This window comes from Candidatus Thiopontia autotrophica (assembly GCF_982804495.1).
The window spans coordinates 1-47884 of record NZ_CEYDPX010000009.1; the positions used below are offsets into that span (position 1 = coordinate 1).

At 48.0% G+C, this 47884-nt stretch carries 50 protein-coding genes; 17 read left to right on the forward strand and 33 right to left on the reverse strand.

Going from position 1 to position 47884, the window contains the following annotated elements:
• Nucleotides 1-783: 783 nt before the first annotated feature.
• The 3 genes from AC3ZFK_RS04130 to AC3ZFK_RS04140 all read right to left on the reverse strand — a co-directional run bounded on the left by AC3ZFK_RS04130 (nucleotide 784) and on the right by AC3ZFK_RS04140 (nucleotide 6819).
• On the reverse strand, nucleotides 784-2262 hold the full coding sequence (locus AC3ZFK_RS04130; protein ID WP_489433735.1) for a hypothetical protein: 1479 nt from the start codon (nucleotides 2260-2262) through the stop codon (nucleotides 784-786).
• Nucleotides 2263-3115: 853 nt separating this feature from the next.
• Nucleotides 3116-4378, reverse strand: a complete 1263-nt coding sequence (locus tag AC3ZFK_RS04135; protein ID WP_489433736.1) for a tyrosine-type recombinase/integrase — start codon at nucleotides 4376-4378, stop codon at nucleotides 3116-3118.
• 620 nt (nucleotides 4379-4998) lie between these two features.
• The gene (locus AC3ZFK_RS04140; protein ID WP_487506626.1) at nucleotides 4999-6819 is read right to left on the reverse strand and encodes a DEAD/DEAH box helicase; all 1821 of its coding nucleotides are present in this window, start codon (nucleotides 6817-6819) and stop codon (nucleotides 4999-5001) included.
• A gap of 136 nt (nucleotides 6820-6955) precedes the next feature.
• Between AC3ZFK_RS04140 and AC3ZFK_RS04145 the strand changes: the two genes are divergently transcribed.
• Nucleotides 6956-7105, forward strand: a complete 150-nt coding sequence (locus AC3ZFK_RS04145) for a hypothetical protein (protein WP_487506627.1) — start codon at nucleotides 6956-6958, stop codon at nucleotides 7103-7105.
• Between the two features lie 126 nt (nucleotides 7106-7231).
• On the opposite strand, the gene rlmD is transcribed toward AC3ZFK_RS04145, so the two are convergent.
• From rlmD to rpoE, 15 genes are all read right to left on the reverse strand, one after another.
• Nucleotides 7232-8566, reverse strand: a complete 1335-nt coding sequence (rlmD, locus tag AC3ZFK_RS04150) for a 23S rRNA (uracil(1939)-C(5))-methyltransferase RlmD (protein WP_487506628.1) — start codon at nucleotides 8564-8566, stop codon at nucleotides 7232-7234.
• 63 nt (nucleotides 8567-8629) lie between these two features.
• Nucleotides 8630-9028: a hypothetical protein gene (locus AC3ZFK_RS04155; protein ID WP_487506629.1), complete on the reverse strand. Its 399-nt coding sequence runs from the start codon at nucleotides 9026-9028 to the stop codon at nucleotides 8630-8632.
• 47 nt (nucleotides 9029-9075) lie between these two features.
• On the reverse strand, nucleotides 9076-9981 hold the full coding sequence (gene cysM / locus AC3ZFK_RS04160; RefSeq protein ID WP_487506630.1) for a cysteine synthase CysM: 906 nt from the start codon (nucleotides 9979-9981) through the stop codon (nucleotides 9076-9078).
• Nucleotides 9978-10364, reverse strand: coding sequence for a holo-ACP synthase (gene acpS / locus AC3ZFK_RS04165; protein WP_487506632.1), 387 nt, complete (start codon nucleotides 10362-10364; stop codon nucleotides 9978-9980). Before acpS ends, cysM begins: the two co-directional genes overlap by 4 nt.
• Before the next feature lie 3 nt (nucleotides 10365-10367).
• Complete coding sequence (pdxJ, locus tag AC3ZFK_RS04170) at nucleotides 10368-11114, reverse strand: pyridoxine 5'-phosphate synthase (RefSeq protein WP_487506633.1); 747 nt, start codon at nucleotides 11112-11114, stop codon at nucleotides 10368-10370.
• Entirely contained in the window at nucleotides 11111-11857 is a 747-nt protein-coding gene (gene recO, locus AC3ZFK_RS04175; protein ID WP_487506634.1) for a DNA repair protein RecO, read from the reverse strand. The genes pdxJ and recO overlap by 4 nt, the downstream gene beginning before the upstream one ends.
• On the reverse strand, nucleotides 11850-12761 hold the full coding sequence (gene era / locus AC3ZFK_RS04180; RefSeq protein ID WP_487506635.1) for a GTPase Era: 912 nt from the start codon (nucleotides 12759-12761) through the stop codon (nucleotides 11850-11852). Before era ends, recO begins: the two co-directional genes overlap by 8 nt.
• The gene (gene rnc / locus AC3ZFK_RS04185) at nucleotides 12758-13441 is read right to left on the reverse strand and encodes a ribonuclease III (RefSeq protein ID WP_487506636.1); all 684 of its coding nucleotides are present in this window, start codon (nucleotides 13439-13441) and stop codon (nucleotides 12758-12760) included. The genes era and rnc overlap by 4 nt, the downstream gene beginning before the upstream one ends.
• Before the next feature lie 16 nt (nucleotides 13442-13457).
• A complete protein-coding gene (lepB, locus tag AC3ZFK_RS04190; RefSeq protein WP_487506637.1) occupies nucleotides 13458-14228 on the reverse strand; it encodes a signal peptidase I in 771 nt (256 codons plus the stop codon).
• Nucleotides 14229-14237: 9 nt separating this feature from the next.
• Nucleotides 14238-16040 carry a translation elongation factor 4 gene (lepA, locus tag AC3ZFK_RS04195; protein WP_487506679.1) on the reverse strand — a complete coding sequence of 601 codons (1803 nt, stop codon included), beginning with the start codon at nucleotides 16038-16040 and terminating at the stop codon, nucleotides 14238-14240.
• A gap of 50 nt (nucleotides 16041-16090) precedes the next feature.
• Nucleotides 16091-16309 (reverse strand): glutaredoxin family protein, encoded by a 219-nt coding sequence (locus AC3ZFK_RS04200; protein ID WP_487506680.1) that lies wholly within the window; start codon nucleotides 16307-16309, stop codon nucleotides 16091-16093.
• A 16-nt stretch (nucleotides 16310-16325) separates the two neighbouring features.
• A complete protein-coding gene (locus AC3ZFK_RS04205) occupies nucleotides 16326-17834 on the reverse strand; it encodes a Do family serine endopeptidase (RefSeq protein WP_487541443.1) in 1509 nt (502 codons plus the stop codon).
• Nucleotides 17835-17884: 50 nt separating this feature from the next.
• Nucleotides 17885-18349 carry a SoxR reducing system RseC family protein gene (locus tag AC3ZFK_RS04210; protein WP_487506640.1) on the reverse strand — a complete coding sequence of 155 codons (465 nt, stop codon included), beginning with the start codon at nucleotides 18347-18349 and terminating at the stop codon, nucleotides 17885-17887.
• Nucleotides 18342-19265 (reverse strand): MucB/RseB C-terminal domain-containing protein, encoded by a 924-nt coding sequence (locus AC3ZFK_RS04215; protein WP_487506641.1) that lies wholly within the window; start codon nucleotides 19263-19265, stop codon nucleotides 18342-18344. The genes AC3ZFK_RS04210 and AC3ZFK_RS04215 overlap by 8 nt, the downstream gene beginning before the upstream one ends.
• On the reverse strand, nucleotides 19265-19855 hold the full coding sequence (gene rpoE / locus AC3ZFK_RS04220) for an RNA polymerase sigma factor RpoE (protein WP_487506642.1): 591 nt from the start codon (nucleotides 19853-19855) through the stop codon (nucleotides 19265-19267). Before rpoE ends, AC3ZFK_RS04215 begins: the two co-directional genes overlap by 1 nt.
• A 138-nt stretch (nucleotides 19856-19993) precedes the next feature.
• Here rpoE and nadB point away from each other — a divergent pair, with 138 nt between their 5' ends.
• Nucleotides 19994-21586, forward strand: a complete 1593-nt coding sequence (gene nadB / locus AC3ZFK_RS04225; protein ID WP_487506643.1) for an L-aspartate oxidase — start codon at nucleotides 19994-19996, stop codon at nucleotides 21584-21586.
• On the opposite strand, the gene AC3ZFK_RS04230 is transcribed toward nadB, so the two are convergent.
• From AC3ZFK_RS04230 to sdhC, 5 genes are read right to left on the reverse strand one after another with little or no spacing between them, the layout of a single operon-like run.
• Entirely contained in the window at nucleotides 21576-21830 is a 255-nt protein-coding gene (locus tag AC3ZFK_RS04230; RefSeq protein ID WP_487506644.1) for an FAD assembly factor SdhE, read from the reverse strand. The two genes, nadB and AC3ZFK_RS04230, sit on opposite strands and share 11 nt — an antisense overlap.
• A complete protein-coding gene (locus AC3ZFK_RS04235) occupies nucleotides 21827-22528 on the reverse strand; it encodes a succinate dehydrogenase iron-sulfur subunit (RefSeq protein ID WP_487506645.1) in 702 nt (233 codons plus the stop codon). The genes AC3ZFK_RS04230 and AC3ZFK_RS04235 overlap by 4 nt, the downstream gene beginning before the upstream one ends.
• A gap of 11 nt (nucleotides 22529-22539) precedes the next feature.
• Complete coding sequence (gene sdhA / locus AC3ZFK_RS04240; protein ID WP_487506646.1) at nucleotides 22540-24303, reverse strand: succinate dehydrogenase flavoprotein subunit; 1764 nt, start codon at nucleotides 24301-24303, stop codon at nucleotides 22540-22542.
• Nucleotides 24304-24310: 7 nt separating this feature from the next.
• Nucleotides 24311-24643: a succinate dehydrogenase, hydrophobic membrane anchor protein gene (gene sdhD, locus AC3ZFK_RS04245; protein ID WP_487506647.1), complete on the reverse strand. Its 333-nt coding sequence runs from the start codon at nucleotides 24641-24643 to the stop codon at nucleotides 24311-24313.
• Entirely contained in the window at nucleotides 24643-25020 is a 378-nt protein-coding gene (gene sdhC, locus AC3ZFK_RS04250; protein ID WP_487506648.1) for a succinate dehydrogenase, cytochrome b556 subunit, read from the reverse strand. The genes sdhD and sdhC overlap by 1 nt, the downstream gene beginning before the upstream one ends.
• An 83-nt stretch (nucleotides 25021-25103) precedes the next feature.
• On the opposite strand from sdhC, the gene ygfZ reads away from it, so the two are divergent.
• Nucleotides 25104-26147, forward strand: coding sequence for a CAF17-like 4Fe-4S cluster assembly/insertion protein YgfZ (ygfZ, locus tag AC3ZFK_RS04255; protein ID WP_487506649.1), 1044 nt, complete (start codon nucleotides 25104-25106; stop codon nucleotides 26145-26147).
• A 10-nt stretch (nucleotides 26148-26157) separates the two neighbouring features.
• Nucleotides 26158-27696, forward strand: coding sequence for a fumarate hydratase (locus AC3ZFK_RS04260; RefSeq protein WP_487506650.1), 1539 nt, complete (start codon nucleotides 26158-26160; stop codon nucleotides 27694-27696).
• A 131-nt stretch (nucleotides 27697-27827) separates the two neighbouring features.
• Here the strand turns inward: AC3ZFK_RS04260 and AC3ZFK_RS04265 are convergent, their stop codons facing one another.
• The gene (locus AC3ZFK_RS04265; protein ID WP_487506651.1) at nucleotides 27828-28361 is read right to left on the reverse strand and encodes a YqhA family protein; all 534 of its coding nucleotides are present in this window, start codon (nucleotides 28359-28361) and stop codon (nucleotides 27828-27830) included.
• Nucleotides 28362-28421: 60 nt separating this feature from the next.
• Between AC3ZFK_RS04265 and AC3ZFK_RS04270 the strand changes: the two genes are divergently transcribed.
• Complete coding sequence (locus tag AC3ZFK_RS04270) at nucleotides 28422-28784, forward strand: DUF2069 domain-containing protein (RefSeq protein WP_487506652.1); 363 nt, start codon at nucleotides 28422-28424, stop codon at nucleotides 28782-28784.
• Nucleotides 28785-28925: 141 nt separating this feature from the next.
• Here AC3ZFK_RS04270 and hda read toward each other — a convergent pair whose 3' ends face one another.
• Both hda and AC3ZFK_RS04280 read right to left on the reverse strand, forming a co-directional pair.
• Nucleotides 28926-29660: a DnaA regulatory inactivator Hda gene (hda, locus tag AC3ZFK_RS04275; protein WP_487506653.1), complete on the reverse strand. Its 735-nt coding sequence runs from the start codon at nucleotides 29658-29660 to the stop codon at nucleotides 28926-28928.
• Nucleotides 29611-30165: a CDP-alcohol phosphatidyltransferase family protein gene (locus tag AC3ZFK_RS04280; RefSeq protein ID WP_487506654.1), complete on the reverse strand. Its 555-nt coding sequence runs from the start codon at nucleotides 30163-30165 to the stop codon at nucleotides 29611-29613. Before AC3ZFK_RS04280 ends, hda begins: the two co-directional genes overlap by 50 nt.
• A 40-nt stretch (nucleotides 30166-30205) precedes the next feature.
• Between AC3ZFK_RS04280 and purM the strand changes: the two genes are divergently transcribed.
• The 3 genes from purM to AC3ZFK_RS04295 are packed head-to-tail and all read left to right on the forward strand — an operon-like array spanning nucleotide 30206 to nucleotide 32595.
• Entirely contained in the window at nucleotides 30206-31252 is a 1047-nt protein-coding gene (purM, locus tag AC3ZFK_RS04285; protein ID WP_487506655.1) for a phosphoribosylformylglycinamidine cyclo-ligase, read from the forward strand.
• Nucleotides 31215-31901: a phosphoribosylglycinamide formyltransferase gene (gene purN / locus AC3ZFK_RS04290; protein WP_487506681.1), complete on the forward strand. Its 687-nt coding sequence runs from the start codon at nucleotides 31215-31217 to the stop codon at nucleotides 31899-31901. The genes purM and purN overlap by 38 nt, the downstream gene beginning before the upstream one ends.
• Nucleotides 31870-32595: a DUF3108 domain-containing protein gene (locus tag AC3ZFK_RS04295; protein WP_487506656.1), complete on the forward strand. Its 726-nt coding sequence runs from the start codon at nucleotides 31870-31872 to the stop codon at nucleotides 32593-32595. Before purN ends, AC3ZFK_RS04295 begins: the two co-directional genes overlap by 32 nt.
• Nucleotides 32596-32846: 251 nt before the next feature.
• On the opposite strand, the gene AC3ZFK_RS04300 is transcribed toward AC3ZFK_RS04295, so the two are convergent.
• The 4 genes from AC3ZFK_RS04300 to apbC form a co-directional block, all read right to left on the reverse strand.
• Nucleotides 32847-33119, reverse strand: coding sequence for a hypothetical protein (locus AC3ZFK_RS04300; RefSeq protein WP_487506657.1), 273 nt, complete (start codon nucleotides 33117-33119; stop codon nucleotides 32847-32849).
• Nucleotides 33119-34366: an ATP-binding protein gene (locus tag AC3ZFK_RS04305; protein ID WP_487506658.1), complete on the reverse strand. Its 1248-nt coding sequence runs from the start codon at nucleotides 34364-34366 to the stop codon at nucleotides 33119-33121. The genes AC3ZFK_RS04300 and AC3ZFK_RS04305 overlap by 1 nt, the downstream gene beginning before the upstream one ends.
• A 49-nt stretch (nucleotides 34367-34415) precedes the next feature.
• Nucleotides 34416-34895 (reverse strand): deoxycytidylate deaminase, encoded by a 480-nt coding sequence (locus tag AC3ZFK_RS04310; protein ID WP_487506659.1) that lies wholly within the window; start codon nucleotides 34893-34895, stop codon nucleotides 34416-34418.
• Nucleotides 34896-35009: 114 nt separating this feature from the next.
• Nucleotides 35010-36098, reverse strand: a complete 1089-nt coding sequence (gene apbC / locus AC3ZFK_RS04315; protein WP_487506660.1) for an iron-sulfur cluster carrier protein ApbC — start codon at nucleotides 36096-36098, stop codon at nucleotides 35010-35012.
• Nucleotides 36099-36343: 245 nt separating this feature from the next.
• Here apbC and metG point away from each other — a divergent pair, with 245 nt between their 5' ends.
• Genes metG through AC3ZFK_RS04360 form a run of 9 tightly spaced genes read left to right on the forward strand, consistent with a single transcriptional unit; the run spans nucleotide 36344 to nucleotide 44625 of the window.
• Nucleotides 36344-38389 carry a methionine--tRNA ligase gene (gene metG, locus AC3ZFK_RS04320; protein ID WP_487506661.1) on the forward strand — a complete coding sequence of 682 codons (2046 nt, stop codon included), beginning with the start codon at nucleotides 36344-36346 and terminating at the stop codon, nucleotides 38387-38389.
• A gap of 25 nt (nucleotides 38390-38414) precedes the next feature.
• Nucleotides 38415-38996 carry an electron transport complex subunit RsxA gene (gene rsxA, locus AC3ZFK_RS04325; protein ID WP_487506662.1) on the forward strand — a complete coding sequence of 194 codons (582 nt, stop codon included), beginning with the start codon at nucleotides 38415-38417 and terminating at the stop codon, nucleotides 38994-38996.
• Nucleotides 38997-39032: 36 nt separating this feature from the next.
• Nucleotides 39033-39566, forward strand: a complete 534-nt coding sequence (gene rsxB, locus AC3ZFK_RS04330) for an electron transport complex subunit RsxB (RefSeq protein ID WP_487506663.1) — start codon at nucleotides 39033-39035, stop codon at nucleotides 39564-39566.
• Nucleotides 39563-41179 carry an electron transport complex subunit RsxC gene (gene rsxC, locus AC3ZFK_RS04335; RefSeq protein ID WP_487506664.1) on the forward strand — a complete coding sequence of 539 codons (1617 nt, stop codon included), beginning with the start codon at nucleotides 39563-39565 and terminating at the stop codon, nucleotides 41177-41179. The genes rsxB and rsxC overlap by 4 nt, the downstream gene beginning before the upstream one ends.
• Nucleotides 41166-42182, forward strand: a complete 1017-nt coding sequence (gene rsxD, locus AC3ZFK_RS04340) for an electron transport complex subunit RsxD (RefSeq protein ID WP_487506665.1) — start codon at nucleotides 41166-41168, stop codon at nucleotides 42180-42182. The genes rsxC and rsxD overlap by 14 nt, the downstream gene beginning before the upstream one ends.
• A 2-nt stretch (nucleotides 42183-42184) precedes the next feature.
• A complete protein-coding gene (rsxG, locus tag AC3ZFK_RS04345) occupies nucleotides 42185-42838 on the forward strand; it encodes an electron transport complex subunit RsxG (RefSeq protein WP_487506666.1) in 654 nt (217 codons plus the stop codon).
• Nucleotides 42828-43517: an electron transport complex subunit E gene (locus tag AC3ZFK_RS04350; protein WP_487506683.1), complete on the forward strand. Its 690-nt coding sequence runs from the start codon at nucleotides 42828-42830 to the stop codon at nucleotides 43515-43517. The genes rsxG and AC3ZFK_RS04350 overlap by 11 nt, the downstream gene beginning before the upstream one ends.
• A gap of 6 nt (nucleotides 43518-43523) precedes the next feature.
• The gene (gene nth, locus AC3ZFK_RS04355) at nucleotides 43524-44171 is read left to right on the forward strand and encodes an endonuclease III (protein WP_487506667.1); all 648 of its coding nucleotides are present in this window, start codon (nucleotides 43524-43526) and stop codon (nucleotides 44169-44171) included.
• 22 nt (nucleotides 44172-44193) lie between these two features.
• Nucleotides 44194-44625 (forward strand): DUF1841 family protein, encoded by a 432-nt coding sequence (locus tag AC3ZFK_RS04360; protein WP_487506668.1) that lies wholly within the window; start codon nucleotides 44194-44196, stop codon nucleotides 44623-44625.
• Here AC3ZFK_RS04360 and secF read toward each other — a convergent pair.
• Genes secF through yajC form a run of 3 tightly spaced genes read right to left on the reverse strand, consistent with a single transcriptional unit; the run spans nucleotide 44614 to nucleotide 47770 of the window.
• Nucleotides 44614-45549, reverse strand: a complete 936-nt coding sequence (gene secF / locus AC3ZFK_RS04365; RefSeq protein WP_487506669.1) for a protein translocase subunit SecF — start codon at nucleotides 45547-45549, stop codon at nucleotides 44614-44616. The genes AC3ZFK_RS04360 and secF overlap by 12 nt on opposite strands.
• A 13-nt stretch (nucleotides 45550-45562) precedes the next feature.
• Nucleotides 45563-47425: a protein translocase subunit SecD gene (gene secD / locus AC3ZFK_RS04370; protein WP_487506670.1), complete on the reverse strand. Its 1863-nt coding sequence runs from the start codon at nucleotides 47423-47425 to the stop codon at nucleotides 45563-45565.
• Nucleotides 47426-47437: 12 nt separating this feature from the next.
• Entirely contained in the window at nucleotides 47438-47770 is a 333-nt protein-coding gene (yajC, locus tag AC3ZFK_RS04375; RefSeq protein ID WP_487506671.1) for a preprotein translocase subunit YajC, read from the reverse strand.
• Between the last annotated feature and the right edge of the window lie 114 nt (nucleotides 47771-47884).

The window sequence follows — 47884 nt, forward strand, 5'->3', positions numbered from 1 at the left end:
ACAGATAAAAAATGTGCTTTCACTAGAAAAGACTGGGGAATGGCGTATCTACTGACATAGACTCGTCGTCGGCTTTGTCGCACATCACAGTTAGTGACGTGGTTAAATGAACAAAATTCGATGAGAGTGAGGCAGGTTTTAGGTTGTTGTTAATGCTCTTTTTTGTCTGGTTGGTGAATTAAAGGTTTGTATAGAAAAGTGTACAATATTAGCATAAGATTTGATAAAAATCAGTATCTTCGTGGAAAATGTCGATAAAATGACGGAACATGTCGATAAAAGGACTGGGAAGAGTGTGTCCCATGCTGTCATTTCCCTATTACTTAAACCCACCTAATACCTCTTGATAACAGAGAAGGCGAAAGTTGTACTAGAGGCTGCCAAGGATGAGGTGACTGCGCTCCAACGCTAAAGGCGCTTCTTCCATCACCTGATTGCTGTGCAAAAAAAAATCCCTTCCATCACACTGCTACAACCATTGTATAGATCACCAAAGAAGTTTCTGTAAATCGACTGAACAAATCAAGTTCAAGATTACTAGCAACCAAATCGTTGAAGAAAGGCAACTAGACATAAGTAACCAAACCATGCCGGGGGTGGGTACTCTAGTATATATGGGGTACTTGCGGATACTTTTTGACCCCCAAGATTTGCAGTTTCCTTAGTGTTTATATAGGGTTCGACCTCCGTACTTTACCCTCAGAAAGTGTCGGATATAGTTTGCTGATTTTGCCTTTATCCGAAGGTTTTAGACCCCAAAGTACGCAGGTCATTTTTCCTATCTTATGCACGATTGTATGCCCTCACGATTAAACGCTCATTAAACATAGATTGCTCCAATGGTCTAAACCTGACCCTTGGCTTGTCATTAGGAGCGATTACAGGCTCCCCATAGTTTTTGCGTTTTAACGCTCTCATTGCCTGGTGGTAAGCTTTCTCCAGTGCCTTGATAGCCTTGTTCTCCTTTGACTGCGGGACAAGCAAAGAGTCATGTACAGGGTATGCAGGTATCCCTTGTTTCATCAGGTCATACATTGCATTCACCATAATTGCCCCCTCAATCTTTCCTAGCTTTAGCCCTGTGTTTCCACCGTTACAAAAATGCTTCGCTATCACGTCATGCTTCTCAACAAAGGCGTCAAACACATCACTGATATTGCTGCAGTATGGTGCTTCCCTGACTTTTTCCCCCCTTCTCTCCCTTGAGTCGACAAATGTCTCCATTTGCTTCCGATAAGAAGCAATAGCTTCATTACGGCTGGTACTGTTCACAGCAATCATGACTATCTTTTTGCAGATACCTCTGTCAACAGTCCCACCATTAAGGATAAGGTGGTACGGATCTCTATCACTGTAACAGTCGTCATAGCATGTATTCTCAAGCGCATATAGCAATCTAATATGGTGGGCGCTGAAATCTGGCTCTGCCACTAACTCACCATCTAACCAAAGGATACGGCGCTCCTCTCTTACTATGTTTTGATAGCTATCGTTACCCATACTAAGCAAGTTATAGCCGTTATCACCTACTGGGTAGACCCTGCCATTAAGTCTAAAACTGCCACTAAACTGCATACTCAAGATTGGCTTCATGACTCGGACTTCATTTGGATGCCTCATCAGTAACAATGGGTGTTTATCCAGAAATTCACGGATCTCATTCAACCTACTCTCTAGCTTACCAATTGAAGATCCAACATTACTGATTGGAAGCCTCTGTGCACGTTTACCTTCCTTCTTCTCCTCTCTTGTTGGACGAGTCTTCAGAATGACAGCTCTTGGACTGTTAACGAAAAGAGGCATGTAACGGCTAGCCAGAAACTGAAATGCCCAGGTGGGTTTGATTATTCCAGCACTCCTACCCTTCACCCCCTTCTCTCTAACAAGCAGATAAACCTTGCATAACCCCTCTACAGCCTTGTTGATTGCCTTCCATCCGATCTTTTGACCATTAAGATCAACATAAGTATCTCGCTTGTTATGGCGCGTAGCCCTGTTCTTGCATAGATTTGCAACCACATGCTGTAGCCCCTTACCAATAGGGTCAATACCTGCATCACTAATCCTCCGCTGAATGGCATAAAGAAGATCATCTGCTCCAGCTCCACTCGGTCGGAAGTCACAACTAAACTTACCAACCTGGTAACGGGGAACACTAACGCCATACGCTTTAGGGTCGAGTAGCAGACACTTTGGGCAATGATCACCACCCTTACAATCGCCACAATCCGGGTCTCTAAACATGTGGATTGTAAAATTCATTTCGCCCCCTCCGCGCATACGTGAGGATTTTTCTGAAGCAAGCCACTGTCTAATAACCACTCATAATACGATTCAGGGTTGATAAGAACAGAGTTCCCATACATGACGAACGGGGGCATCTCCCAGTTAGTGTAGTCACCGCTGCGGAAGTACTTGCGAGAGTGTTGATATACCAGACTGCCGTGAAATACTGCCTGAGTATCCGCAAAATCTCTGATTGCCATTAGAGGGAAACGGGAATAAACGAACTTCATAATTGCCCCCTCTGTTTAGAGGACAAACTTGTTAGGGGACGGACACCATGCAACGCACAATCAACGCTAGTGCAGTTTTCGACCTGTTTGCGCCATGTTCCTGGGGCAAACTCGTCATAAGTGCAGTCCTTACACTTGTCATTGACTCGTTGCCTGAATTTGGCTGATTTTGGGGTGTATTCTGGGAGAACAGTCATCCGTTACCCCCAACCATGTGATCCTCAATCCATTTCTCAATATCGGACTCTCTATATCGTATCCTTGCCCTCTGATCAGTACCAAGTTTCAGATATGGAAGATTGTGAGTTCCCAAGCACCGCCATTGCGCCAAATTGGCTGGAGTAGTTGCTAATTTGTGAGCAGTCTCTTTGGGAGTAAGTAATTTGCACATGCTGACATTCCTTTCAGGGATTTACCCTGTTTAGAAGCCTACCCAAATAAGGGCTGTCAACATTATCCACCAGAATAGGGGGTGCTATAGTTCGGCTATGTTTTGGTGTCTACCCGTTTGTCAGTAGCGCACCAGAACCCTACGCAATTAATTATAATGTAGTGTATATGAGAAAGTAAAGCTTTTGTTCTATGTTTGTTCTGTTTTATTATCCCCGCAACTGAACCACATTTGATTCGTCACCATCACTTTCTGACCGCTTATTTTCCTCTTTCTTGCTTACCTTAACTTGCTCCTCGATATAGTCCGCAACTTTGTTAATAGCCTCTCTCAAGGTTTCAACTTCCGTGTGGATATATCCAGCTGTTACATCGCTTGTCATAGTGTGGTTGGTCAACCTATCAATCATGGTCTTAGGTATCCCTACAGCCTCACAAATCGTTGTGAAGGTGTGTCGTGCCATATGGGGACTGAAGTGAAAACCAAGTTTCTTGTTCAAGGAAGCTATCTGCAACTTGGGTCTGCCATGGAATGAATCTCGCTTTATAGCTGGGAACATAAACGGTAATAACTCTTCCCCCTCTTCTAACCGCTCTACAGCGTCCCTCTTAAGTCTCTCAATCTCTGGCAGTAGAATTTTAGGGATAGGCAATTCATGATCTGTATGGTTTTTGGTATCTCTTTGCACAATCAAACCATTATCCAGATCCACATCACTCCACTGGATTTTATAAGTCTCTGTGATCCGAAACCCCATGAAAAGAAACATTTTGAATGCAACTCTGTGCATTGCTGGCTCTAGCTGATCAACAGCACTCAACCACTCGCCTAGTTGCTTTGGGCGAATTATGTCTGTCCTTCTACGCTCCTTGTGCCACAGCCTGCCGGCACTGAGAACAGCCACAGGGTTATGATTAATTGCTTTCTTAGTGATTGCGTAGTTCAGCACTGCCCTCAACGGTCTAAATGCGCCATTCGTTGCAGTCTTTCCCCTCTTGGTTAACTTCTTGTGCCTAGCCAGAACCATGCTCTCTGTAATCTGTGAAGCTGGTTTCTTCAACCATTCCTCAAAACCCCACTTTATTTTTCTCTTATAGTCAGTAACAGTAACTGACTCTAAAGCATGATCCTCAAGATACGAGTCAAGCAACTCCTGCAAAGTTTGAGTTTTAGCCCTTGATAACCTCTTCTCTTCAACAGGATCAATCCCCTTATTGAGATCAGACAGAATATCCTTGGCACGATTTCTGGCGTCGTCAACAGTGATGTCCGTGAAGTTTCCTATCGTCACCCTCTTGGTTGCACCTTTCGAGTCTTTCTTCACCACTGCAAAACTTTTATTACCCGTAGCAGACACCCTCAAGATTAGCTTTGGTTGCCCTTGGTCATGATAGACATCCCTTGCACCCTTCTTTTCTGGAGGCTGAATAGCCCTAACCCTAGATTGCGTGAAATTGAATTTATTCGCCATATTAGTCCTTCAAAACAGTAAAACACTGGTGAAATGATCATTATTTTCTGGGGCAACCTCGGGGCAACCTTGAAAATAGATATGAACTAATATAGGGTGATATACAGTGAATGTCAACATACCTTACATACATGCGGTTTCCGCATATATACACGACAATATACTGTTTTTACATGCGTGGTATATACAATGGAAAAGGAACTGTTAATCCTTGGGTCACAAGTTCGAGTCTTGTCGGGGGAGCCATATAAAAAGGAGTTACGATTAGCGTCGTAACTCCTTTTTTCTTTATCCAATATATAGCCACAAACATGTGGATATTAGAATAACCTGATGATGAGGACAGGTAAATATTGGCAGGTTCACAGCAAAACAATAAGTTACAAACAACTTTAACTTCTGGAAAATTTATTTATAGATTAACCTAAATTCAGCAGGTTACACCAATTTTATGATTTGAATTATTGTTCGATTTTGTAAGCCCATAAGACAATAAGCAGAAACCGGCTTCTCCACAATAGCTGTTGATAAAGTTGTAGATAACTTAATTTTTTCATGATTGCCTGAGGCCATTTACACGCACCAGCTGATTGCCTGTTTTTTAAGCACAGGCAGTTTCTTCAGCTGCCCGGCTGACCTTTTTTTGATCTTCCTTTTGATGGTCTCCCTCTGCGCTTTGCACCTTGCTGTTTTTTCTTCCCGCCCGTTTTATCACCCCTCCTCTTGCGCGGAGGCTGATTTCCACTGTCCTCTCCACCAATACGGGAGATTTCCAGTTTTTGCCCACATACCCAGGTTTTTCTCAGCTCACGGAATATATCCCTGGGCATTCCCTCTGGTAGATCTACAGTACTGTATTGCTCATGAATCTCAACCTTGCCAATATCTTCATTAAAGAGACCTGCTACATTAGCAATGGCACCAACAATATTATCCGCTTTTACCTCATGAGCAGACCCAACTGCCAGACGGAAACGTTCTCTACCTGCTTGAAGAGGCTCCCTTCTGCTGCTCTCACGACGTTGTTTTTTACCCCTTTCTACTCTGCTATCAGCCCTCTCTCTAGAGCGGCCCTCGTGACGACTTTTTTCATTACGTCTCTTCCTCTCCTGGTTTTTTACCAGAAGCGGGGTATCCCCCTGAAACATATTTGCTAAAGCCGCCGCAATCTCAAGTGCAGGGATATCATGCTCGATACGGTATGACTCGATGATTTTTCCGTAAAACTCAAGATCTTCCTCTTTGGCTATGGTGTCTGTGATACGTTGTTTGAATTTGGCGATACGACGATCATTTATTACTTCATTGCTTGGAAGATCCATCTGCTCGATCTTCTGTCTGGTTGCACGCTCAATTGCATGCAGCATTCGTTTCTCCCGTGGGGCAATAAAGAGAATAGCATCACCCTTGCGTCCGGCACGCCCAGTACGTCCAATCCGGTGCACGTATGACTCCGTGTCGTATGAGACATCATAATTTATAACGTGGCTAATTCGTGGCACATCAAGTCCACGAGCAGCAACATCTGTTGCAACCAGGATATCCAGTTTTCCACTCTTTAGCTTGTTGATTGTCTGCTCACGCAACTTTTGTGGAATATCACCATTGATTGCCTCGGCTGCAAACCCTCTTGCAGACAACTTCTCGGCTATCTCTGTAGTTATAATTTTGGTGCGCACAAAGATGATGATTCCATCAGTCTCCTCCACCTCAAGGATACGAGTCAGGGCATCCATTTTATGTAACCCACTCACCATCCAGTAACGTTGGCGCACACTCTCAACTGTTGTGGTCTTTCCCTTGATACTGACCAGTGCTGGATCTTTTAGATATTTCTTGGCAATACGGCTGATGGCATTTGGCATTGTTGCCGAGAACAGTGCTGTCTGGTGGTTTTCAGGAAGCTGCTCCAGAACCCACTCAACATCATCAATAAACCCCATGCGTAGCATCTCATCCGCCTCATCAAGAACCAGACACTGTAGAGAGTTTAGTTTTAGACTACCCCGACGCATGTGGTCCATAACTCTTCCTGGAGTACCCACTACAACATGCACACCACGATCAAGCGCCCGCAACTGCTGACGGTAATCCTGTCCACCATAGATGGGGACCACATGAAACCCCTTTAACTGCTGAGCATAACGCTGAAACGCCTCGGAGACCTGAATTGCCAACTCCCTTGTAGGAGCCAACACCAGAACCTGTGGTTTGCGAAGCTTTAAGTCGATCCGTGACAACAGTGGCAGCGCAAAGGCAGCTGTTTTACCGGTACCGGTCTGTGCCTGCCCAAGAATATCACGCCCCTCAAGCAGCGGTGGAATTGCCTCTGCCTGAATTGGTGATGGTGATTCATAACCAATCTCGGTAATGGCTTTCAGCACAGCGGGGCTGATGCCCAGCGCATCAAACGCAGGCAACTCTTTGGTTTTGAATGTCATGGCTAGCGCCTCAAGAATAGCAGGAAGCGCTTATATTACCACAATGCATCTTTACTCACCTCGAAACCAGCAACGCATAGACCAATCAAGGTTGATCAGCCGTTAACCTTCAGGAACAATCAAGACTGATCTGCCCATGAAAGCACGGGGAAAATCATCCAAAATCATCACATCCATAGTCGGTGACGGTGCAGAAACCCTGTTGAAGAGCGCCGACCTGGCCATGTACCGATCGAAGAAGCGGGGGCACAACGGCTACGCCTTCTATACCGAGGAGATTGATTAGAACAGCATGCGGTGCAGGAATCTGGAGAAGCATCTGGCCGACTAGACTCAGTCACTGGTCTGCAACAGATAGATGGTAAGAACAGACCATCTTGCAATGTGCCTTACTGATTGATCCTGAAAATACTCAATCGCCCCTGACAAATAGCGCAATGGATTCCACATGGGCGGTATGTGGAAACATATCCATCACCCCGGCAGAGACCAACCTGTAACCTTGATTGTTCACCAACTCATCTGCATCACGAGCCAGGGTTGCTGGATTGCAGGAGACATAGACGATCCGTTCAGGCTGGATATGACCCATCTTCTGCACAATCTCCAGTGCGCCACTTCGTGGGGGATCCAGCAGAACCTTGTTGTAACGATCATTCAACCAGATGCCACCAGTCTCTTCATCCTGAAGATCGACAGCAAAGAATTCCGCATTCTCGATATTGTTGCGCTCTGCATTTTCTCGCGCACGCTGCACCAATGCCTCATCCCCCTCCACCCCGACCACATGACCTGCTGTTTTCGCAATAGGCAGGGTAAAGTTGCCTAAACCACAAAACAGGTCAAGCACCTCGTCTTGATCAGTCAGCTGCAACATCTCAATTGCAAGCGGCACCATCTCCTGATTGATTGCACTATTTACCTGAGTAAAGTCGGTTGGTAGAAAACTGTAATCAAGATCAAAGCTGTTCAGGTGATAGCTAAGCTCCACCTCATGGTCCCGGTTTAGTGGAGTAACACTATCAGGCCCCTTGGGTTGCAGATAGATATTGAGATCATGCTCCTTTCCAAATTTATCCAGCCGTGAGAGGTCTGCCTCAGAGAGCTGCTCCAGGTTACGAAAAACCAACAGGGACTGGCTATCATCACAAGCGACCTCAATCTGGGCTATCTTGTTACACCCGTCCATGGAGGTAATCAACTCACGAAGATCACCAATCCTCTCCCCCACCTCTGGAACCAGAACACTGCATGAGTCCATAACAGTCAGATAGCCGCTCTGTTTCTCACGAAAACCTACCAGTGCACCACCCTTCTTTGGGACATAACGTACTCCGAGACGCGCTTTGCGACGATAGCCGTGGGATGGTCCAGTAAGTGGTGACAACACGGATTCTGGTGCCACCTTACCAAGGCGCGAGAAGTTATCCAGAAGAGTCTGTTGTTTAAAGTTAATCTGTGCACCAGGCTCCATCTGCTGCAGAGAACAGCCGCCGCATCCATAAAAATGTGGGCATGGCGGCTCAACCCTGTCAGGTGATGATGTCAGCACCTCAAGCAGTGTTCCTGAATCAAAACTCCTGCGTCGGCCAGTCAGCCGGTAGCGCACCTCTTCACCAGGCAGGGTACCCGGAATAAAGACCACCTTCCCATCAGTATGGGTGATCCCCTTCCCGTCATGGGCAAGGGATTCAATAGTTGCCTGAACAGGCTCCTGGGGTAATGGTTTACGGCGTCTTCTGCCCATAAGGTAACTCTCGAGAAATTTTAAGCGCGAGAGTATATCACCAGCGAACAGTAACCCGGGATCTTAATCCCAGCCCTGAGTACAGTCCAGATTAACCCAAACCTGTTTCAACCCGGGAATGCCATCTTCCAACATAATGGTAAGTGGTGGACGCTTACTGAGATATTTATTGGTATGACGCAACCAGATGGCGCCACCTGCTCTGCTTCTTGGGAAATTATGAAACAGTGCATCACCAATTCCAATAAGGTGACGAACACGTTGCAACACACTCTGTTCATCCGGAATCGGTGTGCCATGCATGAACTGGGTAAGCATACGCTCCTTACCGTCAACCCCCAGCAGTCTCATCTGCTCTTTTTTGCCTATATCCCACTCTTTAAACAGGGACATAACACGACGTGCCAGAAGAACACGCGCTTCAAAATTGAACTCCAGATCTGCCTCATCACCCTGATTCATCCCACAATCCTATTCCATACTAATTTACTCAGGATTGTACAGGAAAACTACTCAGAAGGGAAAACTCCAGTAGATAGATAACGATCACCACGATCACAGATTATGGTCACAATGGTTGCATTTTTCACCTTGCATGAAAGCTCCAGTGCAGCCGCAACAGCCCCGCCTGACGAGATGCCACAGAAGACCCCCTCCTCAGCAGCCAGACGACGGGTCATCTCTTCGGCCGCATCCTGCGAGACATCAATAAGGCTATCCACTCGTGAGGCATCATAGATCTTTGGCAGATACTCTTCCGGCCAACGACGTATCCCGGGTATGCTTGATCCCTCTTGAGGCTGTACCCCAACAATCTGTACCGCAGAACTCTGCTTCTTCAAGTAGCGTGAAGTGCCCATAATGGTTCCAGTAGTCCCCATGGCACTCACAAAGTGAGTAACCTCACCGTCTGTATCACGCCAAATCTCCGGACCAGTCCCCTCATAGTGAGACAACGGATTATCCTGATTTGAGAATTGATCGAGAATCTTTCCTCTACCTTCTGCCTCCAGCTCTCGTGACTTGTCGATAGCTGCCTCCATACTACCCTCTGCCGGTGTCAGCACCAGCTCGGCGCCATATGCCTTCATTGATGATCTACGCTCAATGCTCATATGTTCCGGCATTACCAGGATCATCTTGTATCCCATGATTGCAGCAGCCATCGCCAGAGCAATGCCGGTATTACCACTGGTTGCCTCAATCAAGGTGTCGCCAGGCTTAATTTCATCGCGATCCTCGGCATGTTTGATCATGCTCAACGCAGGACGATCCTTGACTGAACCAGCAGGGTTGTTGCCTTCTAGCTTGATCAGAATTGTATTGTTACGTTGTCTGCTCTCTTCACCAGGAATACGCAAGAGCTGAACCATTGGCGTATTTCCTACTAGAGACTGCATCGTTTGGTACTTCATTCCTTCTCCATTATTACAAAGGCAACTGCATGTTCATGTTCATCAGAGATAGATATATGGGTAGCTGTGACCCCAAGCTGCCGCTGCTCCAGCTCTGCTCCACCAGACAGCAGTAACTCCGGCTTGCCCTTCTCTGTGTGGGTTACCTCAATATCCTGCAGTTTAATCCCGTCTCTAAACCCGGTCCCCAGAGCCTTGGCTGTCGCCTCTTTTGCGGCAAATCGTTTTGCCAAAAAATGTGCCTGAACCCTTTCCCCACACTGTTGAAATTCCAGCACCTCATCTTTTGAGAGAATTTTTTCAGCAAAACGATCCCCATGACGTTCCAGACTATCTCTGATGCGCTTCACATCAACCAGATCTGTCCCAATCCCGAGAATCATAAACTAGTTGCTACGTGCCTCAATCATGAGTCGCTTCATCTCTCTAACGGACTCCTCCAGCCCCTTGCCCAATACGGCATGGGCAACAATGGAGTGGCCAATATTTAACTCTACAATTTCCGGCAGTGCTGCAATTGACTGGACATTCTGGTAGTGAAGTCCATGACCTGCATTAGGCTGAATCCCTAGCTCCTTGGCAAAAATCACAGCTTCACGAATTCGCTCAAACTCCTCATCCTTCTCCCTCTGCTCCGTTGCATCGGCAAAGCGACCTGTATGGATCTCACAGACAGGAGCGCCAATCTCGGCAACCGCCTCAATCTGACGAGGATCAGGGTCGATAAATGGAGAGACCATGACACCTGCTGCGGCAAGTCGAGCCGCTGCATCCCTCATCTTCTCGATCTGTCCAGCTACATCCAGTCCACCCTCTGTTGTCAGCTCCTCTCGTTTTTCCGGGACCAGACAGCAGTCGGCAGGCCTGAATTCTTCGGCAATTGATATCATCTCCTCAGTCACTGCCATCTCCAGATTGATTTTAGTTTTGACGTGAGCAGCAACCTCTTCAAGATCACGGTCCTGAATATGGCGACGATCCTCACGCAGATGCATGGTAATCCCGTCTGCTCCTCCCCTTTCTGCCATAATTGCAGCCTCCATCACACTTGGATAGAGCGTCCCTCTAGCCTGTCGAAGGGTGGCAACATGATCAATATTTACCCCAAGCAGCAGGGTATTTTCATTACTCAATTCAGTGCTCCATATTGTGCTATCAATTTTCGACTCTCCAGCATATCGTTTGGCAGATGGTAATCAATTGCACTGCGTAGAAGATATTTGGCCTCCTGCATAACCCTCTTCTCAACCTTGCTCTCAGTCGTACGTAGCCACTCCAGGGTCTTTCCCATAACGGTCACAGCTTTTTCGTTAGAGGAAGAGAACGGCATCATTCCCTCTTCAGGGTGGTAACTATAGACCTGATCGGAGTGAATAGGTACACCTGCACAATCTATCTGCAAGTCAAAACCAAAACCTACAGCATTCAACAGCTGCACCTCAAAAGCACGCAATAGACACGCCTCATCACCACCACTATCCAGTGAGTGCAACAGCTCCCCATACTGTTCAAACAGTTTTACGTGGGGGTCGCCTCTATGAAGCAGACGTACCAGTAATTCATTAGCATACAACCCGCACAGTGTTCTTCTACCTTGCAATGAATATGATCGCCCCACAACCTCTGTACGATTCAAGGTATAAAGTTCACCTCGCCCACTCCAGGAGACCTGCAGCAGCGCAAACGGCTGCAGCTGTACAGAGAGTGGTGATCTACCTCTAGCCCCCCCACGTGTTGCCCCTCTGGCTACCACACTTACCCTGCCCTCATCATCTGTAAAAAGGTCAATAATTTGACTAGTATTACGAAAAGGTCGGGCATGCAATACAAACGCACGATGAAATTTATCTCGTGAGTTTCTGCTGGCCTCAGCCATCCTCTCTATACCCCAAACTATGCAGAGCACGATCATCATCTGACCAACCAGCTCTTACCTTGACCCATAGCTGTAGAAATATCTTTCTTCCCAACAACTCCTCCAACTCCTCTCTCGCCTCTTTGCCAACTGTACGTAGGCGTGCCCCCTTCTTGCCTATCACAATTCCTTTCTGTCCAGAACGCTCCACCCAGATAACAGCAGAGATATCGGTTAACTTGCCTGACTCCTTAAACTGTTCAATCTCTACTGTAAGTGCGTATGGCAACTCCTGACCAAGCTGTCGAGTCAGTTTTTCACGAATTCTCTCTGCCACCAGGAAGCGCTCACTACGATCAGTGATCTGATCTTCGTCATACAGATGAACCCCCTCAGGAAGCAGTGACTCCAGCCTATCTTCCAGCTGATCAACCCCCTTACCCTTTAGTGCAGAGAGCGGAACAATAGCGTCGAAAGAGGCTTTTTTTGAGAGTTGCTCTATAAGTGGCAACAACTTCTCCTTGTCACCAATCTGATCAATCTTATTGACCACTGCCACAAGTGGACAGTGTTGCTGCTTTAACAGCTCAACAACCGCATCATCTTCCTCACTCCACTTGCCTCCATCAACCACAAAAACCACCACATCCACATTATCCATACTACCTGCTGCAGCACGATTCAGGTAACGATTCATCGCTGTCTCTGCATTGGAGTGAATTCCTGGTGTATCCACATAGGTAAACTGAGAGCCTCCAACAGTCTTTATTCCCAACAGTCGATGACGGGTAGTCTGCGGTTTACGTGATGTTATGCTCAGTTTCTCCCCGAGAATTCGGTTCATCAATGTAGACTTGCCCACATTAGGCCGTCCAACAATTGCTATCACACCGCTTTTGTTAATTTGAGCATCAATTTTGCTCACCCGGTTTTCTCCAATTTTGCTATTGCCAGTGCTGCAGCCTCTTGCTCAGCCTTTCTTCTGCTGCCACCTTCACCCTGAGTAACCACATCTACATCATCAACTCGGCAGGTTATTATGAAGGTTTGAAGATGCCCTTCACCCTTGACTTTAACCACCTCATAATTTGGTAACGGATGTTTACGTGCCTGCAGCCACTCTTGAAGTCTGGTCTTGGGATCTTTCAGTTCTGTCAGTGGGGGCAAATTGTTGATACGTTGCTCAAACAGATTCTTTAGCCACTCCTCGCAAACGGCAAAACCACTATCCAGATAGATGGCACCAATAATTGCCTCTACAGCATCTGCAAGAATTGAGTCACGACGAAATCCACCACTTTTCAACTCACCCTGCCCCAGCAAAAGAGCATCCCCAATCTCAAACTCTCTGGCAATCTCCGCGAGACTCTCTCCTCGCACCAGACGCGCTCTCAACCTGCTGAGATCCCCCTCGGGAACATCGGGATAGTGGTGGTAGAGCATGTCGCTCACTACAAAACCAAGAATAGAGTCCCCCAGGAACTCAAGACGTTCATTATTCTGATTTCCCATACTGCGATGGGTAACTGCCTGACGCAACAGAGCAGGATTCTGAAACGTGTGGTTCAGTCGCTGTTCAAGTTGTTCCAATGGGGTGTGCGGCATCTATTCTTGGCCCGGACTACTCTATCGAACCAATTCGATTCCAGCTGATTCCATCTCCACAACTGAAATCCCAACTCATCCAGACAGCAACTGCCTTACCAACAATATTTTCCTCTGGCACAAACCCCCAGTAACGACCATCACGACTATTGTCACGATTGTCCCCCAACATGAAGTAGCTGCCTTCTGGGACCACCCACTCTCCCTCTGCTCGTGAGGAGCGTTGAGGAATAGTCAGAATCTCATGATCACTATCCGGGGTTTGTTCTCTAAAGCGCAGAGAGTTTATGGTATGGCACCTATTATTCATCCAGAGATGGGAACCATGCTTTGTTATATTGGCTGGCTTGCCATTAACAGAGAGCCTCTTGTTTCTATATTCAATCCTGTCCCCAGGAACACCGACCACACGCTTGATATAGTCCACACTTGGATCTTCCGGGTAGCGGAAGACCATGATATCTCCCCGCTGAGGCTCACCCACCTCAAGAATTTTGGTATCCACTACCGGCAGGCGCAATCCATAGGCAAATTTATTTACCAGGATAAAATCTCCCACAACCAGAGTAGGACGCATTGAGCTGGAGGGAATCCTGAAAGGCTCAAATATAAATGAGCGCAATATCAAAACAATCAAAATAACCGGGAAGAAGGAACGCGCATATTCCACCAAAATTGGTATATCTCTTCCCTGACGTTTTTCCGCCCAGAATTTTGCATCCAGCAACCAGATCCCACCGGTTACCATTAATGCAATCACCAAAATTCCTGAAAAATCGAGATGCATACTCCCCTCCTATTTCTTACTGGTCTGTAATACTGCCATGAATGCCTCTTGGGGAATATCCACCTTGCCCACTCTCTTCATTCTCTTCTTTCCCTCTTTCTGCTTTTCAAGCAGTTTCTTTTTTCTTGTAATATCACCACCATAGCATTTAGCGGTAACATTTTTTCGCAATGCCTTAACAGTAGTTCTGGAGATAATCTTGGCGCCAATGGTGGCCTGAATTGCCACATCAAACATCTGCCGCGGGATGATCTCCTTCATTTTGTCAGCCAGCAAGCGTCCTCTCGAAATTGATGCATCTCGGTGTACAATCATTGACAGTGCATCCATCTTGTCACCATTGATAAGCAGATCAACCTTGACCAGATCAGCAACCTGAAACGCCTTGAAATAGTAGTCCATTGAGGCAAATCCACGGCTCACTGATTTGAGTCGATCAAAGAAATCAACCAACACCTCGGATAACGGAAGCTCATAGGTAATAGATACCTGTCGCCCCATATACTGCATATCCTTCTGCACCCCACGCTTCTCTATACATAATCCTATCACCGCTCCAACATAATCCTGAGGGACCAGAATATTGGAGACAATTACCGGCTCACGAATCTCACTTATCTTGTTAACCACAGGAAGATCAGCGGGGTTATCAATATGGATAATCTCACCATCACTCTTCTCAATCTCATAGACTACTGTGGGCGCTGTAGTAACGAGATTGAGACCATATTCACGCTCCAGACGCTCCTGAATAATCTCCATATGAAGCATACCGAGAAAACCAATACGGAATCCAAAACCTAGTGCTGGCGACACCTCCGGCTCATACTCCAGTGCTGCATCATTAAGACGAAGTTTGGCCAGAGCATCACGAAAATCCTCATAGTCATCAGTATCAACCGTATACATCCCGGCAAATACCTGTGGCTTAACCTCCTGAAATCCAGGCAGTGACTCTTCAACCGGATCTCCCGCATTGGTCAAGGTGTCACCAACAGGTGCCCCATCAATCTGCTTGATTCCAGCAATAATATATCCCACCTCGCCCGCTACCAGCTCATCCTTCGAAGTACGCTTTGGGGTAAAAATACCAACCTGGTCAACCAGATGGCTATTTCCGGTAGACATTACCTTCATCTTCATCCGCTTGCGGATTCTACCATTCACAACCCGCACCAATGAGACTACACCAAGATAGTTATCGAACCATGAGTCAATAATCAGCGCCTGTAGCTTGCCGTCAGGGTCTCCCTGTGGAGCAGGAATTAGCTCAACAATCTCCTCCAGAAGTTCATCAACTCCCAATCCCGTCTTTGCACTTACCCGTTTGGCATCTGCAGCATCAATGCCAACAATCTCTTCAATCTCCTCAATAACCCGTTCCGGATCTGCCGAAGGGAGATCAATCTTGTTTAGAACCGGAAGCACCTCAAGACCAAGGTCAATTGCGGTATAACAGTTGGCAACTGTCTGTGCCTCAACACCTTGAGCCGCATCCACCACAAGTAGTGCGCCCTCACAAGCTGCCAGAGAGCGTGATACTTCATAACTGAAATCAACATGTCCTGGAGTATCGATAAAATTCAGCAGATAAATCTTTCCATCACTGGCCTTGTACTCCAAAGAGACGCTCTGCGCCTTGATAGTAATCCCCCTCTCTTTCTCGATATCCATCGAGTCAAGCACCTGTGCAGACATCTCACGATCAGAGAGGCCACCACAGACCTGAATGAAGCGGTCGGCAATAGTTGATTTGCCGTGGTCTATATGGGCAATAATAGAAAAATTTCTGATCTGCGAGAGGTCGTACACTACTTGTTCCGTCAATTAAAAAAATGACTCCAACTGGAGTCATTTTCTAGTCATTTACCCAGACATTCCCTGAGCCGTTTTTCATCCAGGAAATAATGACAGATTTCTTCTGATTGCTCCAGCAGAACCGGCACTTTTGTCCCATATTGTGACTCCAGCTCCGGAACATTATTTATGACGATACGCTCCACCTTAAAACGGTCACGTAGTGGATGATGGGTCAGTAGCTCCTCCATATCATCACAGAGATGACACCCCTGCCGAACCATCAACTTGAGCTCTCTCTTAATCTGGCATCCTCAAGGCAAGAAAGATGGGTCCTTTTTCACGAACAACATAGACAGGAACACCTTTACCATCCGGCAGACGATCAAGAATCTGGAGCAGATGATCTACTCCCTCAATCACCACATAGTTGATTCGACTGATCACATCTCCTGCCTGCAGACCATAACGATCCGCAACGCTTCCAGCCTCAACCTGTTTAACAAAGACTCCGCCAGAGTGGATGGAGCGGCTCTCTCGAACCTCCTCAGGAATACTCTCCAACGTCATCCCCAGTCTCTCCATGGTAGCCTTCTCTACCTGCTTATCACTGTTTTGTGGCTCGACTGATGCTAACTCATCATCTGATGGGAGCTCACCAATCACCACCTGAACAACCATCTCTCGCCCCTCACGAATAATCTTTACCGGAACAGGATGACCAACAGGTGTTCTTCCAACAATTGGTGGCAGATGAGAGTTACTCTCCACAAAGTGTCCATTGAACTCTGTAATAACATCACCAACCTGGAGATCAGAATGAGAGGCAGGGCTATCTTTCAACACCTCAGCAACCAATGCCCCAACCGGACGATCCATTCCAAAAGAGTCAGCCAGGTCACTGGTAACTGACTGAATCAGTACCCCAAGCCAACCGCGGCTGACGTGACCACCATTCTTGACCTGCTTGACGACATCCATCGCAACCTCAATGGGTATAGCGAAAGAGAGCCCCATGTACCCCCCTGACTTGCTGAATATGATGGAATTTACTCCAACCACCTCACCATCAAGGTTAAAGAGCGGACCGCCTGAGTTTCCTGGATTGATCGCTACATCAGTCTGAATAAATGGAACATAGTTGAATCTGTTATCACCCTCAGAGATATTTCTCGCCTTGGCGCTGACAATGCCTGCTGTTGCTGACATCTCGAAACCAAAAGGAGAGCCAATTGCCAGTACCCACTCACCAATTTCAAGATCCTTGCTAGTGCCGGTCTTAACAATTGGCAAGCCACTAGCATCAATTTTGATCAGGGCAATATCTGATCTTTTATCTGATCCAACCACATCTGCCTTGAACTCCCTGTGGTCAAATAGACGAACATTAATCTCATCAGCATCTTCAACCACATGGTGGTTGGTAAGAATATAACCGTCCTCTGTCAAAATACTTCCGGACCCCTGAGCCTGGGTCTCAAACTCACGTGGTTCTGGACGGGGAACAGGTCCTCGAGGCCCCATCCCTCTATCCTCAAAGAATCTGCGGAAGAACTCTGGCAGCTCCTCATAAGGCAGGTCATCAGGCCCCTGAGAGAATGGCCCCATCCCGGGGATTGATGGCATTTTTCTCTTCTGGGTTACGCTAATACTTACTACTGCCGGCATCTGCTCCTTTACCAGCCGGGTAAAATCTGGGAGAGCGGCAACCTCTGCCGCCATCCCCCCAACCGGCAACAGTAGCAACACCACAAACAACCTGACCCAAACTGCCTTTTTACACCCTTTGCACCATCCCATCATTTTCATATATTCCTTTAGATAGTCAACATATTTAACTGTTTTATTTAATCTTATTGTTAATCCATAGTCACAAAATATTGCGCTTTAACTTCTGTTATCACTGGAACCATCTCCTGTTGCTCAAACCATCCTTTACTCTTCATCCATAGAACCACAGCATAAGCCCCAGCAGCCCCAGCCACAACTGTTACCCACTCCTGAACAGAACCAAACCAGTTAGCCATCACCCACTGCCCAATCAATGCAAACAGAAAAAGGGCCAATAGTGGAATCATGTAGAGCAGAACAGCCCCTTTCATCAGACTATTTTCCGAGATAGCAATAATAACCTGCTCCCCAATTTTTGCATGAAGAGGATTCTCTACCTGCACTCTGAATGGTCTGTTCCCCAAGACCTTGGAAAATGTTGCCGTACCGCAGCCTGATGATGACTCGCAACTACCACAAGAGCTCTGTCGAGTGGTTTCAACCCACGCCTTATCACCATCAACTGCCACTACGGTTGCCATCTCCTTAACCACTTTCAGCCTCCAGCGATATTGCCACCCTCTTCACTATATCAATTGGCATCTCACCAAGAACTGTAATCCTGTATCCCAACACAGAGTGGCTATAAATATTCAACGGCCGTCCATTGCTCTCCATCTGGCGTTCTGTAACCGGCTGCCCACGTGCGGAATCAGATTTTTCGATAAAGAGAGAGAACACATTCTCACCATCACTAAGAATCAACTGATTAACTACACCACCAAATTCGGGGATACTGTGCTCAACCACATCGATTTTATGAAATCCGTTTGGCAACCAACCAAGCCTCCATCCGACAATCCTCTTTACCACCTGTTGTGATGCCCCAGCTCTTCCATTAAGGGATGGTGCAGTAGAGACAAGTGCAGCCCGCTGCTGTGCAGAATGTCTATTCTCATCATGACGAACCATATATGAACGAACACGAGCAGAACGCTCCAACGGATTAATCCAGCGCTCAACCCACCTGCCATCCACCTCAACCCACTCCGTAGCTACGGAGGCATCCTTCTCATTTGCTGAATACGGAACAATCTGGAGGCCCATCTGCTGAATCACCAGAAAACTGACTGTAGCAAGAGATGCTGCCAGTGCCAATGGGACCCACGCCTTGCGTCTACCAGAGACTGAAGCAGAGACCGAATCGGAAGTGGGTGCTGGCGCAAGAATAGCGGCCTCTTTCTCTATCGCTTCTGCCACACGATCTGCAACACCTCCTCTCTCTGCTGACGCCACATATGAACTTCCATTTTCGAACAGCAACTGTCTTGCCAAATGGTGATTTTTCCACTGTTGACGTAGCTGTGGGTTCCTCTCGACCTGCAAAAGCAGCTGCTTTACCTCATCTTCAGAGAGATCCCCATCCATCAATCGAGAGAGTTGCTCTCCTGCAGTCCTGTCATGATTCATCAATACTCTCCCAGCTCTTGCAATTGCTGACTAATAGCCTCACGTGCACGGAAAATTCTGGAACGGACGGTACCGATCGGGCAATCCATAATCTCCGCAATCTCATCGTAACTCATACCTTCAAGCTCTCGTAATGTAATTGCCATCTTCAGATCTGCAGACAAATTCTCCAGCGCAAGCACAAGCGTCTGTTGAAGTTCATCTCTTAATAACTCACTTTCCGGCGTTGCTTTCTCCGTCAGACCCTCACCCTGCAACAAAAGTTCCGCATCCTCCGCATCCAGGTCAGTTGCTGGTGGTCTTCTCCCTTTTGCCGTCAGATGGTTTTTTGCTGTATTGACAGCAATTCGGTAGAGCCAGGTATAGAAGGCACTATCTCCACGAAAATTTGCCAGGGCACGATAGGCACGGATGAACGCATCCTGAGCCACATCCTCTGATTCGGCATGATCCTTTACAAACCGCCTTACCAGCGAAATCACCTTATGCTGGTATTTCAGAACAAGAAGATCAAACGCTCGCTTGTCACCCTTTTGAACTTGCTCCACCAATAGCTGGTCGACATCCCGCTGCTCCAAAGGTACTCCCATATTTTAATTTAACTGAGAAAGCTCTGATTAAGTCACTTCGTGACCCAATCAGAGCTCCCTCACAAGTTATCCCAGACATTACCGACATTATCATACAAGTGGATGAAATAGACCCGTACACGGTAAAATGGTTCCATAATGTCCCTCTATCAACATGACGTACTGATTATTGGAAGCGGAGCTGCCGGCCTAACCATGGCACTGCAGCTTGCCCCAACACTTAAAATTGCCCTTCTCTCCAAATCTCTACTGGATGAAGGCAGCACCCTCTACGCACAAGGGGGAATTGCCGCAGTTCTTGATGAGGATGACTCTATTGAGTCCCACGTCCAGGACACCATAAGTGCCGGAGGAGGTCTGTGTGATGAGAACGTGGTGCGCTTTGCCGTAGAAAATGCCAAATCATCCATAGAAAATCTGATTAACGCAGGAGTGCAGTTTTCACATACAGAACCATCCAATCCCGATTCACCACTCCATCTTACCCGTGAGGGCGGACACAGCAATCGCAGGGTTATCCATGCCGCCGATGCTACCGGCAAGGCAATTGAGACCACACTTAATGAACAGGTCAGATCTCGAGACAATATCGAAATATTCGAAAACCATATTGCCATCGATCTCATCACCACATCAAAGCTTGATTCAGATGATAAGAATCGAGTCATTGGCGCCTATATACTTGATCGTCTAAATGATCAGATTCACACCTTCAAGGCACCCCATGTGGTGCTTGCAACTGGAGGCGGCAGCAAGGTCTATCTCTATACCAGCAATCCCGATATCTCTACAGGAGACGGTATTGCCATGGCATGGCGTGCAGGATGCAGGGTTGCCAATATGGAATTCAACCAGTTCCACCCAACCTGCCTCTACCACTCTCAGGCAAAATCATTCCTTATTACCGAGGCAGTACGTGGTGAGGGAGGAAAACTTCTTCTTCCAAACATGGAGCCATTTATGAGCAACTTTGACTCCCGAGAAGAGCTGGCGCCAAGAGACATTGTAGCCAGAGCTATTGACCATGAGATGAAACGACTTGGTGTTGAACATCTCTATCTGGATATAAGCTTCAAGGATGCAGATTTCATAAAGAAACACTTCCCAATGGTCCATAGCAAACTTATGAAATTCGGGATTGATATAACAAAAGAGCCAATACCTGTGGTGCCTGCAGCCCACTACACATGTGGTGGCATCACTACTGACACCAGCGGAAAAACTGATATTGATGGTCTCTACGCCATTGGTGAGGTGGCACATACAGGCCTCCACGGGGCCAACAGAATGGCCAGCAACTCTCTGCTTGAGTGTCTGGTTTTTGCCACTTCAGCAGCCAACGAAATAAACCAAAGCCCCCAACAACAATTATCAAATATCAAAATTCCACCATGGGATGAGAGCAGGGTCACCGACTCTGATGAGGAGGTTGTGGTCTCACACAACTGGGACGAACTTCGCAGATTCATGTGGGACTACGTTGGAATTGTCCGCACAACCAAACGTCTGGAGCGTGCTCAACGCCGTATTGAACTGCTGCAGCATGAGATTGCCGAGTACTACAGCAACTTTAGAATCTCAAATAATCTGCTGGAGCTGCGTAACCTGGCGCAGGTTGCGGAACTGATCATACACTCTGCCCTGCAACGCAGAGAGAGCCGCGGCCTGCACTACACTCTGGATCACCCAGATCTTTTAGACAAGGCGGAAAACACCATCCTCAAGCCGTAACAGAAGAGAGCTCCATTCCCGAAATCTCAGCGATGATATCGGCAACCATCAAACTGAATGTCTGCTCACCATTCAACAGCCACCCCTGAAGATCTTGATCAGACTCATCCAATAATAATATAAACTGCTTCTGTAACCACTCTGGCGCATCCCGGTAATGCCTGTTTGCATAATGCTGAAGCAACAGATCAAGCTCCAACATCCCCCTGCGACAGCGCCACAATATCTGAGAATGGGTAATCATAATGAGCGCTTCAACATTGCCCCTCGCAGCTTTCCAATGGCATCAGATGGGTTAAGCCCTTTTGGACAGCTGTTTGTGCAGTTCATGATGGTGCGACACCTGAACAGCTTGAATGGCCCTTCAAGAGCATGCAGCCTCTCATCTGTTGCCTGGTCCCTGCTGTCAGAGACAAAACGCCACGCCTGTAACAGCGCAGCTGGCCCCAGAAACTCTTTTGGATTCCACCAGAATGAGGGGCATGCTGTAGAACAGCATCCACAAAGAATACATTCATAGAGACCATCTAGCCGCTCTCTCTCCTCAGGTGACTGTCTATACTCCACCTCTGGCTCTTGATCATCTACAGTTAGCCATGGTTTAACTGCCCGATACTGACGGAAAAATGGATCCATATCGACAATCAGATCACGAATCACCGGTTGTCCCGGAAATGGGCGAATCTCAACTGGCTCCTTCAGCCCCTTGAGCGGAGTGATACAGGCCAGGCTATTGCTACCATTGATATTCATCCCGTCAGAACCACATACCCCCTCACCACAGGATTTCCTGAAAGATAGCGACTCATCCTCTGCCTTTATCAACTTAAGTGCTGACAACACCATCATCTCATCCGAGATCAGATCATCATCAAGCAGATACTCTTGCATACGTGGCTCTGAGTCCTGTTCGGGGTCAAATCGGTAGATTAAAAATCTCATGCAGATACCCTTTAATAAACCCTGGCCTTTGGCGGCACTGCTGGTTCCGTCAATGGGTTCATATTTACCTTTTTGTACTGCAACTCTCCATCCAGTGAAAACAGGCTATGGGCCAACCAGTTCTCATCATCTCGCTCTGGATAATCAGTCCTGGAGTGAGCCCCTCTGCTCTCCTGCCTGGCTGCTGCAGAGACCACTGTCGCCAACGCCACATCGGCCAGATTCTCCAGCTCCAGCATCTCAATCAGTGCGGTATTGAATATCTTGCTCTGGTCATGAACCACCACATTGCCGACTCTCTCTCTAATGGAACGAATCTTCTCTACTCCTTGCTGCAGAACATCTTCACTCCTGTAGACTCCACAGTAACGTTCCATAGTCTCTTTCAGCTCATTACGTAATTGAGAGACGGACTCTTTCTCGCCACCGCCTCCACTTCCCTGTTGCTGAAAACGACTCAGCGCCTTATTGATTGCCTGCTCTGGAATAGCTGAACGGTGCTTCTGATCATGATGGTACTGCAGGATTCTGTTGCCTGCCGCCCTACCAAAAACCACAATATCCAGCAGAGAGTTTCCGCCCAGACGATTTGCTCCATGGACCGAGACACAGGCACACTCACCCACCGCAAACAAACCAGGCACAGGCGCATTAACCTCTCCATCCTGCCCCAACACCTCCCCAAAGCGGTTGGTCGGGATACCACCCATAGTGTAGTGAGCTGTCGGATAGACCGGGACGGGCTCCTTTGCCATATCTCGATGAGAAAAAGTTATCGCCAGATCACGAATTGCCGGCAATCGCTTCTTGACCACCTCCTCCCCAAGATGATCAACCTTTAACAGCACATGATCTCTGTCTGGTCCACAACCACGTCCCGCCTCTACCTCTAAAAATATTGCACGACTCACCACATCACGACTGGCAAGATCTTTCGCACTTGGGGCATAACGTTCCATAAAACGCTCACCATCACCATTTATCAGATAACCACCCTCTCCACGTGCCCCCTCTGAGAGCAACATCCCCTTGCCTGCAATGCCGGTAGGGTGAAACTGAAAAAACTCCATATCTTGCAGCGGGATACCAGCACGCAGCACCATCGCCATACCGTCCCCGGTATTTATCATTGCATTGGTGGTGGTCTTGAAAATCTGTCCTGCACCACCTGTCGCCAGCAGCACCGTCTTGGCATCCAGCAACAGAGGCTCTCCAGTTGCAATCTCCAACACCAGCACACCTACTACTCTGCCTCCATCATCACGCAGCAGATCGAGCGCAAAGTATTCATCAAAAAAGTGTGTCTGCTGCGCCAGATTCTGTTGATAGAGAGAGTGGAGAATCGCATGTCCGGTACGATCTGCTGCTGCACAGGTACGTGCCGCCTGTTCACCACCATAATTTTGACTCTGCCCACCAAATGGGCGCTGATAGATGGTTCCATCCTCCAGCCGGGAAAATGGTACTCCTGAATGCTCCAGCTCGGTCACCAGTTTGTAGGCTGAGCGGCACATATATTCTATGGCATCCTGATCTCCAAGCCAGTCACTCCCCTTAATGGTGTCATACATATGCCAACGCCAGTCATCTTCCATCACATTACCGAGAGCAGCATTGATCCCCCCCTGAGCAGCAACAGTATGAGAGCGGGTTGGAAAGACCTTGGAGACCACTGCAACACGAACATTTTCATTTGCAAGTTGCAGTGCGGCACGCAATCCACCACCACCTGCACCTATAACCACGGTGTCAAAAGTTCTCCTCTTAAGTGTCATGACAAACTCACATTACGCTCAACAAGATAAGAGCCATCCACAGCCCCAACCAGAACAGCACCAGTACGGTACCACCCAACAACACAATTCTTACCATACGCTGCCTTACATAGTCGAGCAGGACATCACGTATGCCTACCCAGCAGTGCAGTAACAGAGCAATAAATCCGCCCATAATCCAGATTGGATTGAACCCGTCAACAACCCACCGCCTCCACCCTTCATGCCCCGTATCCTCAAGCTGCAACAGTGAGACCAGCAGCAGAGGCATCACTATCAACAGAACAACGGCACTGAAACGCTGTATTACCCAGGCCCGCATTCCGGTAAGAACAAACATCAGAACAGTGCCCAACCGACCAAAACAAGAGCCAACATACTCAATCCGGAGACCACTATTGCCCCATCACTTGCACTATCCTTTTCTATCCCTACACCAATATCAAGCAACAAAATACGTGCTCCTGATATCAGGTGGTGTATCAGAGTCCAACATACAATTATGGCAATAAAGCGCGAGAGTGGATCCTCCCACAAATCCAGTAGCTGCTGAAATGAGTCGGCACCATGCAACGAGCGTTCAAACAGATAGAGAAAAAGCGGCAGAAGAAGAGACAGAGCCACCCCTGAAATGCGGTGAAGAATAGAGAGTATTGCAGTCGCCGGGAAACTAATCTGCAATAGATTGAGGAAAACAGGTCTCGAATTTTTCTCCATGGTGTACTGGTTATGGTTATTATTGTGTTATTGAATTCACAGTAATTGAACCATATATCAATTGCAAGAGGATAACTGACACCATGAATAGTGAATGGCTAAACTTTCTGCAAGGCAGTGGCGCAGAGATTGAGAATGAGTGCGTAACAAGCTTCGGTAACCCGGAACAGGAGCGCCATGTTGTATCAAGCGGAGATGTTATGTGTGATCTCTCTCACCTGGCTGTTTTGGAGGTGAGCGGAGATGATAGTGCAGATTTTCTGCAAAACCAGTTCACCAATGATATTGGCGCACTTGATATAGGCAAGAGCCAGCTGGATGGGTGGTGTAGTCCAAAGGGGCGTCTACTGGTGCTGTTTCATGTTATCCGTCATGAAAATAACAAATTCCTCCTGTTGCTGCCAGAAGAGCTACGTGACTACGCACAAAAACGGTTGCAGATGTTTGTGATGCGATCCAGCGTGACAATAGATGATTTAAGTAATCAGCTGGTACGCATAGGGGTATCGGGCCCTGACGCTGAACAACAACTCTCCTCCCTGGTTGATCATTTACCAGAGAATATTGATGACACAGTTAACGCAAACAATATTCAGGTAATAAGGTTACGCCCTACACTTTACCAACGCTTTCTTGTTATCACTGACAGCATTCATGCAGAAAAAGTATGGTCACATCTGGATGTACAATCAACTCCTGTAAGCAGAGAACCATGGGAGCTACTGGATATACGCGCAGGAGCTCCATCAATCACACTAAAAACTCAGGAATCATTTGTTCCACAGATGGTTAATCTGCAGGCCCTGAATGGGCTCAGCTTTACCAAAGGCTGTTATCCAGGACAGGAGGTTGTCGCCCGTATGGAGTACCTGGGAAAACTCAAACGCAAGATGTACAGGATTACAATTCTTGATGAGAGCACCCCTGCAGACGGTAGTAGTCTATACTCGAAATCTTCCAGCTCACCACAAGGGGCTGGTGAGATTGTATCTGTGCAAAAGGATGGCGATGGAGTTTGGGAGGGTCTGGCTGTACTTGAGGTTGCAATTGCTGATGCCGGAGATCTAACCCTGCACGAAGATGAGACCATCCCGGTCACAGTACAGGAACTCACTGCCAAAGATTAAAATACCAACCATGACCATTATCAAACAAGAAGATTTCATCTCCAGTATTGCAGATGCCCTGCAATATATATCCTACTATCATCCAATAGACTTCATTCAGGCAATGGGCGCCGCATGGGAACGAGAACAGTCTCCTGCTGCCAAGGATGCAATTGCTCAGATTCTGATGAACTCCAGAATGTCCGCGCTGGGCAAACGTCCGATCTGTCAAGACACCGGGATTGTCGTGATCTTTCTTAAGATAGGGATGGAGATAGACTGGGACACCGGCACATCACTGCAAGAGATGGCTGATGAGGGTGTGCGTCGCGCCTATCTGGACCCTGACAACAAACTGCGTGCCTCTATACTGGATGATCCTGCCGGGGAGAGAAAAAACACCAGAGACAACACCCCTGCCGTGCTCCATGTCGAAATGGTTCCTGGCGACAAACTGGATATCATCGTTGCCGCCAAGGGTGGAGGATCGGAAAACAAGGCCAGATTTACCAACCTTGGTCCAGGTGCAAATGTTGCAGACTGGGTTGTTGAGCAGGTCCCATCCATGGGGGCCGGATGGTGTCCTCCAGGCATGCTTGGCATTGGAATTGGCGGCACCGCCGAGAAAGCGATGCTGATGGCCAAAGAGGCTCTGATGGATCCTGTCGACATACAGGAGCTACGTGAACGCGGAGCTAACACCACCAGCGAGAAACTTAGAATCGAGATCATGGAGAGGGTCAATGCTCTTGGTATTGGTGCACAAGGGTTGGGTGGACTAACCACACTATTGGATGTAAAGATCAGAGAGTACCCGACACATGCTGCATCACTACCTGTTGCCATAATTCCCAACTGCGCTGCTACCCGCCACCTTCACTTTAGCCTTGATGGATCAGGGCCTGTAGAGCTGACACCTCCTTCGATTGATGAGTGGCCGGACATCACCTGGAGGCCATCAGCTGATGCTCGCAGAGTTGATCTCGACACCTTAACCGCTGAAGACACTCATCAGTGGAAGCCTGGCGAGACCCTGCTGTTAAATGGAAAACTGTTAACTGGCAGAGATGCTGCACACAGACGAATTTCGGAACTGTTTGAGTCTGGACAAGGTCTGCCAGATGGTGTCGATCTGAAAAATCGGATGATCTATTACGTTGGACCTGTTGATCCTGTCAAAGGTGAAGCGGTTGGACCAGCCGGCCCCACTACATCAACCAGAATGGACAGCTTTACTGATCTAATGCTGGAGAAGACAGGCCTTATTGGGATGGTGGGCAAAGCAGAACGTGGTCCAGCCACAATTGAGTCGATTAAAAAACACAGGTCTGTCTACCTGATTGCTGTTGGTGGTGCAGCCTACCTTGTTGCCAAGGCGATCAAGAAATCTCGGGTTATTGCATTCGAGGAGCTGGGCATGGAGGCTATCTACGAGTTCGAAGTAGAGGATATGCCTGTCACCGTCGCAGTCGATAGCAACGGCGAGTCACTCCATCAAAGTGGCCCGGCAGAGTGGAAAATCCGTATTGAGGAGATCGGCCGCCCTAGGCATGAACCCTTGCGGAAGTAATCGCGTCTCACTCATGCAGCACGCTCAAGCACATCCCTGTGTCGCTCGACTGTGGCCGTCCAGGCCACAGACGGCTACCTGTGTGAGGCGAGATTACTTCCGCAAGGATTCATCCTGGTGAGAAATACGGGCTAGTGTCCCTTCTCGTCTCCTGCATGAGATAGATAGAGCGCAAGACCGATCAGGGCAATACCCCCAGCCATGTAGAGTAGATCCAGAGGTGTCCCGAAGTGCATGGAGACAGTATGCTCAAAGAACTTCACAATCAGAATCATCAAAATAACCTTGGCCAGACGTGCCTTTAGATCATCCAGACTTTTTATCAGCAACACACTGGAAGAGGTTGCTGCCCCCTCTGCAGCATCAATCTCGCTAATAAAGAGTTCATAGAGACCAAGCGCAAATATCAGCAACACTGTGGCCAGCAGATAGCCATCCACAATCTCTACAATATGGGTTACTGTCTCCGCATGAAGCGCTGTTCTGGCTGCGGCCTCCATTAGTGGGTCTGCATAATGAACAAGATGAGAGATCATATAAAATGCGTCAACTGTGGCCATATAGAACATTGCCAGTGAGGCAAGCAGGCTTGAGATAACAGCAGTTAATACGACCAGGCGGCTACTCCAGAGAAAATTTTCAAATAACTGTTCTAGTGCTTTCATAAAAGGTTCATTTCATATATTGAGTTTTCTATATAATCCACGATTTCCGACTCTATTACCATGGCTAATTCAAAACAAAAAATCTTCCGATTTATGGTGCTAATCAGCTACTTTGCACTGATAGCTCATCTTATGCTATGGAATATCTGGCTTGGGCCATCCCACTATTTCCCTGTAGCCATGACCCTGATAGTGATGGTTGTGCCACTACTATTGCCTCTACGCGGAATCCTCCATGGCCGCGCCTATACCCATGCCTGGACCGGATTTCTTGCCCTCTTGTACTTTATTCACGGTATCGGAGATTTTGTGATCAACCCTCCAGAGAGGATCTATTCTGGAATTGAGATAGCTCTCAGCCTGACACTATTTTTTGGTTGTGCCTTCTATGCAAGAATTACAGGAAAGAGTGAAGCAAGGTAAAGTAATCACAACTTCACACGGGCAGCCGTCTGTGGCCTGGACGGCCACAGTCGAGCGACACAGGGATATGCTTGAGCGTGCTGCATGGGTGAGGTTGTGATTACTTTCGCAAGGATTAACAATATAACTGTTCACAACAAATCAGAGTGACAACAACTCCTTAACAAAAGGTATTGTAATCCTGCGCTGTGCAATAAGAGTATGCTCATCCAGCTGATCCAGCAGTGAGAAGAGTGTATGAAAGTCCCTGGATGTTCGACTCATCAAAAAGCTGGCAACCTCGTCACCCATCTCCATTCCTCTTGATGCAGCCCGCTCCTGCAGGACATGCCACTTCTCCCTGTCATCAAGAGAAGTCAGGCGTTCAACCACCCCCTCTCCAAGTCTGGAACGCAGATCAGGCAGTTTCATGCTCAACTCTGCAGGTGCGGTTTTTGCTGTTATCAAAACGTGGTTGCCATCATCCCGTAATCTGTTAAGCAGATGAAACAGGGACTCCTCCCAACCGCTATCGCCAGCCACTGCATCGAGATCATCCAGTGCTACCAGATCATACTGCCCCACCCCATCCAGCGATGCCGGACCCTGAGCAAATAATGTTTTGAGCGGCAAGACAATAGATTGCCTCTGATCAGAACCAAACAGATTACAGGTAGCATGCAGAAGATGGCTCTTCCCTACCCCATTTGGCCCCCAGATATAGAGCAGATGTGGCCCATCTCCAGAAGCTATCTCCTGTAGCATGGCAACTACTGTGGAGCCCGGCTGTGGATGAAAGTTATCAAATGAGGCTCTCTCCTGCAGTGAAAGCGAAAGAGGAATCTGTCTATCCACCGTGCTGTTTCCTGTACGCGCTCCAACCCCAGGTCCAGACATAATCTGCACCACTCATAACTGTTGTGGTGAGCACAACATAGGTTGAAAAAGTAATCACCTCATCACTTACCCCACCAAAAGCCTGGCTAATTACGATACCTAAAACATAAGATATCTGCGTAAACGTATTGATTTTACTAACAATACTTGGAGCCATGTCGTATTGGCCTACACGATAATGATAGACCGTTCCGCCCACCACAATCAACAGATCACGAAACACAATGATCACCACAAGCCAGACTGGAATCAATCCCAACCAGGCCAGCATTACAGTTGTAGAGACCAATAACAGCTTGTCCGCCAGCGGGTCAAGAATAGAACCGAGCCTGCTCTGCCACCCCATCCTTTTTGCCAGCAAGCCATCGAGCCCATCACTCATTCCAGCAAATGCAAACAGGTAGAGAGTCTCAAGAAAGAAACCATTATCCAGCAACCAGACAATGGGGATAACCAGCAGCATTCGCAGCATGGTAATTAGATTTGGAATATCGCGTCGATCCATAATCCGGTAGAATACCTTTTTTTAGACCTCAAGATTTACAATGACTTCAAAAAAATCTCTAAGCTATAGTGATGCAGGCGTTGATATTGATGCCGGCAACGACCTGATTGAACATATTAAACCTCTGGCAGCAAGAACCAGTCGCCCTGGAGTAATGGCAGGCCTTGGTGGCTTTGGTGCTCTCTTCGAGATTCCTCTGGACCGTTACAAGAACCCTCTTCTGGTATCAGGTACTGATGGCGTTGGCACTAAACTACGACTGGCAATGCAACTGGAAAAACACGACACCATAGGTATTGACCTGGTTGCCATGTGTGTAAATGACCTTATTGTGCAAGGCGCAGAACCACTGTTCTTTCTCGATTACTATGCGACGGGAAAACTGGACAAAAAAACTGCTATCTCTGTTATAGATGGTATTGCAACCGGTTGTGAACAGGCTGGTGCTGCCCTTATTGGTGGCGAGACAGCCGAGATGCCGGGCATGTACAGCGAGGGAGATTATGATCTGGCTGGTTTCAGTGTTGGCATTGTAGAGAAGAGCGAGGTTATTGATGGCTCCAGGGTGAAAGCTGGAGATGTGCTGATTGGAATGCGCTCCTCTGGCCCCCACTCCAATGGATACTCCCTGGTTCGCAAAATCATTGAGGTTAGCAATGCCGACCTAAATGAAGATCTGGATGGAAAACCGCTGGGAGAACAGCTCCTGGAACCCACCAGGATCTATGTTAAACCTCTATTGGCACTAGCCAAACAGATTCCAGTTCATGCATTAGCCCATATCACAGGTGGAGGACTTACAGAAAATCTTCCACGTGTACTTCCTGAATCCACAACCGCCATGGTTGAAAAAAGCTCATGGGAGTGGCCAGCGGTATTCAAGTGGCTTCAGGAGCAGGGGAATGTGGTCGATGAGGAGATGATTCGCACCTTTAACTGTGGGGTCGGTATGGTTGTTGTGGTCTCATCCGAAGATGCAGATAGTACAATCAGTATTCTCGCCAAACAGGGAGAGTCTGCCTGGAAACTTGGCACCATCACCTCTTCTGATGAAGAGGGCAAAGAGCCCAAAGTTGTATTCTGCTAACCGGCCAATCTCCGTTGTTGTCCTTATATCTGGCCGAGGAAGTAACCTGCAGGCGCTTGTGCGTTCACAGCAGGCAAATAAAATCGATATCAAAATCGCTGGGGTTATCAGTAACCGGGCAGATGCGGTGGGGCTTGCCTTTGCCAAAGAAAACAACATCCCAACTACTGTAGTCGACAGCACAAATTTCGGTAGTCGTTCCGATTATGATCGTGAACTCATCAGGGAGATTGATCAAAACCGGCCAGAACTGGTTATCCTGGCAGGTTTTATGCGCATTCTCTCTTCTGAGTTTGTTCGCCACTATCGCGGCAGACTGATCAACATTCACCCCTCCCTGCTTCCTCACTTCAAGGGGCTACATACCCACCAACAGGCGCTTGATGCCGGGGCAAAAGAGCATGGCGCAAGTGTCCACTACGTAACTGAAGAGCTGGATGGCGGACCGGTATTTCTGCAGGCCAAGATACCTGTATTAAATAGTGACAATGCTGCATCACTGGCAAACCGCGTACTGGAGAGAGAACACCAACTATATCCTGCAGCGGTTCAGTTAATCGCCAATGGCCGCATTCAGCTGGTTGACGAAAAGCTGCTGTTCGATCAAACTCCTATCGATGAACCAATTCAGCTCGACACTATTAGCTAGAATCCTTGTTGTTACAGCACTGTTTTTCTCAGCCAGGGCTGGCGCATTTCCAGAGACATTTAGTGCCAAATACCTCTTGAGCGGCAAAGGGATGTCACTTGGAGAGACCACTTACAATTTAACAAAAACAGCAACCGACAACAGCAGCCGGTTCACAATCCATACTGAGCCCACAGGCCTGGCCAAGCTCTTCGTAAAGAAAATCATTGATGAGAGCTCTATTTGGAAGTGGCGTGACAAGAAAATCACCCCTATTCAATACAACTACCACAGAAGCGGAAAAAAAGAGAGAAAGAGATCACGGATCTTTGATTGGAACAGCGCAACTGTCACCATAAAAGATGACGGAAAAGAGCAGAAACTTGATCAACTACAGAGTGGAACTGTTGATGAGGCACTGTTTCTGCTTGCCCTGATGCACGACCTCAAACAGGGTAATAGTGAACTAAAATATCGGGTAGCAAAAACTGGCGGGTGGTCAAATTACCTGTTCACTGTTGGTAATAGTGAGACCACACAGGTGCCAGCTGGAGAATTCAAAACTGTACATATCATTCGCCAAAAAGAGGGGAAACGTACATTTGAGCTGTGGGTAGCACCAGAACTGGACTATCTGCCAGTACAAGTTGAATATCGAGAAAAAGATGGGACTCTATTTCAGCTTCAGCTCAGAAGCAGCTCTATCCTCCAGTAGCCCCAAGTAACAATAGATGAAAACCGATCAGCTGATCTATTCACCCTACTCCGATAGATGGATAGAACGGAGATGGCCTTGATATTCTTGATGTCCCCGGAATTCAGTCCAGCCTTTCTTAGTAGATCGAAAATTACGAGTAACTCTTCATCGAGCCCTTCGCGCAGCGATCTGCTCATAATGCTGCTGAAAATCGGTACGTAGAGAATTCTGCTCCAGCAGGCGCTACAGCCGGGTTTCGATAACCTGCTTCAGGTTCTGTACCATTGTACGCTTCCTGAGGCGGTCACCACGATCTGGCGTACAGCATAATCGTAAGCATCAGCTGGTAGATCCGGATTTAGCTCAACCAACTTTTCCCGCAGTGGCCTGATAAGTACTACATCACAGTCCGAGTCCCGGCCGAGCGTGCCGTCCGGCCCGAAGGTCTCGTTATTGTAGCCGTACACCGAATCCCAACCGAGTTCATTTTCTAAATATTCGGCTGTCGTTTGTTGAACCAGGGTGTCTTCGGTGTAAGGCATCAGCGACTCTCCCACAAACAGGCGATGGGAACAGCATACAGATCCTCTCCAAAGGGAGTAATCGCATCCCCATCGTAAAGCAGAACACCCACAGCAAAACGTCTGCCCGCACCATTTTTCAGCTTACGCAATCCTTTGAAATCATCAGACACCACCGTGGAGGCTGCCTTAACCTCAACCCCAGAAAGCTTGCCCCCAGACTCCATCACCACATCCACTTCGGCCCCGTCCTTGTCACGAAAATGATAAAAGTTCACGGGTTCTTCTTGCCAGCTTGCATGACGCCGCAACTCCTGATAGACAAAGGTTTCCAGCAACTGTCCATACAGAGCACGATCATCCCACAATGTCTTTGCATTCACCCCAAGCAAGGCGCAGGCCAGTCCGGTATCACCCAGATGTAACTTGGGCCTCTTAATAAGGCGACGCAGACGATTACTATGCCATGGAGGCAACTCGTCTAGTAAAAAAATTCTCGCCAGCAACGTCATATAGTCACGGATAGTGGGGCGACTCAATTGAAAGGGTGCAGCCAGATCGGTGACATTCAGTAGCCTTGCTGTTTGCCCCGCTGCCAATGTCAGAAGCCGCGGCAAAGCATCCAGAGCGTTGATGCGCGCCAAATCACGCACATCACGTTGCACCAGAGTATCGATATAGTCACGATACCAGGCCGCGCGGCGACCTTCTGTGGCGCGCGCCAACGCAGCAGGATAACCGCCAGCGACCACAAGTCCAGCCAGTTCCCTAGCCATACGACCACCGGATTTCCCTACCTTAAACCCATTACCAAACAGGTTCGCCAGAAACCGGGGCTCAGATCCAGCCAGTTCGGTACGGGACAACGGATGTAGCCGTAAAATCTCCATACGGCCCGCCAGTGAATCACCCAGTTTAGGCACCAGCAGCACATTGGCCGAACCCGTCAGGATAAACCTGCCTGGCTGACGTTTAGCATCGACACTAGCCTTCAATGAGGTAAACAACTCCGGTACGCGCTGCACTTCATCCAGCACCACCTTTTCAGGCAAATCCGCAACATAGCCCACGGGATCCACCTGCGCGGAAGCCCGTTGAACATCGTCATCAAAGCTCAGGTAGGTAAAACCATCCGCATCACCCACCTGCTGAGCTAATGTAGTCTTGCCGCACTGCCGCGGCCCGTGGATCAAGACCACTGGCGTATCTGCCAGTGCATCATTGACTCGTGACAGCAGAAAGCGTGGATGCAAAACAGGCTTGTTCATGTTAACCAAGTGTAACTGCGGGCACGGCTAAATGAAAGGTTTAATGCGTCTATTTGAAAGGCATTGTGCCGTCCGTTTGTATTGAATTTGCAGCAAGCGGAACCTCAACCATCTCGACACCAGACTCCTGAAAAATTGTTCTGGTCAGAGCAACGCTATCTTCCCAACGTGACATATCATCTGGAATAGTGGTCACTACTCTCGTTATCCCTGTCTGAATAATCTTTGCAGCACACCGTGAACATGGCGGCAGCGGATAGACGTAGATCGTATTGCCAGTCAGATCAGAGTTTGCGAAGAGAAGTGCGTTCTCTTCTGCATGAAGCACAAGAGAATACTTTGTCTCCCGGTCATGCAGACGATGGTCATCCGACAACCCTTGCGGAAAACCATTAAAACCTAACGAGACAACCCGTTTGTCATTGGCAATTACTGCACCAACCTGAGTGCTTGGATCCTTCGACCACTTCGCCACATGGGCAGCCAGCCCCAGAAAACGCCGATCCCACTTCCCCAACTCAATACTCATCAGATATCACTCCACTTCCCTGTTATTGTGCGGAGAGAAGTATATCCTGACCATAAAAAAACCGCCATGAACGCAAAGGGCTCATAGCGGCTATATACAGCTTGTTTCTATCCGTTACTGAATGACGATATTCGGGAATTTCGTAGTGAAATCCCTCTTCTGTTGTGCAAGTTTAGCTGTGGAACGACGTGCAATCTCACGATATATGCCGGCAATATGCCCCTCAGGATCTGCAACAACCGTTGGTTTTCCGTCATCAGTATCGCTACGAATTGCCTTGTCCAGCGGTAGTTCGCCGAGGAAATCCACATGCCCCTCTTCTGCCATACGACGTCCACCGCCCTCTGCAAAAATATGCTCTTCATGACCACAGTTTGAACAGATATGGATACTCATATTCTCCACCACACCAAGAACCGGGACCTCAACCTTCTCGAACATCTTCAGACCCTTGACCGCATCCAACAGAGCTATATCTTGTGGGGTAGTTACAATAATTGCACCACTAACAGGAATCTTCTGCGCTAACGTCAACTGGGTATCACCAGTACCTGGTGGCAGATCAATAACCAGATAATCAAGATCATCCCACTGTGTATCCTTAAGTAACTGCTCAAGTGCCTGCGTGACCATCGGACCACGCCAGATCATTGGGGTATCCTCCTCAACCAGATACCCAATTGACATGGATTGCAGATCGTATGATTTAATTGGCATAAGAACCTTGCCATCTGGTGACTCCGGCTTGGCGCCATGAGCACCCAGCATGCGTGGCTGACTTGGACCATATATATCTGCATCCAGCATCCCCACATTAGCCCCCTCTGCAGAGAGCGCAAGAGCAAGATTTACTGCAGTTGTAGATTTACCAACACCACCTTTGCCTGATGCAACTGCGATAATGTTTTTAACGCCGTCAACAGCTTGAACACCTTTCTGAACCGCATGAGAGACGATGCTCCAGCCTACATTAACTGCTGCTTCAGATACTCCATCCACTGCATTCACTTTTTCAGCAACGGCCTCGCTCAGGGTATCTGCATATCCTTTGGCAGGAAACCCCAACTCAATATCTACAGTCACTTTTCCGCCATCAATTACCACATCCTTTACTGCCTTTGCAGAGATAAGGTCTGTATCAAGATAAGGATCAATATAGGCACTGATTGCGGACTCTACTGCCTCGCGGGTCACTTCGGACATGGGAAAACTCCAGATTAATTTTGATTTAACAGAATTTGCTGATGTTACCATATTCACCCTATTCAATAGAACAAATAGTTGATAATTTTTGTTGGTTATTATGGTCTGTTGTAGCATAGTTTGGTTCATGCTCTTGTTGACGACAAAAGCATGTGTAGTTTGCTCTCTAATTGGTTAAAATCACTGAATTACATTACAAATAAAATTATAAGAAGAGTGCCCTACTCGTCTGGGTTCAATAACAAATGTCCAATTCATCCCCTCGTAACATCCTGATAACCAGCGCCCTCCCCTATGCCAATGGAAGTATCCATATTGGACATATGGTCGAGTATATTCAGACCGATATCTGGACACGTTTTCAGAAAATGCAGGGGAACAATTGTTACTACGTCTGTGCTGATGATGCCCACGGCACCCCAATAATGTTGCGCGCCCAGAATGAGGGAGTTACGCCGGAGGAGCTGATCGCCAATGTTGCCAAAGAGCACAAGGCAGATTTTGATGACTTCCTGATCGATTTTGATAACTTCCACTCTACCCACTCTGATGAGAATCGCGAGCTTTCCACCGAGATATATCAGAAATTACGGGACAATGGTTACATAACAACACGCACCATTGAACAGGCGTACGATCCGGAACGGGAGATGTTTCTGCCGGACCGCTTTATCAAGGGTACATGTCCAAAATGTGGTGCTGACGACCAGTATGGTGACAACTGTGAGGTATGTGGTGCCACCTACTCAACCTCTGAATTAAAAAATGCAGTCTCGGCAGTATCCGGAGCAACCCCGGTCAACAGAGAGTCAGAACACTACTTTTTCAAGCTTACAGAGTTTGAGGAGATGCTGAAGAGGTGGACTCATGGAGGACACCTCCAGGAAGAGGTCTCCCGCAAACTTGATGAGTGGTTTGAAGCGGGACTCCAGGAGTGGGATATCTCAAGAGATGCCCCCTACTTTGGTTTCCGCATCCCTGATACTGAAGACAAATATTTCTACGTATGGCTAGATGCTCCCATCGGCTACATGGCCAGCTTCAAAAACCTGTGCGAACGTGAAGATATAGACTTTGATGCATTCTGGTCTGATGACAGCAACGCCGAGCTCTATCACTTTATTGGCAAGGACATAATCTATTTCCATGCCCTGTTCTGGCCCGCCATGCTACATGGTGCAGGGTTTCGCACCCCAACAGCAATCAATGCACATGGCTTTCTTACCGTAAATGGACAGAAGATGTCCAAATCCAGGGGAACCTTTATCAAGGCAAGGACATGGCTCGACCACCTGAACCCTGAGGCACTCCGTTACTATTTTGCTGCCAAACTTGGGCGTGGCATTGAGGATCTGGATCTCAATCTGGATGACTTTCGTGCCAGGGTCAATTCGGATCTGGTTGGCAAGGTGGTAAATATTGCCAGCCGCTGTGCCGGCTTCATAACCAAAAAATTTGATGGCAAACTCTCTGACAGCTGTAGCGAGATGGATCTGTACCAGGAGTTTGTCACCCAGGGCGACTCTATCGCCAAACATTATGAAGATCGTGATTTCGGACGCGCCATTCGCGAAATCATGGCCCTGGCAGACCAGGCAAACCGTTATATTGACGAGAAGAAACCATGGGTACTGGCAAAACAGGAAGGCAAGCAGCAGGAGGTACAGGATGCCTGCAGTGTAGGTCTTAACCTGTTCCGCGCCTTGATGACATATCTCAAGCCTGTGCTCCCTGTGATGGCAGAAAATGTCGAGAGCTTTCTAAATGCTGGTCAACTAAGTTGGGATGCACTACAGCAGCCTCTTGAGGGCACCGCTATTAATAAATTCAGACCGCTGATGCAGCGCGTAGAGGAGAAGGATACATTGGCCATGGTTGAGGAGTCGAAAGAGTCATTGCAGACAGGCGCAAAACAACCTGAAACAAAACAGAAACCTTCTGCTGATACAGTTGAGCCCATTTCACCAGAGATCCAGTTTGATGATTTTGCCAAAATTGATCTGCGTGTTGCCAGAATCGAAAAAGCGGCTCCAGTTGAGGGGGCAGATCGCCTGCTGCAACTTACTCTTGATCTGGGTAGTGAGAAGAAAAATGTCTTTGCCGGCATCAAATCCGCCTACACCCCAGAATCACTCGAGGGAAAGCTAACAGTCATGGTTGCCAACCTCGCGCCAAGAAAGATGCGCTTTGGCATGTCCGAAGGGATGGTACTGGCCGCTGGACCAGGAGGTGATGATCTCTTTATCCTCCATCCAGATGATGGCGCAACACCAGGTATGAGAATAAAGTAATAGCCAGCATACCGAGAAAATAGATTTGACTGAAATAGCCTTAATCCTTGTCAGCACAATTCTGGTCAACAACTTTGTCCTGGTAAAGTTTCTTGGCCTCTGCCCTTTTATGGGGGTCTCCAAAAAACTGGAAACGGCTATTGGCATGGGGCTTGCCACCACCTTTGTGCTGACCCTCTCTGCCGCATTAAGTTATCTGGTTAATGAATATCTGCTTATTCCTCTCGGACTTGAGTATCTGAGAACCATCGCATTTATCCTGGTGATTGCTGCTATCGTCAACTTCACCGAGATGTTTGTGCATAAAACCAGCCCTATGCTCTACCAGGTGCTGGGAATTTTTCTACCACTCATAACCACAAACTGTGCCGTATTGGGTGTTGCTCTACTCAATACCCGGGAGCAACACAGCTTTATTGAGTCTGCTGCTTTTGGTTTTGGTGCCGCCATTGGCTTTTCTCTGGTACTGGTTGCATTTGCTGCAATCCGTGAAAGGATATCTGGGGCCGATGTGCCAGAACCATTTCGTGGCGCATCCATCGCCCTTATAACTGCTGGTCTTCTCTCTATTGCGTTTATGGGCTTTACCGGATTGGTTCATGTCTAACCCGCATCTCTCACCAGATAGCGAGATGAGACGCTGATGCTAAGTGCTATTCTGGCAATCACTGTACTGGCATCTGCATTTGGTGCCCTGCTGGGCTTTGCCTCTATCCGTTACCGGATTGAGGGAGATCCAATTGTTGAAAAAATTGATCAGCTACTTCCCCAGACTCAGTGTGGACAATGCGGTTATCCAGGGTGCAAACCATACGCAGAGGCTATCGCCAAAAATGGGGCAGAGATCAATCTCTGTCCACCTGGCGGAGAGAGTGTAATGGTTGCACTGGCTGATCTGTTGGACCGTGAACCAGTTGCCCTGGAACAGGAAGAGCGGCTACCCAGTATTGCTCTGATTGATGAAAATACATGTATCGGCTGCACCCTATGCATACAGGCCTGTCCTGTTGATGCCATCCTCGGTGCCGCCAAAAATATGCACACTGTAATCACCTCTGAGTGCACAGGGTGTGAGCTTTGTCTCCCCCCTTGCCCAGTAGACTGCATTACCATGGAGCCAATCCCTGAAGAGATCAATGACTGGATCTGGCCAGCGCCATCGAGAGAGGCCGCATGATCACTCCTCTGTACAAATATCATGGCGGCATCCACCCTGCAGAAGAGAAATCGCTAACACGTAGTGAACCGGTACTACCTGTACCAGATCCGGCAGAAGTGGTCATCTCTCTCAACCAGGGGATTGGTGCTGTAAATAGACCTCTGGTCGCAGTAGGAGATCACATAAAAAAAGGGCAACGCATCAGTGAATGCTTTCATCCACTAAGTGCCCCTGTACATGCCCCATGCAAAGGCATAGTGACAGCCATCGAGATGCGTCCATTCACCCACCCTTCAGGCATGGACAATCTGGCAATAGTAATAAAGAGCGAACCTGACAACGACACAGATTCTGTTGCCGCTGAGCCGATAGATCTGCAACAGATACTTAATGATCTACCCGCAGAAGATATTGTTACGCGCATCCGGATGGCTGGAGTTATTGGGCTTGGCGGGGCTGGATTTCCAACCTCCACAAAAATACGTACCGGTACTCAAGCCAGGATCAAGACATTAATCATCAACGGCATGGAGTGCGAGCCGTATATCACCTGTGATGATCGCCTTATGCAGGAGAGTGCCGATGAGATTATTCGTGGCATTGAGGTGATTGACCATCTATTAAAACCAGAAGAGATTATGGTTGGTATAGAAGACAACAAACCGGAAGCGATAATGGAGATGCAAAAGGCAGCTGCCACATCATCATCCTCTATAGACATCGTAACCATACCTACACTCTACCCTTCCGGTGGCGAAAAGCAGCTAATTAAAATTCTGACTGGCCAGGAGGTTCCAAGTAGTGGATACGCCCATGATATCTCCGTTCTCAGCCAGAATGTTGCAACAGCACAGGCAATTTACCATGCCATTCTGGAGAAACCACTCACCCATCGCCTGGTAACTGTGACCGGTGACGGCGTCACCAGGCCGGGAAATTACAGGGTCGCCATTGGTACCCCCATCAAAACCCTGCTTGATAACTGCTTGATTAGCGATGAGCCAGTGGAGATAACAGTTGGTGGGCCAATGATGGGGTTTAAACTCCAGTCTCCAGAGAGTTCAATAATCAAGACTGTAAACTGCCTGATTGTACAAAAAATCTCTTCGTTGCCCCCCCGTCCAGAAATACGCAACTGTATTCGCTGTGGTGCCTGCAGTGATTCCTGCCCAGCCTCTCTCCTCCCTCAACAACTATATTGGGCCTCACAGTCACGTGATTTTGAGAAGACGGGAGAGCTACACATTTTTGACTGCATCGAATGTGGATGCTGCGACTACGTATGCCCAAGTAATATTCCCCTGGTCGACTACTACCGCCATGCCAAAGGGGTACTGCGAAGCCAACAGAGAGAGAAGGCAAAATCCGAGGAGGCTCGCAAACGACACGAATTCCGTGATGACCGTCTACTCAGGGAAAAAGAGGAGAAGGCTAAAAAACTGGCTAAAAAACGGGCTGCACTAAAAGCAAAGAAGAGCAGAGGAAGTGAGCAAGAGAGTGATGACAACAGTAAAAAAGAGGCTATCCGTGCCGCTATAGAGAGGACGAAAGCCAAGAAGTTGGCGAACAGCAACTCGGAAAACAGTCAGCCGACAGATAAAAAGGATGGTGCAGACAATGGCCAGAGTTAACAACACCACATCACGCGAGATGGGGACAGTGATTTTTGCCCTTATTCCGGGAATATTTGCCCTCTACTGGATATTTGGCCCGGGAGTTCTGATTCACTCAGCAATTACTGTTATAACTGCCATCATCGCCGAATCACTGATCCTGCTGACAAGAGGACGCTCGCCAATGAGTGGGGTCAGTGATCTTAGCGCCATCCTCACGGCACTGTTGCTTGCCGCTGCCCTACCCCCTCTTCTCCCTTGGTGGATGGCCGTGCTCGGAACCCTGTTCGCAATCATCCTTGCCAAACAGCTATATGGTGGACTTGGACAAAACCCATTCAATCCTGCAATGGTTGGTTATGTGATTTTGCTTATATCCTTCCCTGTAGAGATGACTAGCTGGCTTCCTCCTGCGGGGCTCGATGGGGCAACAATAAGTATGGGTTCATCCCTGAACATGATTTTTGGTATAGGTGAATCACTCCATCTGGATGCTATCAGTGCGGCAACCCCTCTTGATTCAATGAAGACAAATCTTGATCTGGGATTAACTATTCGTGAAAGCCTGGCACAAATCCCCACTGGCACTCTGGCCGGTGCAGGGTGGGAGTGGAGTAATCTTGCATTTCTATTTGGTGGATTGATTCTGTTGGCCACCAGAACCATCTCATGGCATATTCCAGTAAGCATGCTACTGGCACTACACCTGACCGCATTCACCTTCAACACCATTGACCCGGACAACTTCACAACCCCCATGTATCACCTGTTAAGTGGTGGCACCATGCTGGGAGTATTCTTTATTGCAACCGATCCGGTAACTGCAGCCACCTCACCAAAAGGGAGAATCTGGTTTGGCGCAGGCATTGGGGTACTGATTTATATCATCCGCACCTGGGGAGGTTATCCAGATGCCATCGCCTTCAGTGTGCTATTAATGAACATGTTCGCCCCGATGATTGACCACTTTACAGAACCAACAATCTACGGTGAAGAGAAAAATCCGGAGGATGATGGGTAAATATGGATAGCAAGAGCAAGGAGATTCTAAAGGTTGCCCTGCGTGGAGCTGGAGTTCTTGCGATCTTTGCATTTCTGGGCACAGCTCTGGTTGCTATAACCTATGAAGAGACCAAAGAACAGATTGCAGAAAACGAGCGCCTTGCTGTACTCAGGTTGCTTACTCAACTGGTTCCAGAGTCCAGATATGACAACAACCTGCTGGAAGATAAGATAACAGTTCCAGCTGACGAACTACTGGGGACCTCACAATCCACTCCGGCATACCTGGCCAAAAGCAGCGGGGTTATCCACACAGTACTTCTAACCCCAACCAGCGATGAAGGATATAACGGAAAGATCAATCTGCTGGTTGCAATCAATAGTGATGGATCTCTTGCCGGAGTACGGGTAGTTGGACACTCAGAGACCCCGGGGCTGGGAGACCTGATTGACATCAAGAAATCTGACTGGATCCTCTCCTTCAATGGATATTCACTTAAAAACCTCACAAAAAAACAGTGGAATGTCAAAAAGGATGGCGGTATTTTTGACCAGTTTACCGGCGCAACCATAACCCCTCGCGCAATCGTCAAGGCCGTACACAGAAGTCTACGATATTTCAGGGAACATAAATCAGTACTATTGGATAGAGGCGTAGATGATCATGCAAACTGAGGGAAGTTACAGAAAAATCATCAGTGATGGCCTCTGGGGGAACAATGCGGGACTGGTTCAACTTCTTGGGCTCTGCCCTCTTCTGGCAGTCACAACAACAACTATCAATGGTCTGGGGTTGGGGCTGGCAACCACGCTCACCCTGATCATCTCCAATCTGATGGTCTCATCCATTCGCAACATCATAACCAAAGAGATTCGCATCCCCGTATTTGTACTAATCATCGCCTGCACCGTAACCGGTATTGAGCTTGCCATGAACGCATGGTTTCATGAGCTGTTTCTGGTGCTGGGAATCTTCATTCCATTGATTGTCACTAACTGTGCAATTATTGGTCGTGCAGAGTCATTCGCTGCCCGCAACTCCCTGCTGCCATCGCTTGTTGATGCCATCAGCATGGGAGTTGGATTCACCCTTATTCTTATGTTGCTTGGTGGTATGCGTGAGGTTTTCGGCTTTGGCACCCTCTTTATCCAATCCGATCTAATGTTCGGTCAGGGAGCAGAGTGGATGACCATAACTCTGGTAGAGAATTACCGCGGCTTCCTGCTTGCCATTCTCCCCCCGGGTGCATTTATAGGTCTGGGATTAATCATTGCGGCCAAAAACAGAATCGATCAACGTGTCATAAAAGCTCGAGGGGAGAGAGAAACCGCCACTATTCCCCAAACCGTCTGACATCCTGTGAACAGAGATATAAGAGAGAAGATTTTCCATCGTCTCTCCGTAGCCATTCCCAACCCCACCACTGAACTAAACTACAGCTCCACATTTGAGCTACTGGTCTCTGTTATGCTCTCTGCCCAGGCTACAGATGTGAGTGTCAACAAGGCAACGGCAAAACTCTTTATGGTTGCCAACACCCCAGAGGCAATAATCAATCTTGGAGAGTCTGGGCTCAAACGCTACATCAGGACTATTGGACTATTCAACAGCAAGGCCAAACATCTTCTGCAGACCGCCAAAATAGTTCATAACCGGTACAACGATGAGGTACCAGACCAACGTGACGCGCTGGAGTCTCTACCAGGTGTGGGTCGCAAGACGGCAAATGTAATCCTCAATACCGCCTTTGGGCACCCTGTCATAGCAGTTGATACCCACATCTTTCGAGTATCAAACCGTACTAAAATCGCTAAAGGGAAAAATGTTCTGGAGGTAGAGAAAGGGCTAATAAAGTTTGTTCCTGCACAGTACAAGAAGGATGCTCACCATCTCCTTATACTACACGGAAGATATACTTGTGTTGCCCGTACCCCAAAATGTTCGGAGTGCTGTATTCTTGACCTTTGCGAATACAGAGAGAAGACCATCAAACCCCCATCCCATTAAGCTTTTTCAGAGATTCCTTAACATGATCTTTACCCAAAACCGTGAAGAGATCCGACGTTTTTACCTGCAGGCATGGCAGAAGAGACTACAAAAGCTGCCTCTGGAGCCTCTGGAGGTACAGCTTGTAGATATCATCCAGGCACACCCGGAATACCATAAACTGCTGGAGAGTGGAGATGATGGGGTTGAGAAAGAGTGGACCCCGGAGATGGGAGAGAGTAATCCGTTTCTCCATATGGGTATGCATATGGCAATTCGTGAGCAACTCTCGACTGACCGCCCCCCAGGCATCCGTCAAGCCACAAAAAAACTACTCAAACAGATTGGAGATGGTCACGAGACCGAACACCAGATGATGGAGTGTCTTGGCGAGACCCTGTGGCGTGGACAGCGAGATGGCAACCCCCCTGATGAGCAGTCATACCTGCGCTGTGTTGAAAAACTACACCACTGAATCAGGCTGTTCTGCACCCTCTTTCTGAGGAGGCATAAGATCCTCCTTACTGATTCCAAGCGCCAGAATGGTGTTACTGGCCACATAGATGGACGAGTATGTTCCAACCAGTACACCTACAATAAGTGCCAGAGCAAAACCGTGAATTACCTCTCCGCCGAGAAAAAACAGAGCCAGTAGCACAATCAAGGTTGTAACAGATGTCATCAAGGTACGTGACAGGGTCTGGTTAAGAGATTGATTAATGATATCGGTAGATGTCCCCTTGCGCATTTTTCTGAAGTTCTCACGTATACGGTCAAAAACCACAATAGTATCGTTTAGTGAGTAACCGATAACCGCCAGAATAGCTGCAAGAACAGAGAGATCAAACTCAATCTGCAACAGAGAGAAAACACCAAGTGTCAATAATACATCATGAATCAACGCCACCACCGATCCAATCGAAAAGCGGTACTCAAAACGGAGTGCCACATAGATCAGGATTGCAAACAGAGAGAAAAGCACTGCAAGACCACCATCCTCAGTAAGCTCCTCACCCACCTGTGGCCCCACAAACTCGACTCGACGCATCTCCACATCACCAGTACTCTTCAATGTAGCCAATACCTGACTACTGAGATCGGCAGAATTAACTCCCTCTTTTGGTGCCAGGCGGATCAATACATCCTGCGATGTACCAAAATGCTGGACAATTGCGCCACCAAAACCTGAGTCATCAAGTGCTGCACGAATATGGCTGAGCTCGGCAGGCTGTGAATACCCAACCTCAATAAGTGTTCCACCAGTAAAATCAATGCCTGGGTTAAGCTTCAGGGTGAAAAGCGAAACCGATGAAATCATGACCAGAACCAGGGAGAAGATTGTCGCAATCTTGCGCTTCCCCATAAAGTCCAGATTAAGTCCCTCTTTTAGAATCTGCATATTGTTACTCCGATCAAATCGACAGCTGTTTGACCTTACGACCACCGTAGATCAGGTTAATGACTGCACGTGTCCCCATAATTGCAGTAAACATTGAGGTGACAATACCGATAGAGAGGGTCACCGCAAACCCCTTGATAGGGCCAGTACCGAATGCAAAGAGGACAATTGCTGCAATCAGGGTTGTTACGTTGGCATCCATAATGGTAGAGAAGGCCTTGTCATAGCCGGCATGAATACTTGCCTGTGGGGAATTCCCGGAACGCAGCTCTTCACGAATACGTTCGAAGATGAGTACATTTGCATCCACCGCCATACCAACTGTCAACACAATACCGGCAATACCCGGCAGTGTAAGTGTTGCCTGAATTAGCGATAGCACCGCCACAATAAATACAAGATTAAATGATAGCGCAAGGTTGGCAACCAATCCGAATACCCTGTAGTAGATCGCCATAAATATCAGAACCAGGACAAAACCAATCATTACCGAGAGGAAACCCTTGTCGATATTATCCTGCCCAAGACTTGGGCCAACAGTACGCTCTTCAACAATCTCCATGGGTACAGCCAGAGCACCCGCACGCAACAGTAGCGCAAGATCCCGCGCCTCTTCGGTACTATCCAGCCCGGTCACCTGGAAACGCTTGCCAAGTTGATCACGAATAACCGCCACATTGATCACCTCCTGCTTCTTCTTGCGAATCCGTATCCGTTCACCATCTACCAGCTGTGTCTCCATTTTGGTTTCGATGAAGACAACCGCCATGCGCTTGCCAATATTGTCTCGCGTACCATTGGACATGCGTCTGGCGCCCTTGCCATCCAGGGTAATAAATACTGCTGCACTTCCTGACTGCTGCTCAATGCCTGAGGATGCATCAATTACAGAGTCACCAGTCAACAGTACGCGACGCTTCAATAGAACCGGGGTTCCATCACGCTCCTTGTACAACAGTGCACCGGCTGGCGCTCGACCCTGTTCAGCAGCCTCATAGGGGTCATGCCCCTCCGCCACCAGACGGAACTCCAGGGTTGCGGTTGCTCCAAGAATCTCTTTTGCTCGCGCTGTATCCTGCACCCCAGGCAGTTGTACAACAATACGATTTTTTCCCTGTTGCTGAATTACCGGCTCTGCTACACCAAGTTCATTAACTCTGTTTCTCAGGGTTGTAATATTCTGTTGTAGCGCAAACTTGCGAGTCTCCTCAATCTCCTGCTTGCCTATAGTTAAAACCAGCACCTGCAAACCGTCATTATCACGCTCCTCACGCAACAGACGCGGATACTCCTGTTTGATACGTTTGCCAGCAACCTCACGGGCACCGCTATTGGCAAAGCGCAGAATAACGCCGCCTTCACTGCCACGACCAATACTCTTGTAGCGAATCTTCTCCTTGCGCAAGATGACACGCAAATCACTTACATAACGCTGCTCAGCCTTGGTGATAGCCTCATCCATATCCACCTCCATCAGGAAGTGAACACCACCTCGCAGATCCAAGCCAAGATACATTGGCTCTCCCCCAAGGCCTCGCAACCACTCTGGCGTAGTCTGGGCAAGATTCAGAGCTGTAACATACTGGTCACCAAGCTCCTGACGAATCCAGTCCATCCCCTTAAGCTGATCCTCTGTACGGTTGAATCTGGCCAGCAGCTTTCCCCCCTCATGCTCTACTGATTTAAACGGAATGTCTCGCTGCTCCAATATGGACTTCACTCTGGATTGAGTGGCTGGAGTCATCTCTCCCCTTTCTGCAAGTGAGATTTGAACTGCAGGATCCTCTCCATAAAGGTTGGGAAGTGCATAAATTGCTGCAATCAGAACCACAAGGGCGATCAGCAGACTTTTCCAGAGTGGGTATTGGTTGATCATTGGTTTTGGCTACTATTTATTGGACTTCAAGGTTCCCTTCGGCATCAACTGTGAAATCTGAGGTTTCTGGATAGTAAGAGTTACTCCATCGGCCACCTCAAGATCAACGAAGTTCTCTCCAACCCTGCGAATCTTGCCGAGTATCCCCCCTGTTGTTACTGCCTCATCCCCCTTGGAGAGCTCGTTCACCATATTGCGGTGCTCTTTAGCCTTCTTCTGCTGAGGACGAATCAGCAGAAAATAGAAGATCACAAAAAGAATCACCATAGGCAGAATCCCGGTCCATGCCGGCGCCTGCTCTGCAGCCGCACCAGCGGCCACAGCATCAGAAATCAAAAAACTCATAATAAACACTCCTTTGTTACAGCTCCGTTTAAACAGCAGAGAATAGTACCCTACTCACCCCCCTATTTCGAGCGCTCTCCCGAGCGTCCCTGATAAAAATCTCTCACAAAATCA

Excerpts from the sequence above, each read along its gene's own strand:
- AC3ZFK_RS04130 (WP_489433735.1), bottom strand. The coding sequence starts at position 2,262 with ATGAATTTTACAATCCACATGTTTAGAGACCCGGATTGTGGCGATTGT.
- AC3ZFK_RS04135 (WP_489433736.1), bottom strand. The coding sequence starts at position 4,378 with ATGGCGAATAAATTCAATTTCACGCAATCTAGGGTTAGGGCTATTCAG.
- AC3ZFK_RS04140 (WP_487506626.1), bottom strand. The coding sequence starts at position 6,819 with ATGACATTCAAAACCAAAGAGTTGCCTGCGTTTGATGCGCTGGGCATC.
- AC3ZFK_RS04145 (WP_487506627.1), top strand. The coding sequence starts at position 6,956 with ATGAAAGCACGGGGAAAATCATCCAAAATCATCACATCCATAGTCGGT.
- rlmD (WP_487506628.1), bottom strand. The coding sequence starts at position 8,566 with ATGGGCAGAAGACGCCGTAAACCATTACCCCAGGAGCCTGTTCAGGCA.
- AC3ZFK_RS04155 (WP_487506629.1), bottom strand. The coding sequence starts at position 9,028 with ATGAATCAGGGTGATGAGGCAGATCTGGAGTTCAATTTTGAAGCGCGT.
- cysM (WP_487506630.1), bottom strand. The coding sequence starts at position 9,981 with ATGAAGTACCAAACGATGCAGTCTCTAGTAGGAAATACGCCAATGGTT.
- acpS (WP_487506632.1), bottom strand. The coding sequence starts at position 10,364 with ATGATTCTCGGGATTGGGACAGATCTGGTTGATGTGAAGCGCATCAGA.
- recO (WP_487506634.1), bottom strand. The coding sequence starts at position 11,857 with ATGGCTGAGGCCAGCAGAAACTCACGAGATAAATTTCATCGTGCGTTT.
- rnc (WP_487506636.1), bottom strand. The coding sequence starts at position 13,441 with ATGCCGCACACCCCATTGGAACAACTTGAACAGCGACTGAACCACACG.
- lepB (WP_487506637.1), bottom strand. The coding sequence starts at position 14,228 with ATGCATCTCGATTTTTCAGGAATTTTGGTGATTGCATTAATGGTAACC.
- AC3ZFK_RS04200 (WP_487506680.1), bottom strand. The coding sequence starts at position 16,309 with ATGGTTCGGCAGGGGTGTCATCTCTGTGATGATATGGAGGAGCTACTG.
- AC3ZFK_RS04205 (WP_487541443.1), bottom strand. The coding sequence starts at position 17,834 with ATGAAAATGATGGGATGGTGCAAAGGGTGTAAAAAGGCAGTTTGGGTC.
- AC3ZFK_RS04215 (WP_487506641.1), bottom strand. The coding sequence starts at position 19,265 with ATGAATCATGACAGGACTGCAGGAGAGCAACTCTCTCGATTGATGGAT.
- rpoE (WP_487506642.1), bottom strand. The coding sequence starts at position 19,855 with ATGGGAGTACCTTTGGAGCAGCGGGATGTCGACCAGCTATTGGTGGAG.
- nadB (WP_487506643.1), top strand. The coding sequence starts at position 19,994 with ATGTCCCTCTATCAACATGACGTACTGATTATTGGAAGCGGAGCTGCC.
- AC3ZFK_RS04230 (WP_487506644.1), bottom strand. The coding sequence starts at position 21,830 with ATGATTACCCATTCTCAGATATTGTGGCGCTGTCGCAGGGGGATGTTG.
- AC3ZFK_RS04235 (WP_487506645.1), bottom strand. The coding sequence starts at position 22,528 with ATGAGATTTTTAATCTACCGATTTGACCCCGAACAGGACTCAGAGCCA.
- sdhA (WP_487506646.1), bottom strand. The coding sequence starts at position 24,303 with ATGACACTTAAGAGGAGAACTTTTGACACCGTGGTTATAGGTGCAGGT.
- sdhD (WP_487506647.1), bottom strand. The coding sequence starts at position 24,643 with ATGTTTGTTCTTACCGGAATGCGGGCCTGGGTAATACAGCGTTTCAGT.
- sdhC (WP_487506648.1), bottom strand. The coding sequence starts at position 25,020 with ATGGAGAAAAATTCGAGACCTGTTTTCCTCAATCTATTGCAGATTAGT.
- ygfZ (WP_487506649.1), top strand. The coding sequence starts at position 25,104 with ATGAATAGTGAATGGCTAAACTTTCTGCAAGGCAGTGGCGCAGAGATT.
- AC3ZFK_RS04260 (WP_487506650.1), top strand. The coding sequence starts at position 26,158 with ATGACCATTATCAAACAAGAAGATTTCATCTCCAGTATTGCAGATGCC.
- AC3ZFK_RS04265 (WP_487506651.1), bottom strand. The coding sequence starts at position 28,361 with ATGAAAGCACTAGAACAGTTATTTGAAAATTTTCTCTGGAGTAGCCGC.
- AC3ZFK_RS04270 (WP_487506652.1), top strand. The coding sequence starts at position 28,422 with ATGGCTAATTCAAAACAAAAAATCTTCCGATTTATGGTGCTAATCAGC.
- hda (WP_487506653.1), bottom strand. The coding sequence starts at position 29,660 with ATGTCTGGACCTGGGGTTGGAGCGCGTACAGGAAACAGCACGGTGGAT.
- AC3ZFK_RS04280 (WP_487506654.1), bottom strand. The coding sequence starts at position 30,165 with ATGGATCGACGCGATATTCCAAATCTAATTACCATGCTGCGAATGCTG.
- purM (WP_487506655.1), top strand. The coding sequence starts at position 30,206 with ATGACTTCAAAAAAATCTCTAAGCTATAGTGATGCAGGCGTTGATATT.
- purN (WP_487506681.1), top strand. The coding sequence starts at position 31,215 with ATGAAGAGGGCAAAGAGCCCAAAGTTGTATTCTGCTAACCGGCCAATC.
- AC3ZFK_RS04295 (WP_487506656.1), top strand. The coding sequence starts at position 31,870 with ATGAACCAATTCAGCTCGACACTATTAGCTAGAATCCTTGTTGTTACA.
- AC3ZFK_RS04300 (WP_487506657.1), bottom strand. The coding sequence starts at position 33,119 with ATGCCTTACACCGAAGACACCCTGGTTCAACAAACGACAGCCGAATAT.
- AC3ZFK_RS04305 (WP_487506658.1), bottom strand. The coding sequence starts at position 34,366 with ATGAACAAGCCTGTTTTGCATCCACGCTTTCTGCTGTCACGAGTCAAT.
- AC3ZFK_RS04310 (WP_487506659.1), bottom strand. The coding sequence starts at position 34,895 with ATGAGTATTGAGTTGGGGAAGTGGGATCGGCGTTTTCTGGGGCTGGCT.
- apbC (WP_487506660.1), bottom strand. The coding sequence starts at position 36,098 with ATGTCCGAAGTGACCCGCGAGGCAGTAGAGTCCGCAATCAGTGCCTAT.
- metG (WP_487506661.1), top strand. The coding sequence starts at position 36,344 with ATGTCCAATTCATCCCCTCGTAACATCCTGATAACCAGCGCCCTCCCC.
- rsxB (WP_487506663.1), top strand. The coding sequence starts at position 39,033 with ATGCTAAGTGCTATTCTGGCAATCACTGTACTGGCATCTGCATTTGGT.
- rsxC (WP_487506664.1), top strand. The coding sequence starts at position 39,563 with ATGATCACTCCTCTGTACAAATATCATGGCGGCATCCACCCTGCAGAA.
- rsxD (WP_487506665.1), top strand. The coding sequence starts at position 41,166 with ATGGCCAGAGTTAACAACACCACATCACGCGAGATGGGGACAGTGATT.
- rsxG (WP_487506666.1), top strand. The coding sequence starts at position 42,185 with ATGGATAGCAAGAGCAAGGAGATTCTAAAGGTTGCCCTGCGTGGAGCT.
- AC3ZFK_RS04350 (WP_487506683.1), top strand. The coding sequence starts at position 42,828 with ATGCAAACTGAGGGAAGTTACAGAAAAATCATCAGTGATGGCCTCTGG.
- AC3ZFK_RS04360 (WP_487506668.1), top strand. The coding sequence starts at position 44,194 with ATGATCTTTACCCAAAACCGTGAAGAGATCCGACGTTTTTACCTGCAG.
- secF (WP_487506669.1), bottom strand. The coding sequence starts at position 45,549 with ATGCAGATTCTAAAAGAGGGACTTAATCTGGACTTTATGGGGAAGCGC.
- secD (WP_487506670.1), bottom strand. The coding sequence starts at position 47,425 with ATGATCAACCAATACCCACTCTGGAAAAGTCTGCTGATCGCCCTTGTG.
- yajC (WP_487506671.1), bottom strand. The coding sequence starts at position 47,770 with ATGAGTTTTTTGATTTCTGATGCTGTGGCCGCTGGTGCGGCTGCAGAG.